Origin of the sequence: Arthrobacter sp. MYb221 (assembly GCF_002979835.1) — a bacterium.
Classification (GTDB): domain Bacteria; phylum Actinomycetota; class Actinomycetes; order Actinomycetales; family Micrococcaceae; genus Glutamicibacter.
Genome location: NZ_PCPW01000006.1, coordinates 1 through 57,671, shown reverse-complemented (window position 1 = coordinate 57,671; position 57,671 = coordinate 1). Strand labels below are relative to the sequence as shown.

Annotated in this window: 51 protein-coding genes and 1 pseudogene (1 of these 52 running past the window's edge); 29 read left to right on the top strand and 23 right to left on the bottom strand. The window is 59.4% G+C overall.

Going from position 1 to position 57,671, the window contains the following annotated elements; all coding sequences use genetic code 11:
- Positions 1-114: the 3' end of an MFS transporter gene (locus tag CQ015_RS09070; RefSeq protein WP_258138206.1), read on the top strand. The gene continues 1,104 nt to the left of window position 1, outside the view; only the last 114 of its 1,218 coding nucleotides appear in the window; its start codon lies off the left edge, out of view; its stop codon occupies positions 112-114.
- Positions 115-322: 208 nt separating this feature from the next.
- Positions 323-1,138: a carbonic anhydrase gene (locus tag CQ015_RS09065; RefSeq protein ID WP_105649952.1), complete on the top strand. Its 816-nt coding sequence runs from the start codon at positions 323-325 to the stop codon at positions 1,136-1,138.
- A 173-nt stretch (positions 1,139-1,311) separates the two neighbouring features.
- Here the strand turns inward: CQ015_RS09065 and CQ015_RS09060 are convergent, their stop codons facing one another.
- The 4 genes from CQ015_RS09060 to CQ015_RS09045 all read right to left on the bottom strand — a co-directional run bounded on the left by CQ015_RS09060 (position 1,312) and on the right by CQ015_RS09045 (position 5,173).
- Positions 1,312-2,067: an ABC transporter ATP-binding protein gene (locus CQ015_RS09060; RefSeq protein WP_096287987.1), complete on the bottom strand. Its 756-nt coding sequence runs from the start codon at positions 2,065-2,067 to the stop codon at positions 1,312-1,314.
- Positions 2,064-3,113, bottom strand: coding sequence for an iron chelate uptake ABC transporter family permease subunit (locus CQ015_RS09055; RefSeq protein ID WP_105552544.1), 1,050 nt, complete (start codon positions 3,111-3,113; stop codon positions 2,064-2,066). Before CQ015_RS09055 ends, CQ015_RS09060 begins: the two co-directional genes overlap by 4 nt.
- A 4-nt stretch (positions 3,114-3,117) precedes the next feature.
- The gene (locus CQ015_RS09050) at positions 3,118-4,098 is read right to left on the bottom strand and encodes an ABC transporter permease (RefSeq protein ID WP_105569403.1); all 981 of its coding nucleotides are present in this window, start codon (positions 4,096-4,098) and stop codon (positions 3,118-3,120) included.
- Positions 4,099-4,189: 91 nt separating this feature from the next.
- The gene (locus CQ015_RS09045) at positions 4,190-5,173 is read right to left on the bottom strand and encodes a siderophore ABC transporter substrate-binding protein (protein WP_105552546.1); all 984 of its coding nucleotides are present in this window, start codon (positions 5,171-5,173) and stop codon (positions 4,190-4,192) included.
- Positions 5,174-5,504: 331 nt separating this feature from the next.
- On the opposite strand from CQ015_RS09045, the gene CQ015_RS09040 reads away from it, so the two are divergent.
- Positions 5,505-6,101, top strand: coding sequence for a GNAT family N-acetyltransferase (locus CQ015_RS09040; RefSeq protein ID WP_105649951.1), 597 nt, complete (start codon positions 5,505-5,507; stop codon positions 6,099-6,101).
- A gap of 157 nt (positions 6,102-6,258) precedes the next feature.
- On the opposite strand, the gene CQ015_RS09035 is transcribed toward CQ015_RS09040, so the two are convergent.
- From CQ015_RS09035 to CQ015_RS09025, 4 genes are all read right to left on the bottom strand, one after another.
- Positions 6,259-7,002 carry an aspartate/glutamate racemase family protein gene (locus tag CQ015_RS09035; protein ID WP_105649950.1) on the bottom strand — a complete coding sequence of 248 codons (744 nt, stop codon included), beginning with the start codon at positions 7,000-7,002 and terminating at the stop codon, positions 6,259-6,261.
- Positions 7,003-7,019: 17 nt separating this feature from the next.
- Positions 7,020-8,549 (bottom strand): NCS1 family nucleobase:cation symporter-1, encoded by a 1,530-nt coding sequence (locus CQ015_RS09030; RefSeq protein WP_105552549.1) that lies wholly within the window; start codon positions 8,547-8,549, stop codon positions 7,020-7,022.
- A 164-nt stretch (positions 8,550-8,713) separates the two neighbouring features.
- A complete protein-coding gene (locus CQ015_RS19360; protein WP_258133479.1) occupies positions 8,714-8,839 on the bottom strand; it encodes a hypothetical protein in 126 nt (41 codons plus the stop codon).
- 315 nt (positions 8,840-9,154) lie between these two features.
- On the bottom strand, positions 9,155-10,606 hold the full coding sequence (locus CQ015_RS09025) for a cation:dicarboxylate symporter family transporter (RefSeq protein ID WP_105552550.1): 1,452 nt from the start codon (positions 10,604-10,606) through the stop codon (positions 9,155-9,157).
- A gap of 354 nt (positions 10,607-10,960) precedes the next feature.
- Here CQ015_RS09025 and CQ015_RS09020 point away from each other — a divergent pair, with 354 nt between their 5' ends.
- From CQ015_RS09020 to CQ015_RS08990, 7 genes are all read left to right on the top strand, one after another.
- Complete coding sequence (locus CQ015_RS09020) at positions 10,961-11,761, top strand: hydroxypyruvate isomerase family protein (RefSeq protein ID WP_105649949.1); 801 nt, start codon at positions 10,961-10,963, stop codon at positions 11,759-11,761.
- Between the two features lie 37 nt (positions 11,762-11,798).
- A complete protein-coding gene (locus tag CQ015_RS09015) occupies positions 11,799-12,695 on the top strand; it encodes a 2-hydroxy-3-oxopropionate reductase (protein WP_258138209.1) in 897 nt (298 codons plus the stop codon).
- Between the two features lie 261 nt (positions 12,696-12,956).
- Positions 12,957-14,750, top strand: coding sequence for a glyoxylate carboligase (gene gcl, locus CQ015_RS09010; protein WP_105649947.1), 1,794 nt, complete (start codon positions 12,957-12,959; stop codon positions 14,748-14,750).
- 140 nt (positions 14,751-14,890) lie between these two features.
- Positions 14,891-16,273: an allantoinase AllB gene (allB, locus tag CQ015_RS09005; protein ID WP_105649946.1), complete on the top strand. Its 1,383-nt coding sequence runs from the start codon at positions 14,891-14,893 to the stop codon at positions 16,271-16,273.
- Positions 16,274-16,553: 280 nt separating this feature from the next.
- Complete coding sequence (locus tag CQ015_RS09000) at positions 16,554-16,871, top strand: hypothetical protein (RefSeq protein ID WP_146114043.1); 318 nt, start codon at positions 16,554-16,556, stop codon at positions 16,869-16,871.
- Positions 16,872-17,075: 204 nt separating this feature from the next.
- Positions 17,076-17,687 (top strand): hypothetical protein, encoded by a 612-nt coding sequence (locus tag CQ015_RS08995; protein WP_105649944.1) that lies wholly within the window; start codon positions 17,076-17,078, stop codon positions 17,685-17,687.
- A 53-nt stretch (positions 17,688-17,740) separates the two neighbouring features.
- Positions 17,741-19,384 carry a LuxR C-terminal-related transcriptional regulator gene (locus CQ015_RS08990; RefSeq protein WP_105649943.1) on the top strand — a complete coding sequence of 548 codons (1,644 nt, stop codon included), beginning with the start codon at positions 17,741-17,743 and terminating at the stop codon, positions 19,382-19,384.
- A gap of 423 nt (positions 19,385-19,807) precedes the next feature.
- Here the strand turns inward: CQ015_RS08990 and CQ015_RS08985 are convergent, their stop codons facing one another.
- Genes CQ015_RS08985 through CQ015_RS08965 form a run of 5 tightly spaced genes read right to left on the bottom strand, consistent with a single transcriptional unit; the run spans position 19,808 to position 25,078 of the window.
- Positions 19,808-20,515 (bottom strand): SDR family NAD(P)-dependent oxidoreductase, encoded by a 708-nt coding sequence (locus tag CQ015_RS08985; RefSeq protein WP_105649942.1) that lies wholly within the window; start codon positions 20,513-20,515, stop codon positions 19,808-19,810.
- Positions 20,515-21,378 carry an alpha/beta fold hydrolase gene (locus tag CQ015_RS08980; RefSeq protein ID WP_105649941.1) on the bottom strand — a complete coding sequence of 288 codons (864 nt, stop codon included), beginning with the start codon at positions 21,376-21,378 and terminating at the stop codon, positions 20,515-20,517. The genes CQ015_RS08985 and CQ015_RS08980 overlap by 1 nt, the downstream gene beginning before the upstream one ends.
- A 37-nt stretch (positions 21,379-21,415) precedes the next feature.
- Positions 21,416-23,329, bottom strand: coding sequence for an NAD(P)/FAD-dependent oxidoreductase (locus CQ015_RS08975; protein ID WP_105649940.1), 1,914 nt, complete (start codon positions 23,327-23,329; stop codon positions 21,416-21,418).
- A gap of 47 nt (positions 23,330-23,376) precedes the next feature.
- Positions 23,377-24,192 carry an alpha/beta fold hydrolase gene (locus CQ015_RS08970; RefSeq protein ID WP_105649939.1) on the bottom strand — a complete coding sequence of 272 codons (816 nt, stop codon included), beginning with the start codon at positions 24,190-24,192 and terminating at the stop codon, positions 23,377-23,379.
- Complete coding sequence (locus CQ015_RS08965; protein ID WP_181150385.1) at positions 24,182-25,078, bottom strand: ABC transporter ATP-binding protein; 897 nt, start codon at positions 25,076-25,078, stop codon at positions 24,182-24,184. Before CQ015_RS08965 ends, CQ015_RS08970 begins: the two co-directional genes overlap by 11 nt.
- 354 nt (positions 25,079-25,432) lie before the next feature.
- Here CQ015_RS08965 and CQ015_RS08960 point away from each other — a divergent pair, with 354 nt between their 5' ends.
- The 13 genes from CQ015_RS08960 (at position 25,433) to CQ015_RS08900 (ending at position 41,208) form a co-directional block, all read left to right on the top strand.
- Positions 25,433-26,269 (top strand): SDR family NAD(P)-dependent oxidoreductase, encoded by an 837-nt coding sequence (locus CQ015_RS08960; protein WP_105649937.1) that lies wholly within the window; start codon positions 25,433-25,435, stop codon positions 26,267-26,269.
- A 65-nt stretch (positions 26,270-26,334) separates the two neighbouring features.
- Positions 26,335-27,162 carry an ABC transporter permease gene (locus tag CQ015_RS08955; protein WP_181150384.1) on the top strand — a complete coding sequence of 276 codons (828 nt, stop codon included), beginning with the start codon at positions 26,335-26,337 and terminating at the stop codon, positions 27,160-27,162.
- Between the two features lie 461 nt (positions 27,163-27,623).
- The gene (locus tag CQ015_RS08950; protein ID WP_105649935.1) at positions 27,624-28,532 is read left to right on the top strand and encodes a LysR family transcriptional regulator; all 909 of its coding nucleotides are present in this window, start codon (positions 27,624-27,626) and stop codon (positions 28,530-28,532) included.
- 329 nt (positions 28,533-28,861) lie between these two features.
- Complete coding sequence (locus CQ015_RS08945) at positions 28,862-31,045, top strand: acetate--CoA ligase family protein (RefSeq protein ID WP_146114042.1); 2,184 nt, start codon at positions 28,862-28,864, stop codon at positions 31,043-31,045.
- Between the two features lie 40 nt (positions 31,046-31,085).
- The gene (locus CQ015_RS08940) at positions 31,086-32,645 is read left to right on the top strand and encodes an acyl-CoA carboxylase subunit beta (RefSeq protein ID WP_105649933.1); all 1,560 of its coding nucleotides are present in this window, start codon (positions 31,086-31,088) and stop codon (positions 32,643-32,645) included.
- A gap of 11 nt (positions 32,646-32,656) precedes the next feature.
- On the top strand, positions 32,657-34,051 hold the full coding sequence (locus CQ015_RS08935; protein WP_105649932.1) for an acetyl/propionyl/methylcrotonyl-CoA carboxylase subunit alpha: 1,395 nt from the start codon (positions 32,657-32,659) through the stop codon (positions 34,049-34,051).
- A 2-nt stretch (positions 34,052-34,053) separates the two neighbouring features.
- Positions 34,054-34,275: a biotin/lipoyl-binding carrier protein gene (locus CQ015_RS08930; RefSeq protein WP_105649931.1), complete on the top strand. Its 222-nt coding sequence runs from the start codon at positions 34,054-34,056 to the stop codon at positions 34,273-34,275.
- A 3-nt stretch (positions 34,276-34,278) separates the two neighbouring features.
- Entirely contained in the window at positions 34,279-35,283 is a 1,005-nt protein-coding gene (locus CQ015_RS08925; RefSeq protein WP_219844301.1) for an NADPH:quinone oxidoreductase family protein, read from the top strand.
- 47 nt (positions 35,284-35,330) lie between these two features.
- A complete protein-coding gene (locus CQ015_RS08920) occupies positions 35,331-36,440 on the top strand; it encodes an ABC transporter substrate-binding protein (RefSeq protein ID WP_105649930.1) in 1,110 nt (369 codons plus the stop codon).
- Between the two features lie 5 nt (positions 36,441-36,445).
- Positions 36,446-37,504 (top strand): phosphotransferase family protein, encoded by a 1,059-nt coding sequence (locus CQ015_RS08915; protein WP_105650028.1) that lies wholly within the window; start codon positions 36,446-36,448, stop codon positions 37,502-37,504.
- Positions 37,504-38,763 carry an acyl-CoA dehydrogenase family protein gene (locus CQ015_RS08910; protein WP_105649929.1) on the top strand — a complete coding sequence of 420 codons (1,260 nt, stop codon included), beginning with the start codon at positions 37,504-37,506 and terminating at the stop codon, positions 38,761-38,763. Before CQ015_RS08915 ends, CQ015_RS08910 begins: the two co-directional genes overlap by 1 nt.
- A gap of 196 nt (positions 38,764-38,959) precedes the next feature.
- Positions 38,960-39,976 carry a PDR/VanB family oxidoreductase gene (locus tag CQ015_RS08905; protein WP_105649928.1) on the top strand — a complete coding sequence of 339 codons (1,017 nt, stop codon included), beginning with the start codon at positions 38,960-38,962 and terminating at the stop codon, positions 39,974-39,976.
- A gap of 14 nt (positions 39,977-39,990) precedes the next feature.
- Positions 39,991-41,208 (top strand): cytochrome P450, encoded by a 1,218-nt coding sequence (locus CQ015_RS08900; protein WP_105649927.1) that lies wholly within the window; start codon positions 39,991-39,993, stop codon positions 41,206-41,208.
- 163 nt (positions 41,209-41,371) lie between these two features.
- Here the strand turns inward: CQ015_RS08900 and CQ015_RS08895 are convergent, their stop codons facing one another.
- On the bottom strand, positions 41,372-42,574 hold the full coding sequence (locus CQ015_RS08895) for an acetyl-CoA C-acyltransferase (RefSeq protein WP_105649926.1): 1,203 nt from the start codon (positions 42,572-42,574) through the stop codon (positions 41,372-41,374).
- A 249-nt stretch (positions 42,575-42,823) separates the two neighbouring features.
- Here CQ015_RS08895 and CQ015_RS08890 point away from each other — a divergent pair, with 249 nt between their 5' ends.
- A complete protein-coding gene (locus CQ015_RS08890; RefSeq protein WP_105649925.1) occupies positions 42,824-45,649 on the top strand; it encodes an AAA family ATPase in 2,826 nt (941 codons plus the stop codon).
- Between the two features lie 67 nt (positions 45,650-45,716).
- On the opposite strand, the gene CQ015_RS08885 is transcribed toward CQ015_RS08890, so the two are convergent.
- Genes CQ015_RS08885 through CQ015_RS08875 form a run of 3 tightly spaced genes read right to left on the bottom strand, consistent with a single transcriptional unit; the run spans position 45,717 to position 47,653 of the window.
- Complete coding sequence (locus tag CQ015_RS08885) at positions 45,717-46,193, bottom strand: MaoC family dehydratase (protein WP_105649924.1); 477 nt, start codon at positions 46,191-46,193, stop codon at positions 45,717-45,719.
- Complete coding sequence (gene fabG, locus CQ015_RS08880; RefSeq protein WP_105649923.1) at positions 46,190-46,948, bottom strand: 3-oxoacyl-ACP reductase FabG; 759 nt, start codon at positions 46,946-46,948, stop codon at positions 46,190-46,192. The genes CQ015_RS08885 and fabG overlap by 4 nt, the downstream gene beginning before the upstream one ends.
- A gap of 51 nt (positions 46,949-46,999) precedes the next feature.
- Positions 47,000-47,653 (bottom strand): histidine phosphatase family protein, encoded by a 654-nt coding sequence (locus CQ015_RS08875; RefSeq protein WP_105650027.1) that lies wholly within the window; start codon positions 47,651-47,653, stop codon positions 47,000-47,002.
- 173 nt (positions 47,654-47,826) lie between these two features.
- Between CQ015_RS08875 and CQ015_RS08870 the strand changes: the two genes are divergently transcribed.
- From CQ015_RS08870 to CQ015_RS08860, 3 genes are all read left to right on the top strand, one after another.
- The gene (locus CQ015_RS08870; protein ID WP_219844300.1) at positions 47,827-48,633 is read left to right on the top strand and encodes an oxepin-CoA hydrolase, alternative type; all 807 of its coding nucleotides are present in this window, start codon (positions 47,827-47,829) and stop codon (positions 48,631-48,633) included.
- A gap of 405 nt (positions 48,634-49,038) precedes the next feature.
- Positions 49,039-50,388 carry an MFS transporter gene (locus CQ015_RS08865; protein ID WP_219844299.1) on the top strand — a complete coding sequence of 450 codons (1,350 nt, stop codon included), beginning with the start codon at positions 49,039-49,041 and terminating at the stop codon, positions 50,386-50,388.
- Between the two features lie 94 nt (positions 50,389-50,482).
- Positions 50,483-51,691: an acyl-CoA dehydrogenase family protein gene (locus CQ015_RS08860; protein WP_105649920.1), complete on the top strand. Its 1,209-nt coding sequence runs from the start codon at positions 50,483-50,485 to the stop codon at positions 51,689-51,691.
- A gap of 580 nt (positions 51,692-52,271) precedes the next feature.
- On the opposite strand, the gene CQ015_RS19590 is transcribed toward CQ015_RS08860, so the two are convergent.
- The 5 genes and pseudogenes from CQ015_RS19590 to CQ015_RS19340 all read right to left on the bottom strand — a co-directional run.
- Complete coding sequence (locus CQ015_RS19590; RefSeq protein ID WP_374955686.1) at positions 52,272-52,373, bottom strand: universal stress protein; 102 nt, start codon at positions 52,371-52,373, stop codon at positions 52,272-52,274.
- Positions 52,374-52,380: 7 nt separating this feature from the next.
- Positions 52,381-52,641, bottom strand: coding sequence for a hypothetical protein (locus tag CQ015_RS18955; RefSeq protein ID WP_105649919.1), 261 nt, complete (start codon positions 52,639-52,641; stop codon positions 52,381-52,383).
- A gap of 131 nt (positions 52,642-52,772) precedes the next feature.
- Positions 52,773-53,582, bottom strand: a complete 810-nt coding sequence (locus CQ015_RS19350; protein WP_258138230.1) for a hypothetical protein — start codon at positions 53,580-53,582, stop codon at positions 52,773-52,775.
- Positions 53,583-53,600: 18 nt separating this feature from the next.
- Complete coding sequence (locus CQ015_RS19345; protein ID WP_258138232.1) at positions 53,601-54,059, bottom strand: tripartite tricarboxylate transporter permease; 459 nt, start codon at positions 54,057-54,059, stop codon at positions 53,601-53,603.
- Positions 54,060-54,093: 34 nt separating this feature from the next.
- Positions 54,094-54,729: pseudogene (locus tag CQ015_RS19340) on the bottom strand (tripartite tricarboxylate transporter permease); the annotation flags it as partial.
- A 103-nt stretch (positions 54,730-54,832) separates the two neighbouring features.
- Here CQ015_RS19340 and CQ015_RS08840 point away from each other — a divergent pair.
- A complete protein-coding gene (locus CQ015_RS08840) occupies positions 54,833-55,039 on the top strand; it encodes a hypothetical protein (protein ID WP_105649918.1) in 207 nt (68 codons plus the stop codon).
- A 174-nt stretch (positions 55,040-55,213) separates the two neighbouring features.
- Here CQ015_RS08840 and CQ015_RS19335 read toward each other — a convergent pair whose 3' ends face one another.
- Entirely contained in the window at positions 55,214-57,070 is a 1,857-nt protein-coding gene (locus CQ015_RS19335; protein ID WP_374955685.1) for a PrpF domain-containing protein, read from the bottom strand.
- Between the two features lie 386 nt (positions 57,071-57,456).
- On the opposite strand from CQ015_RS19335, the gene CQ015_RS19585 reads away from it, so the two are divergent.
- Complete coding sequence (locus CQ015_RS19585) at positions 57,457-57,591, top strand: LysR family transcriptional regulator (protein WP_374955690.1); 135 nt, start codon at positions 57,457-57,459, stop codon at positions 57,589-57,591.
- Positions 57,592-57,671: the final 80 nt, after the last annotated feature.

Below are 57,671 nucleotides of genomic sequence, written 5' to 3'. Positions count from 1 at the left end.
GTTGCCGAGGGCTGGGGGCTTCGAGCCGGGCTGTTGCTCGTCCCGCTGGTGGGCGTCATCGTGCTGTTGTGCTCGCCGGTGCTGCGGGCAAAGGCACCGCGCCAGCAACTTTAATTCACGGCCCGCACACCCCTCGGACGTCATCTTGGTTCGATGCCGGCGAAATATGACACCTCATTTTTAATGAATCAATTAGGCCACCGTAGAATACAAGTCACTATTTAGAACGGAAACCGATCTAACTCACCACATCGAGAGCATGGTCGGTGCTGGCTCGACTTATCCGGGTGGGGTTGGCCAGAGCGTGCCGAGGGGATAACACATGTCTAAATCCGCCAACTCCATAGCCGGCACAGCGTCTTCCAAACAGGAAGATCCGGTTCAGCTGAACAGGCGCCGATTCTTTTCGGCGGCGGGTGGAGTACTTGCCCTGGTCGGCCTTGCAGCCTGCACATCGCCGCAGAATTCCGCGACGGCTCCGAACCCGGTAGGTGATCACGCCCCGGCCGCCGCCAAGGCACCTAGTACCCCCGGCCAAGCCCTTGAAATGCTCAAGACCGGCAACAGCAGATTCGCCGAAGGCCGGCCAAAGCACCCGAACCAAACAAGCCAGCTGCGAAGCGACCTTGCAGAGCACCAAGAACCATGGGCCTTGGTCCACGGATGCGTTGATTCTCGGGTTGCCCCCGAGCTCGTCTTCGACCAAGGGATTGGCGACCTCTTTGTCACGCGAACCGCTGGTGCGGTACTCGACGACACCCTCGTGGGGAGCATGGAGTTTGCGGTCAGCAGCCCCTATGAGGTCCCGGTCATCGTGATCCTCGGGCACACCGCCTGCGGAGCGGTGACCGGCACGGTCGAAGCCCTCGAGAAGAACGCAAAGTCACCGAAGGCCCCGGGAGAAATGATCGATTTCATCAGCGAGATCGCGCCGGCGGCGCGTGAGGCGGAACCGGTGCCGGACAAGTCAGAACACATCAACAACGTGGTCCGGATGAATACCGTCGCGGTCGCCGCCGCGCTTGTTGAACGCTCGGAGATCATCCGTGCGGCGGTCAACGCCGGGCGCACCGAAGTCATTGCGGCCGTCTATGATCTGCAGACCGGGTTGGTTGACTGGAATCCCGTCGTTGCCTGATGCGGCCGCACCGGTGGCCTGCCGCCGAGCGCGGCAAATGCACGTGCCGATCGGACCTCAGGAAACACGTTGGTCCACCTTTCCGATGCGGCCAGCGCAATAGTTGGCAGCAATGACCTCAAGCGGATCATCATCTCGGCTATCCGGCGTTGAACCGAATCGCCGGATCTCGTTTAGTAGTACACCGCCAGCGGGCCGTTGGGTCCGGCGATCACCTGTACCGGAGTCTCGAAAACCTCGGACAGGATTTCGTCATTCATGATCCGTTCCGGGGAACCGAACTGGACGACCTTGCCGTGCTTCATCGCGCAGATGTAGTCCGCGTAATGGCCGGCGAAGTTAATATCGTGCAGCACGATCACGATGGTGCGGTTCAGCTCCTGGGCAGCCCGCTTCAGGTGCTGCATCATCAGCACGGAGTGCTTCATGTCCAGGTTGTTCAGCGGCTCGTCCAGCAGCACCGTTTCGGTGTCCTGCGCCAGCACCATGGCAACGTAGGCGCGCTGGCGCTGGCCACCGGAAAGCTGGTCCAGGTAGCGGCCCTCCAGCTCGGAGAGGTCCAGGAAGTCGATGGACCGCGAGATGATCTCTTCATCCGCCGGCGTCAGCCGTCCCTTGGAGTGCGGGAAGCGTCCGAAGCCGACCAGCTGGCGCACGGTCAACCGGGTGACGAAGTGGTTCTCCTGGCGCAGGATCGACACGATCTTCGCCAGATCCTTGGAAGCGGTGGAGGCCACGTCGTAGCCGGCGACCTCGATGCTGCCCGAATCGATGCCCAGCAGGCGTCCGACCATGGTGAGCATGGTGGACTTTCCGGCCCCGTTGGGGCCCACCAGGGCGGTGATGCCGCCGGTCGGGATCTCGAGGGTGACCGGTCCGATGGCCACCTCGGAGCTGTACTTCTTGTGCACTTCTTTGAGGGTAATCACAGCCGGCCCTTTCGCAGGATGAAGATCAAGAATGTCACGCCGCCTACGGCCTCGATGATGATGCCCACCACGCCCTGGGCGTAGAAGATATTTTTCATCACGAAGTACGCCCCGGCGAGCACCACGAAGCCGGTCAGGAAGGCGATAGGGAAAATGAAGCGGTGGTCGTAGGTGTCCGCCAGCTGGTAGGCCAGGGTTGCCACGAGGAAGCCGAGGAAGGTCATCGGGCCGACCAGCGCGGTGGATACGGCCATCAGGATCGAGACGAAGAATAGTGTGCGCATCACCTCCGAGCGGTGATTGATGCCAAGGTTCATGGTGGTATCGCGGCCGAGGGACACGATATTCATTTTCCGGGAATTTGAGATCAGGAAGAACCCGGCAATGAGGATCAGCGGGATGGCCACCGGCAGGTAGCTCATATCCGCATTGTTCATCGAGCCGAACAGCTTCGCGGTCAGGATGTCGAACTCGCTGGGGGAGAGCATGCGCTGCATGAAGGTGGAGATCGATCCGAGGCCAGCGCCCAGGATGATGCCGATCAGCAGCATGATCTGGATATTGCCCAGCTTGCCGGACAGCAGCCAGCCATAGAGCAGGCAGGCGAGGACCACCATGATCGCTACCTGCAAGCTGAACTGCCACAGCCCCTGCAGGGCGACCACGCCGGCGGCTCCCATGAAGAACACCGAGGCGGTCTGCACCGCCACGTAGAGGGACTCGAAGCCCATAATCGATGGGGTGATGATGCGGTTGTTCGTGACCGTCTGGAATGACACCGTCGCCACTGCCTGGCAGAAGGCGACGATGGCCATGGTCAGGATATTGCTGGCGCGCATCTTCGCGATCAGCCAGAACCCGTCGGAGCCCACCGGCATCGGGTTGTCCCAGGCGAGCAGCCCAAAGCTGAAGCTCAGCGCCAGGGCCAACATGATGGAGAAGATGATCCAGTAGCGACTGCGGATCTTCTTCGTTGGCAGTGCGCCGGAGGCACGGCCAAAGACCGGCGGCGAGGGCAGCTTGGGAGTGGTGCGTGGGGGAGTCATGAGCTTAGCCAAGTTTGCGCTGCCTTAGAAGCAAGGAAATGAAGACTACCGCGCCGAGCACGCCGAGGATCAGGGAAACCGGAATCTCGAAGGGCATGATGATGGTGCGGCCAATCAGGTCGCAGACGGTGGTGATGGCAATGCCCAGCAGGCACACCCATGGCAGGTTGCTGCGCAGGTCATCTCCGCGGAACATGGACACGATATTCGGCACGATCAGCCCCAGGAAGGGAAGGTTGCCGATGACCACGGTGACTACACCGGTGGCAATCGCGATCAGGCCGGTGCCCAGAAGCATCACCTGGCGGTAGTTCAGCCCAACGTTCGTGGCGATCTCTTCGCCGAGCCCGGCCACGGTGAATCGGTCGGCGACGATGAAGATCGCGATGGCCACCAGCGCCACGATCCACAGCACCTCGTACTGTCCGCGGATCACCGAGGTGAAGGACCCGGCAAACCAGATGCCAAGGGATTGGAGCATGTCGGTTTGCAGGGCAATGAAGGAGGAGAAGGCGCCCACCACGGCGCCGAGCATGATCCCCACGATGGGCACCGTCAACGAGGCCTTCAGCGAGACTCGCTGCAGGAACAGGAAGAAGACCATGGTGCCGATGAAGGCGAAGATGATCGCCACGGTCATCTTGGCCAGCAGCGAGGCTTCGGGGTTGATGATCAGCACCGTCAGCAAGCCCAGTCCGGCCCATTCGGTGGTGCCGGTGGTGGTCGGCTCCACGAAGCGGTTCTGCGTGAGCAGCTGCATGACCAGCCCGCTCATGGCCATCGCGGCTCCGGCGAGGACCAGCGCGATGGTGCGTGGGATGCGGGTCACGGCGAACATCGCCGACCCGTCATCGGTGCCGAAGATGTCATAGACACCGGTGAACAGGGAGAAGCCCAAGAGGACGAGAACGCCGAGGATGCCAAGCATCAGCTTGGGTTCAAGGAGCCTGCCCTTGGGCTTGACCGCGGGGGTCGTAGTAGTCATGGTGCCGCCGTGTATTCGATATGTGGTGGATACGACTACGTGGCGGGGCCGGTTATCGGCTCCGCCACGTAGTCGCTATTCAGCGTTCTGGTTACTTGGCTTCCAGCGCTTCTGCAAAATCATTGAAGAACTCGGTGTAGGTCTGGATGCCTTCGTTGGTGTAGGTATCTGCGGGCATGACCACGACGTTTCCTTCCTTGGCAGCGGTGACGTTAGCCAGTGCTTCGGACTTCTTCAGCAGGTCGGCCGCCGGGGTGTAGCCGGCTTCATCGCTGGCAACTGCGCCGTCGCGGTCAAGGACGAGAATCCAGTCGGGGTTCGACTTGGCGATTGCCTCTACCGAGATATCGTCGCCCTCGTGATCGGTGGAGGCGTCCTCGACGACCAGTGCCGGGGTGAGGCCCAGAATGTCGAAGGCCGGGCCGACGCTGCGTCCGCTACCCGGAGCGGAGTAGTTGATCTCGCCGCCGGAGGTGATCAGGCCCATGACGGTCGCGTCCTTGTTGTACGCGGCCTTGGCGCGTGCAACGGCCTTGTCGAAGTCATCGGTCAGCGCCTTGGCTTCTGCCTGCTTGCCGAAGATTTCACCCAGTACGGTGGTCTGGCGCTTGAGCTCCGCGTCGAAGGCCTCGCCTTCGCGCGGGTCGAGGTTCACAATGGTGGCTTCGGGAGCCAGCTTGGAAAGCTTTTCTGCGTGCTGGGTGAATCGCTGGCCGTTGATGATCAGGTCCGGGGCCACTTCGACAATTGCTTCGAGGTTCGGCTCGCGGTGGCTGCCGAGGTCGATGACCTTTTCGTCCTTGGCGTAGTCGATGGTGTCCGGCATCAGCGCCACGGCGCCGGCGGTGAGCTCGATGCCCCAGGCCTCAAGAGTTTCGAAGGTGCGGTTGTCGGTTGCGACCACTGACTTCGCTGGGGTGTTGATGGTGTGTTCGCCATTGTTATCGGTGAAAGTCACCGTGGAGGTAGCCGCTGGTGCGGACTCTGCCGGGGCTTCGGCGTTGGAGCCGCAAGCTGTCAGGGAGAGTGCTGCAACGCCCAGCAAAGCTGCGGCGCGAAGTTTCATGGAAGCCATGTCATCCTTCGGAACAGGCGACCGACATTGGCCGCGCAAATGAGTGATCTGATAATTAGCCTAGCCTAAGCTGACCTAAATCGAATAAGCCAGACCGTTGTTACTTAGCTCACTCAACCCCGGCTAGTTCGTCGAAAAATAGGATTTCATGAGGGATTTTCCGCGTTTAGTTAGGTGAGGCAAGCTATTTGCGCAAGGAATATAGTGCAGCGAAGCGTTGCTAAATTATTCATTTTTTAGGCGATGCCGGTCGTCTCTGGATGTTCATTTACCGTCATGAACTGCGCGCTCCACGGCAAAAAGGCGCGAAGCACCGCACTAGGATACGAAGATGAGTGACTCTCTCGACCGAATTAACTGGCCCGTGGCTACTCGGCGGCTCTCGCTGCGACGGCTCGAAGTTGCCGATGCCCAGGCGACGTGGGACTACCGGAAACTACCCGAGGTGCAACGCTGGATCACCTCGCGCGCGGATGATTTCCCGCAGTATCTGGAGCAATTCATGAAGGCCAAGCGGTATTCCCGTGATGTCGCGGTTCAGCTGCTGGATGCGCAAGGGCAGCCGCAGTTGATCGGGACGGTCATGGTGAAGGTGAAAGATGGTTGGGGGCAGAGCGAGATTGAAGACGCGGCTCGCGGCGTCGAAGCCGAAATCGGCTGGAGCTTCAACCCCGAATACGGTGGTCTCGGCTATGCCACCGAAGTGGTCCGTGGGGTTATCGACCTGTGCTTCGGGCCGTTGGGACTACGACGGGTTGTTGCCGAATGCTTCGCCGCGAACGAGCCATCGTGGAGGCTTATGGAACGAATCGGCATGAGGCGTGAGGGGTACAGCAAACGCGATGCGCTGCACCGCGACGGTCAATGGCTGGACGGCATGAGCTACGCGCTCCTAGCCGAGGAGTGGCCAATCCGGTCCGAAGCCTGAAAGGCCCTGAACATGAGTGAACCCTCCAACGCTTGTCGCGTTGGAGGGTTCTTGTCATCACTCGCACCTTCAAGAGGTACTTACGACTCTAGGCGGGCACTCTGGGAATAGGCTGGGTTGCGCCTTGGGCTTTACCGTGCAAATTGGGCGCCCGGCCTCAGGCGGGCAAACCACTTTTTACTCGGCTGACCGGCCATCCGGTAATGCTCTTCGGGCGCGGGGTTGCATAGGTGCGCACCTTTGAAGTGCTCAAGCCCATGCGCACCAAAGACTCGGCTATGGTCACCGCGGCACGCACCCCATCAACAATTGGCACGCCGGTGGCCTCGCTGACCTTCGCCTCCAATTCGGCCATGCCGCCGCAACCTAGGCAGATCACTTCCGCCTTATCGACCTGCACCGCCTGTCTTGATTGCTCCACGATGGCCGCGACGGCTCGTTCGGGATCGGATTCCAGCTCCAGGACTCCCAGGCCGCTGGCACGCACCGAGGCCAGCCGGTCGGTGAGTCCGGCGAGTTTCAGGCGGTCCTCAATCAGCGGAACGGTCCGGTCCAAGGTGGTCACGACCGAATACTTGTGCCCTAAGAATTGTGCGGTGGAGGCGGCGGCCTCGGTGATGTCAACGACCGGGACTTCCAGCAGTTCCTGCAGTCCTTCCCGCCCGTGCTCTCCGTAGCCGGCCTGGATGACCGCGTCGAAGTCTCCGGGGTAGTTGACGACCTTGTCCATCACGGCGATGGCGGCGAGGTAGCTTTCGAAGTTCCCCTCGCAGGAGTCCGCGCCGAAATCGGGAGTCAGCTCGATGATTTCGGTGCCCGGCGAGGCGACTTTGCGAGCCGATTCGCCGATTGCGTGAGTCATCGAGGCGGTCGTGTTCACATTAACAATGAGAATGCGCATGATCAGTTCCTTAGAAATCAGTGCTTTGGGGTGACCGCGATGGCTTCGCCGTCAATATCCGTCAGGTCGAGGCGGCGCTTGGCGAGTATCAGGTAGGCAACTGCGCCGGCTCCGGAACCGAGGAACCACGCGAACGGCCCGACAACGTGCAGTGCGGGCAGGAATGCCAGGAGCAAGGCGACGACCGAGCTGACCGCCAGGGCAGCCACTGCGCGGTAATTGACGCCGCGAGTGAAGTAGTAGGTGCCTTCCGGATTGGTGCGGTAAAGGTCCAAGACATTGATTCGGGCCCGGCGCACGAGCCAGTAGTCGGCCATGATGATGCCGAATAGCGGGCCGAGCAGGGCACCGAGCCCACCGAGGAAGTAGTTGATGATCTCCGGGGAGTTGTACAAATTCCAAGGCAGAATCACCAAGCCGATGAAACCGGAAATCAGGGCGGCGGCGCGGAAGTTCAACCGCTTGGGGAAGAGGTTGGTCAGCGCGTAGGTCGGGGCCACGAAGTTTGCCATCAGGTTCACCGCGATGGTCAGGATCAGCAGCGCACCGGAGGCCAGGACGAGCAGCAGCGTGTTGGGGATGGCCTCGACGACATCTGAAGGCGAGGTGATGACCGCGCCGTTGATGGAGAATTGGGTTCCGGTGAGAACCACCACGATGGCCCCGAAGAACAGCATGTTCAGTGGAATGCCGAAGAAGTTTCCGCGCACGATGGCGTTCTTCGAGGTGGCGCCGCGGGTGAAGTCGCAGAAGTTCAAAACGAAAGTTCCGTAAATCGAAACCCACAAGGCGGCGGCTCCGAAGATGCCGACCCACATGTCCAGACCTGACCTTGATTCGCCGGTGCTCATGGAGACGTTGAATCCCGATTCAAAGAGCATCCAGATGGCCAGCGCCAAGAAGGTGACGAGAATGACCGGGCCGGCAAAGGCCTCGTACTTGCGAATCATTTCCATTCCGTAGCTGACAATCACCAGCTGGATGGCCCAGAGGGCTACGAAGCAGATCCAGCCAAGGGTATCGAGTCCCAGGAAGCTCGTCTGCTGCAAGCCGGCCGCGCTGGGCGCCAATGCGATGACCATGACGCTCAGCACCTGGGAGGCCAAGAACGTTTGAATCCCGAACCAGGCGATGGCCACGGCGCCACGCAACAGCGCCGGGATCTGCGCACCGTTGACACCGAAGGCGATGCGGCTCATGACGGGGAAGGGCACGCCGGTCTTCTCGCCCATGAACCCCGAGAGGGTCAGCAGGGCGAAGAGCAGGATTGCCCCGATGCCTAGGGCACCGAGAATTTGCCAACCGCTCATCCCCAGTGCGAACAGGCCGATGGCGAAAGCGTAGTTGCCCAGCGAGTGCACGTCGTTGGCCCAGAGGGTGAAGATGCTGTACGAGTTCCAGGTGCGTCCGGCACGGGTAGTCGGCGCGAGGTCCTCGTTGTACAGCGTGGCGCTGAGCTCATGCGGGTTGGAACGGTCAATGCGTTCGTTGTGCGATTGGGTAATGATCGTCGGCGCGGAGGTGGTCTCCGGAGTTTTTTGCCCCATGGTGAGGTCCTATTCTCAGGTGCGTGCTGAGGATCGAAGTCTGTTCTCGACAGTGAGAAGCTTTAGGGACAACGAATTATCGACAGCGCGCATGTATGAATCATGCTGGTCTATGCGTATGGAAGAAGCTGCGTGTATGTCCGCTGAGGGGACGAGATGACGCGTTACGGATAGATCGGCTGGCCGAAGTTCAGATAGAACTCGGTTGGTGTGCCCACCACGGGCTGGGCTTCGTGCTGCAGTCGCCAGGCTGGCTTTACTGCGCGAGTCCCTATGAGTTGTGTGCTCATGGCTGCTCCTGAGTTAGAGAAATTCACTCCGAGATGTGTGCCACATCGATTGTCCACCAACTGTATGCCGTGGATCACATTACCGCAATAGAAAATCTAGATTTCACGTTGTGGAAGTTATGGCCTTGCGTGCTGACTAGTGCCTAGGGTCGAAAGAAATTTCCGGGCGACATTCTGAGAGCCGCACCGGTGCCCGCGGAACCAGCTTGCCTGCCCGGGCGGAGGCGGCTGCAGCGTTGGGTCAACAATTCCGCCGACCTGGTTCCGGCCCGGTGCGTACACGCGCCGGGCCGGATCTTGGGGACGGGGGTGCAGCTACTGGCGCTTATGCAGGGTGATCTCGGGAATGTCATCTGCGGTCGGACCGCCGCCGAACTTCGGCGAGGGCTTTTCGCCAGAGGCCAAGCGGGCAAGTTCGGCCGCTTCGTATTCCTCTTCCTTGCCCAGCATGCGGGCCGTGTCCTCATTGGTGATTTCTCCCGCGAAGGCTCTCTTCATATTTTCACGGTCGAACTGGCCCTCCCACTTGGCGACCACGAACGTCGCCACGCAATTGCCCAGCAGGTTGACTACCACGCGCATGGAATCCATGATGCGATCGGCGCCCAGCAACAGGGCCACCCCAGCTACCGGGAAGATGCCTAATGCCGCGGCGGTGGCTGACAGCGCCAGGAACGAGGAACCCGGGACGCCGGCCATGCCCTTGGAAGTCAGCAGCAGGACGCCCAGTGCGGCCAGCTGCTGCCCGAAGCTCAAGTCATGCCCGAAAGCCTGGGCCAGGAAGAGCAGGGAGATGGAAAGATAAATAGCTGCGCCGTCCAGATTGAACGAGTAGCCGGTGGGTACCACCAGCCCGGTGGTGGCGCGCGAGCAGCCGGCATTGGTCAGCTTGGTCATAATGCGCGGCATTACCGATTCGGTGGATGCCGTGCCCAGCGCCAGGAGAAATTCTTCGCGGGTGTAGCGAATGAACTGCCATAGCGGTACTCGGGCGAAGGTCCAGGCGATGATGAACAGCACGCCGATGAACAGCAGTGCTGCAACATAGCAGGCGATGATCAATTTGGCGTAGGTGCCCAAGGTCGCGATGCCGTACTGGCCGATGATGAAGCCCATGGCGCCGAAGGCGCCAAGTGGGGCGACCTTCATAACCCAGCTCATGACCTTGAAGATCAATTCGAGGATGTTCTCGAAAACCGCCAGGAGCGGCATGCATCGTTCTTTGCCGACAACGACGATCGCCGCTCCAAAGAATACCGAGAAGAAGAGGACCTGCAGCAGATTGTTCTCGGCGAAGGCGCCGATTACGCTGACCGGGATGATGCCGAGAATAAAGTCGGCAGCACCCTTGGCTTCGCCTGTTTTCTCCTGAAGTGATGAGTCGTCCAACGTGGACGGGTCGATATTCAATCCTGCCCCGGGCTGGAAGACGTTGGCGATGATCAATCCGAAGACCAGGGCGAACAGCGTTGCGCTGGTGAAATACACCAGCGCCTTGACTCCCACGCGGCCCACCGCCTGCACGTCGCCAACGGCGGCGATGCCGGTGACGATGACCAAGAAGATGAGTGGCGCGATGATCATCTTGATCAGCATGATGAAGCCATCACCCAGTGGCCTGAGCTCCGAGCCGACCGCGGGCCAGAAGTGGCCGATGAGGACTCCGGCGAGGACCGCGACTCCGAGTTGGACGAACAATGATTTGTAGAGGCGCTTCTTGGGTTTTTGCTTTGCCTTGGCAAAGTCTTTGGATGATGATTTTTTCACGACTGCTCCAGAGGTTAATTACTCGCGAGATATATGCCATGTCGAAGGACTGACCCAACTGTAATGTGCGTCACAGGATTTCCGCAAGGAAAAATAGAAATTCCGATATGCGAAATGATTTCTTTCCATAATGCGAAATAGGTGACCCGCCTATCCGCTTTCGCGCCCTTCCCTCCGGTGGCCCTCGTGCATTTTGCAAGGGCTGGCTCCCGTGGCGCGCTCCTGTTTGCGATGCGCGAAACGAAGGGCCCTAGAGGGTTGACAGTGATCTGTGTCTCGACTTAGAGTTTTCATAAAGCAAAACAAACATTCCATGAAGTGGAATATTTGAAATAGGTTTTGAAGGGAAATCCAGTGTCTTACACTCTGAACTGCTCGATTCTGCTCACCGAACTACCCATCAACCAGCGTGCCGAAGCAGCCAAGCAGGCGGGATTCGACAGCGTCGAATTCTGGTGGCCATTTGCCACCGCCGTGCCAAGCGACAAGCAGGTAGATGAGTTCGTTAGCTCGATCAAGAACGCGGGCGTGCAGCTGGACGGATTGAACTTCTTCGCCGGTGACATGCCTGCGGGGGACCGCGGACTAGTTTCCTGGGTCGGGCGCAGTGCAGAGTTCCGTGAGAACGTGGACGTGGTCGCCGCTATCGGCGAGGCCACCGGATGCAAATCCTTCAACGCCCTCTATGGAAATCGTCTTGCGGAATCCACTGCGCAGGCTCAAGACGCGCTGGCCATTGAAAACCTGTTGGTTGCCGCCGGGGGCATCGAACGCATCGAAGGCACCGTCCTGATCGAACCGGTCTCCGGCACCGAGGCCTACCCGCTGAAGACCGCCGCCGAGGCACTGGACGTGGTCACTAAGGTCAAGGAAGCGGGCAAGAACAACATTGCCCTGCTGGCCGACTTCTACCACCTAGCGGTCAACGGCGACGATGTCCCGCAGGTTATCGAAAGCCACGCGAAAGAATTCGGCCACATCCAGATCGCCGACGCGCCTGGCCGTGGGGCGCCAGGAACTGGTGATCTGCCCTTGCTTGCCTGGATTGAACGCTCCCGCCAGCTTGGATACACCGGCAAGGTAGCTCTGGAGTACAAGCAGGACGCGCAGACCGCCTTCCAATGGCTTGCCACCGCCGGTGCCAACGCCTCCTAAACTTCCACTCGCCCCTCGTGCGGGCCGCCAAAACACTTTGGAGAATCACATGTCACAGAATGTAGCTTTTATCGGTTTGGGAATCATGGGACTGCCCATGGCCAAGAACCTCGTCACCGCAGGCTTCAACGTCACCGGTTTCAACCGCAGTGAAAAAGCCACCACCGAGCTTGCGGCAGCCGGCGGCCACGCGGCAAAGTCGATCGCCGAAGCGGTCAAGGACGCCGACGTCATCATCACAATGGTTCCGGACTCTCCCGATGTCGAAGCGGTCACCACCGGCGCAGAGGGCCTGTTCGCGCACGCAAAATCCGGGGCCATCTGGATCGATAATTCCTCCATCCGTCCCGACGTTGCGGTGAACCTTTCGAATGCGGCGCGCGAGGCCGGGCTGCGTCCACTGGACGCGCCGGTATCCGGTGGCGAGCAGGGCGCCATCGACGCGGTGCTCTCCATTATGGTCGGCGGCGAACCGGCGGACTTCGCAGATGCCAAGCCGGTCCTCGAAGCGGTGGGCAAGACCATCGTCCTGGTCGGTCCCTCCGGATCCGGGCAAACCGTCAAGGCCGCAAACCAGCTGATCGTCGCGGCAAATATCCAGGCGCTGAGCGAAGCGGTGGTCTTCCTCGAAGCCTATGGCGTAGACACCGATTCGGCACTGAAGGTGCTCGGCGGGGGACTCGCCGGCTCCAAGGTGCTTGACCAGAAGGGCCAGAAGATCCTGGACCGTGAATTCGGACCGGGCTTCCGCCTGGCCCTGCACCACAAGGACATGGGCATCGTCACCTCGGCCGCCCGCGAAGCCGGCGTGGTGCTTCCGATGGGTTCGCTCGTCGCCCAGCTGGTGGGTTCCACCGTCGCCAGCGGCGACGGCGCGCTGGATCACTCGGGTCTCTTCCGCGGAGTGCAGCGCCTTTCGGGTCAAAGCGAGTAAGTTTCTCTCCTGCTCTTCCCCTCAAACTTCCTGTGGCGGGTCCTGCGCCTGCCTTCGGCAGCCGGCCCACCTGCTGGCGAACAACTGTATTCGCCAGCCGATGGAGTCCTTCGTTCCAGTTCGAGTCCGGCTTCCGGTGCTCGGGGTGGGCGTGAGGTCGATTCACTTCGTCGGCCCGCCACAGGTCATTCCCTCATAATCTTGTTTCTTCTTTCACCGCTCCATTCGGGGCCGAACCATCGATAAGGATGTGTGATTTCAATGCCTAAGATGCGCGCAGTAGATGCCATCGTGCTGATCCTGGAAAAGGAAGGCGCCACCGAAGCGTTCGGCTTGCCCGGCGCGGCAATCAACCCGCTGTACTCGGCGATGAAACAGCATGGCGGAATCCGCCATACGCTGCACCGCCACGTCGAGGGAGCCTCGCATGCAGCTGACGGCTACTCGCGGGCCAGCGGCAAGATCGGCCTGTGCCTGGGTACCTCCGGGCCGGCCGGCACCGACATGATCACCGGCCTGTATGCGGCCATCGCCGACTCGATCCCGATGCTGTGCATCACCGGCCAGGCGCCAACCCACGTTTTGCACAAGGAAGACTTCCAGGCGGTGGATATCGAATCCATCGCGAAGCCGGTGACCAAATACGCGAGCACCGTGCTGGAGCCGGGGCTCGTTCCGGGAACCTTCGCCAAGGCTTTCCAGATCATGCGTTCGGGCCGCCCCGGTCCTGCGCTGATCGACTTGCCTATCAACGTGCAGATGGCCGAAATTGATTTTGACATCGATGCCTATGAGCCGTTGGCGCCCACCAAGCCGGAGGCAACCCGCGGCCAGGCCGAGAAGATCGTTGACCTGCTGCTGAGCGGCAAGCGTCCAATCATCGTTGCCGGCGGTGGCGTGATCAACGCCAACGCCAGCGATAAGCTCGTGCAGCTGGCCGAAGAGCTGAACATCCCGGTCTCGCCCACCTTGATGGGCTGGGGCGTCATTCCGGATGACCACCGGTTGCAGTCGGGCATGGTGGGCATCCAGACGCACACCAAATACGGCAACGAATCCTTTTTGGCCTCGGACGTGGTGTTAGGCATCGGCAACCGTTGGGCGAACCGGCACACCGGTGGCCTTGAAACCTACCGAGCCGGGCGCAAGTTCATCCACGTGGATATCGAGCCGACCCAGATCGGCCGCGTTTTTGCGCCGGATCTGGGAATTACCTCGGATGCCGCGGCGGCGCTGGACTCGATTCTGGAGATCGTGCGCGAACGCAAGAGCGCTGGACTGCTCCCCGACTACTCGCAGTGGGCCGAACAGTGCACCGCCCGCAAGGGAACGAACCACCGCAAGACCAATTTCGACAATATCCCGATCAAACCGCAGCGCGTCTACCAGGAGATGAACGCGGTCTTCGGGGCGGACACCACCTACGTATCCACCATCGGGCTCAGCCAGATCGCCGGCGCGCAGATGCTGCACGTCTATGGACCACGCAAGTGGATCAACGCCGGCCAGGCCGGACCCTTGGGCTGGACCGGTCCGGCGGCCCTGGGCGTCGTGCGCGGCAAGCCAGGGGAAAAAGTTGTGGCGCTGTCCGGGGATTACGACTTCCAATTCATGATTGAAGAGCTGGCAGTAGGCGCCCAGTTCAAGCTGCCTTACGTGCACGTGGTGGTCAACAACTCCTACCTTGGCCTGATCCGCCAATCGCAGCGTCCCTTCGAAATGGATTATCACGTTTCCCTGGGCTTCGATAACATCAACTCCCCGGAAACCGACGGCTACGGCGTGGACCACGTCAAGGTCGCCGAAGGGCTCGGATGCAAGGCCGTTCGGGTGAATGATCCGGCGAAGCTGGCCGAGGGATTCGCGGAGGCGAACCGTCTGGCCGACGAGCACCAGGTCCCCGTGGTCGTTGAAGTGATCCTGGAGAAGGTCACCAATATTTCCATGGGTGCGCAGCTGGATGCGGTTAATGAATTTGAAGATCTTGCACTGGAGATCGGGGATGCGCCTACCGCGCTGGTACCCATGAAATCCGGTGCGGGTGTGAGTGCCTGAGGTCGGTCGTCGCTGCCACTGGCAACTCCACATGAATTGCGGGTGCGGTTATTTTCAAGATAGGAGATCATGGAAATAACCGCACCACGCACCATTGAATTTAGTCTCAAGCCTTAAACGTAACGAGTAGGGAACGACTCATGAGCATCAACGAAGCTGTTGGACGCGCATCGTCCGAAGCCACCACCGAAAATACTTTTGACCTGGTGCTGCGCGGGCAGCAAGTGCTGACCGCGCAGGGCATCGCCCCCCGCGAAATTGGCGTGCGCGACGGAAAAATCGTCGCCGTGCAGGATTTGGGTGCCGGACTGGCCGGTGAGCGCGTCATCGAAATGGCCGCCGACGAGGTGCTGCTCCCCGGGCTAGTTGATACCCATGTCCACGTCAATGAGCCGGGCCGCACCGAATGGGAAGGCTTCGAGTCGGCTACCAAGGCCGCAGCGGCAGGCGGCGTCACCACGATCGTGGACATGCCGCTGAACTCCATCCCGCCCACGGTGAATCTCGAAGCGCTGGAAATCAAGCGCGCGGCCGCTTCCAAGAGCGCGTATGTCAATGTCGGCTTCTGGGGCGGCGCCATCCCGGGCAATAAGAAGGACCTGCGTCAGCTGCACGAGGCCGGGGTCTTCGGCTTCAAGTGCTTCTTGCTGCACTCCGGGGTGGACGAATTTCCCTCGCTGACCGTTGACGAGATGGAAGAGGACATGGCAGAGCTTGCCTCCTTCGACTCGCTGATGATCGTGCACGCCGAGGACTCGGAGATCATCGATAAATCGCCGGATCCTGTCGGCGGACAGTACGCCGGATTCCTCAACTCGCGTCCGCGCGATGCGGAGAACACGGCCATTGCGCAGGTCATCGAGCGCGCCCGCAAGACCGGGGTGCGCGCCCACGTGCTGCACCTGTCCAGCTCGGATGCCCTGGACATGATCCGCGAGGCCCGCGCCGAAGGCGTGAAGCTCACCGTGGAAACCTGCCCGCACTACCTGACCCTGCTTGCCGAGGAGATCCCGGACGGCGCCACGGCCTTCAAGTGCTGCCCGCCGATCCGCGAGAACGACAACCGCGAACTGCTGTGGAAGGGCCTGGAAGAAGGCATTATCGACTGCATCGTTTCGGACCATTCCCCATCCACTGTCGATTTGAAGGACGTGGAGAACGGCGACTTCGGCGTCGCCTGGGGCGGCGTCGCCTCGCTGCAGCTGGGCCTGCCGCTGATCTGGTCGGAGGCCAAGAAGCGCGGACTGAAGCTGGAGCAGGTGGTGCAGTGGATGGGCGTGAATCCTTCCAAGCTTGCCGGGCTGAGCGCCAAGGGCGGCATCGAAGCCGGCAAGGACGCGGATTTCGCGATCTTCGCTCCGGAAGACACCTTCGAGGTGGACGTGGCCAAACTGCATCACAAGAACCCGATTTCCCCGTACCAGGGCAAGACCCTGCACGGCGTGGTCCGCCGGTCGATTATCGCCGGGGCCGACGTGGACTTCCGGACTCCCGGTGGAAAGCTGATCACCCGAGAGCACTAGGAACCCGTTTCCCTTGGACCCCTCTTCTGCCTTTCTGGCGGGGGAGGGGTTTTCGCGTGCCGGACCGCGCACCGGCCTCCGGGCAAGGCCGCATCGTAGCCTCAGCACCGCCGGATTCCAATGCTTCCGGGTGCATTCACTGATTAACTGCCAGGTGTACGGCTCGCGCATAACAAAGAGGTATCGATTGGATGAGGCACGCGGGATTTGAGCCTCCCAGCTCATAGACTGTGAGCCATATGGGGATAGCGCAGTCGTCACTTCGAGTACAGGAATGGTTATGAACGCGAATACTGCTACCTCGATAATGACCAAAAATCTGGATGACTTGGCTTTGGCCGAGGCGGTGCATGCTTCACTGGTCTTCGGCTCGATTGTCGTGGCTGTGCTCCTTGCTTTCGGGATCAAGACCTATGTCCATTGGCGGCGGCATCCCAAGACCTCCCAATCCCTCGAGCCCGCGGCCGAAGAAGATGGCGCCAAGCAACCAGCGCAGAGCTCGCGGCAACGTCCTGCACCGCGGATCGAAATGCTGCCGGCTCTCGGAGACCTGCGCGGAAGCGGACGCATGAAACGCGGCCTCGAAGATCCAGGCTGAAATCCCGGCGAAGCGGCGTGCAGGGCCCCGAACTGCACGTGTGGAGACTTGGCCGCTTAAGCGGCATCTTGGCTGGAGGCAATTCGTAGATACAATAGCCAGTCTGGGTGCTATCCAGCAGCGCCTGGGGACATCCCGAGAATTGCGGACGGGATCTCCCGCATTTCTCCGAGACATCCGGACACCGCACCGGAAGGTGAACGAGTGACTGCCCAGTTCCAGCCGCACCCGGCGTTTCAGCGATTCATGGGCTGGGCCAACCCCCGCGCAAGGTTGTTGCTGGTACGTGCGGCTCAGGGCACCGGAAGGTTCTGGTTCGCCAATTCCTGGATCGGCGATGGGCCAGGAGAGGTCCATGATTTCTCCGCCAAGTCGCACAGCGATTGCTCCGAACTGGAGGTGCTTGATCAGCAGCTGGCAGAAGATCCGAACCGCCGTGCCGCAGTCATTCTTTCTCCCGGGCACACCGTATGGCACTTGGCTCTGCATGCACCAGTTCAATTTGCAGAACAGCGAGACCTGTTGCTTAGCCTCGATGAAATCCCTATCCTGCTCGGTGGCCGTGCGGGATCAGGCTCTAAGGCGGCGGGTGCCATCTTCCGGCAATGTGGCGGCTGGCTGACAGCGGCCCGGAAACTGGCCGAAGACCAACAGGCTGTAGAACCGGCATTGCAGCTGTTGCGTGGCGGATTGTCCATGTGGCTCGCTCACCGGGATCCGCACAGAGAACTATCCGAGGCCGCCATCTTGGCTGTCTTCGATGAGGCGACGGTGGCAGCCTACTACGGACACCTCAGGCCGCTGAGCACACCGTAAGCGACCTCGTCCAGTGCGGGCTGCTGCAGGGCTGCGCTGATGGCGGCTGGCTCATGCCAGCGATGGTCCGCCAGCTGCTGCTGGAACGAGTCCGAATGGCAGGTTCAGAGCGAAGGGAGATCCTGGAAGGCGCGGCGCTTGAAGCAACCATAGGTGAACACGGCCTGATTGCCGCGGCAGAGTGGGCCATTGCGCGGCAGCGGTGGGACTCCTTGACCCGGATTGTGGTCGGGAAGTGGGATGAGCTGTATTTACTGGATCCGAGGAAGCTCACGGAACTTGCATCCCAGATCCCGTCGTTCATCGCCAGAAAAAACACCTACCTCGGGCTGGGCATCCGTCTTCTGGACTTGCTTACGCATGATAAATTCGGGCCCCAGCTCCCTCGCATAGCGCCGAATTATGGAAATGATCATTTGGCGCAGTCGTTGCGGACTGAAACGGACCGGTTGTTCCTAAATCCGGACGCCAAAGCGCTCACGGTCGGGCTGCTGGAGATGCTCTACCTGCGCTTGAATGGGATGTACACGGAGGCCGGTGAAGCGTCCCTGCGATTGCGCATTGCGCTCCACAAGGCATCCGGTGCCCACCGGATGAAGTCTTCATTTGCTGCGCTGATCCATGCTCAAGTCGGCAACAGCCTGTATTTGGCTGGCAACGAAGCCGAAGCACTGCAGTCCTATGAACTGTCGCTGGCTCATGCGCGGAAGACCGGCAATGCATATCTGTTATCGGATCCCAGTGGAAAGCTCGCCCTGTTGCACGCACTTGATGGCAACGAATACTTGGCCCGGGGATATCTGGATGAGCACGAACAACACATCGGACACGTGGGCTGGGGCCAAGCCATGCTCGCACGTGAGGCGATCTTGGCGCGGGCGTACCTTGCCAGCGGAGATCTGGATTCGGGCCAGATGCGACGCGAGTTGGCGAAATTGCCGCGAACTCCTGACTCGGATGAATTCTGGTCGATGCATGCCTATCTGCTGGCCATGGAGAAGATCAGCTGTGGTCTCACCGCGGCCGCGGGGAAGCTGGTATACCGGATGCGGCAGCAGCGGGAAGTGGCATCCCGAGCCCCCTTGGCCCGACGGCTGCTTGACGACATCCTTGCAACCGTGGCGCTCGTCGACCACACCCATCTTCCCGAGGGCATCGGTCGTGGTGGATTCGATCCTGCATTGGTTGCGCTGAAACTTCTTTCCGACGGAAAGCCAGATGCCGCCCTTGCTGAGCTGGATAACCGCGGGCCCTTCACGGGGTTGCGTCGTGGAGGGAATCTTGGGCAGTACGCGCGGATGGCCGCGCTCAGCCCGGAGGGTGCAACCCCCGAGCTTGCTGCATCAATCCGTCAGATACATGCCGATTCGGGAATCCTGTATGAAATCGCCATGCTGAAAATGCTCCCCGGATGGGGAAATATCGACAGCCTGTTGGACGTGGACTCCGAGTCGGCGCGCAAACTAGGAAAAATTATAGTATCGGCAGAAAGCCGAACGGCGGTTCGCCCTGTACTGACGCAGCGGGAACGCGAAGTCCTCAGCCACTTGCGCGAAGGGAAGAGCCGCAAGGAAATAGCTGATCAGACCTACCGGTCGGAAAATACGATCAAGAGCCAGATTAGGACCCTATACCGGAAGCTGGAAGCCAAGAATCTGGAGCAAATGCTGGCCAGAGCACGCTCTCTGGGACTGTAGCGTGCGGCCCATCGACTCAACCAAGGGTGAATTTTGGCTTTGGCGCGCCCGGTTCGATAGGCGGAGCTTTAAGAATCGTATTTTGTCTTCCCTCCTCAGCTTCGACGTAGTTGAGAAGACTTCGTGTTGAACCTCATTTCCAGCAATTTGTTAGCATCAGGGATATGCCGATTATCGACAGGTTCGTTAATGCCATTTTTGGAATTTGAGTCCGTAAACGCCTTGGGTGAATCGCAGCTGCATGGACCCAGAATTTCCAAAACCTTGTCAAAGGCAGGCTAGTGGCTGCACTGTATCGCTGACCGTGGCTGAACTTCATGCTTCGCCCGTCTCGCGCCCTTCAGGCCAAATCACGTGTAGAACCCCTCAGGTCGCTTCTTCGCGAAGAAGCGACCTGAGGGGTTATGAGTAGAACTATATGGTCTAGCGGCGGATGGAACCTCCATCAACGACCAAGGTTTGTCCGGTCACAAAGCCTGCGCCTTCGGAGAGGAAGAAGCGGGTCGGTCCCACATAATCGTCTGTGATGGAGGCGCGCTTGATTGCACGCGAAGCAATGTTTGCTTCCTCGCCGCCTGCAAGGTCGGTAGCCAGCGGGGTCATCACCAGGCCGGGAGCAATCACGTTAACGGTGATACTCCGTGCGCCCAACTCGGCGGCCAGGCTCCGTGAAAAACCGATGATTCCTGCCTTTGACGCTGCATAAGCAGCGGCTCCGGCGGGAGCCTTGAAAACTGTGCCCGACGAATACAGCACAATACGACCGCCATCCTCCACCAGATCAGCGATTCCCTGGATGAAGTTCAACGTGCCGTGCAGGTTAAGAAACAACGCGCGTTCCCAGTCGGTCTTGGGCATATCCATAAACGGACCGAATACCCCGATTCCGGCGCAGTGCACGATCGAGTGGACGCTATCTCGCCCCTGAGCCTTGAGCGACTCGCGGACGACTTCTGGCGCATTGCCGGCCACATCCCCGGCAACATAGGTGATCCGATCTAGTGGATCCTTGGGTAGTGAACGGGACACCGAAGTAACATCCCAATCGGCACGTAGATCTGCGGCCAGCGCCGCCCCGATGCCTGAAGAACCACCGGAGAGAACCAGCGCAGGTGCTTTAGTTTCTTCCATTAGTTTGCGCTACCTTCGATAACCGAGGTCAGGAAACGATCAATGAGATCCCATGCTTCCTCTGGGTGAGTGATATTCGGGCAATGTTTTCGATCCAATACCTCACGACGAGCATTACCCATCGACGCAGCTAGATTCTTGGACCAGCCTTCTTGGAGCAAGGTGTCCTTGGAGCACTCGACCAGCAATGCTGGGGTGGTTACTTCCTTCAGCTGCGCCGGGAAGGTGTCTGCCGGACGCTCGACTTTTAGAGCCTCCGGAAGCTGGGTATGTGGGGCGCGCATGGTGATGAAGTGCCCTGGCGTAATCGCCCACTTGTAGCGGGCCGCCACATGCTCTGATTTATCATCGACCTGGTCGCATAACAGGTCCACCAGCTGCTCGAGGGATTCGCGGGTGCCGTCGAACGCGCCGAGCTTGGTCATATCTGGCGCTTTCCAGGGGCCTCCTGAACCATTGAAGGTACTCACCGAGGCGATGCGGTGGCGGTATTGCTCGTCAGCCAAGGCACGTAGTCCAATAGAGCCGCCGAATGAGTTTCCGACAAAATGCACCGGCTCGGTGATGCCGAGGTGATCCAGCAGCGAGAAAATGTGCCGAATACGAAAGGCAAAGGGGGAGACGTCCGCGCGAACCGACTTGGCGCTGCCACCATACCCAAGCAGATCCGGAGCGATCACGCGGTATTTCTTCGCGGCTTCGGGCAAAATCTTTCCCCACGTCACATCTGACGCGCCGCCGTAAGCACCGTCGTGCATGAACACAATGATCGGAGCGTTCCGCGGTCCGCCGGAGAGATAGCGGGTTTCCAAGTCGGAGACGAGGTCCAAGTTCTCGGTGATTTCAGTAGTTTCGGTAAGCACAATAACCTCCGTTGAAGCGGTTTCTTAGTCTGACGGTTTAGCGAAGTTCGTAATCGTCGGCGTTCAGCGCGAGCGTGCCCTCATAATATTCGCGCGCTGGAAACGGCCACATGATGGTGGAGCGTCCTTCGGCGTTCATGTACCAACTGTGGGTTTTAGACCAGCCCCAGGTGCGCTTGGCGCTTTCGGAGACTACTCGCTGGTCGTAGGCTTCGAATACGTCGTTTTTCAAATTCAGTGAACTTTTTCCGGTTACTGCCAACGTCTTGATGGCGTCGACAATATAGTTGGCTTGGCACTCGAGGAAGAAGACGAGATTGCCGTGGATGACGGTGTTGGTATTCGGCCCGTACATGCAGAAGAAGTTCGGATATCCCGGCAGAGCAGTGCCCATGTAGGCGCTGGCGTCGATACCCCAGGTTTCGTGCAAATCCTTCCCGTCGATTCCGCTCACGCTCATGGGAACCAGGAAGTCCGAGGCCTTGAACCCGGTACCCAGCAAAATAATGTCCGCGTCGATATGTTCTTCGCCCAGCCACACGCCGGTTTCATCAACGCGATTCACTCCTTGGCTGACCAGTCGGACGTTGTCGCGTTTGAGGGTCTTCACCCAGGTTCCGTCATCGCAGATGATGCGCTTGGCTGCCGGAGGGTAGTTCGGAATGATCGCCTTGCGTAGCTCTTCGTCATCCCCGGCCTGTTCCTCCAAATAGGAAGTCAGGTCCGCGCGCAACCGTTCGTTGGCGGCGGAAACGGCGAACTCGGTGGGTGGGTAGTCCTGATCCACGGTGGCTGCCGCTAAGTTGCCCACCACTCGTGGCAAGAACAGCGAGTAACGGTAGAAAGCGCGGTACTGGTTCAGATTGAGCAGTATCCAGCGTTCGTTTTCTTCGATATTTTGGCGTAGCACCGGGGTCTTGCGCAGCCACGGGGCACTGCGCTGGAAAATCGTCATCTGTTCGGCGACCTTCGCGACGGCCGGGGCGAACTGCAAGGCGCTGGCGCCGGTGCCGATCACCACGACCTTTTTACCGGTGAAATCCAGTTCATGGTCCCATCGGGCCGAGTGCACTACCGGGCCGGTGAAGCTGTCCAAGCCCGGCAAATTCGGGATGGATGGTCGATTGAGCTGGCCTACCGCGCTGACCACGAGATTTGACTCGAATTTTTCTTCGCTGCCGTCCGGCTGTCGGGTAGTGAGTCGCCACGTGCTGCTCTGCTTGTCCCAGACGGTAGCGGTGACTTCCTTGCCGAAGACTATATGCTCCAACAGGCCGTTGTCGGCGGCGAACTTGTGCAGGTATTCATGGATTTTCTCTTGGCGTCCAAAGTGAGTTTCCCAGTCATGCTGGGTAAAGGAATAGGTGTAAATGTGGCTGCGTACGTCGGTGCGGCAATCAGGGTAGGTGTTTTCCCACCAGGTGCCGCCCACGTCGTGGCTCTTTTCAATGATCTTGAACGGGACGCCGGCCTGTTTGAGGCGCAACCCGGCCAACAGTCCGGAAAAGCCTGCCCCGATCACGATGGCTGTCAGCATGGTGCCAGGCTGAAGTTCGTGCAGTGACCACGTCGGCTGGCGTGGATCTGCGTCATTGGGGACAAAGGAAACCTCGGAGAGCGCATATGCGTCATCATTATCGGCGCTCAGCAGCCATTTGGTCATGGCCAGTCGCATCTGATCGGTGGGTTCCGCGGCCCAGTTTGCTTGATTTTCTAGGTACGGAGCCAGACGCTCGATGCAATAGTTGATGGCTTCGGCCTCGATCTCTGGGCTCAGTCCACTGATTGGAAGCGCGGGAATGCTTGGGCGCCATTCATCACGCAGGACGCTGGCGTCTGCGGTGATGTGGGCGGTGAGCATGATCAGCGCCGGGGATTGAAACCCGTTGCGATGCGCGCGCAGATCTCCTTCGAGTAGCTGCGCGTAGTGTCGTTCCAGCGTGGTGTTCATGTCGTCTCCGTAGTGCAATGAAGTTAAAAGATACAAAATTTCGGTGGCTAACGCGGCCAGCAGTCCAAAGCGTCCAGGAATGGTCGGATGACGCGGACCACCTCATCTGGGTTGTCGAATGCGACTAGGTGCCCGCCTTGGGCGATAACGAGTTCGGCGCCAGAAATCTGCGCGGCGAGTGCCTCGATCACTGGGCGGGCGGTGCTTCGATCGTCGGCGCCGGCCACCACCAGCGTGGGTGGGGGAGTCTCCAGCTGGAACTCACCGACCTGTGTCATGGCTTCGAAGTAGTCGGCAATGGTGTCGCCACCAGCTTGCAGCCATTGCTCGCGGGCCTGGCTCACCAGAGGTGACCGCGTATTGGCGGATTCATCGCCAAACCAGCGGTGCATGGTTGCCTCAAGAGCCTGAGCCAGTCCCTGCGGCGCACGCACCTCGGCTGCGCGGGCGCGGGTACCCTGGGCGGCGGTTTCGTCGAAGGCCCCGCGGGTCGCCATCAGGATTTGGGCGTCCACCATTTGAGGGAAACTGCCCGATACCGCTTGGGCGACCATCCCGCCGAGGGAGATGCCCAGGACGACGCTATGTTCTACCCCTTCGGCCTCCCACATGGCCGCGACGTCCTTGGCTACCAAGGCCAAGGTCACCGGCGAATGACCCTGAGTGCTTTGCCCGTGGCCCCGAAAATCAGGGGCAAGGATGCTGTACTGTGCTCCGAGGGACGCGGCCAGCGGCTCGTACCAGGAGCCGTTCAAGGCAAGGGAATGCAAGGCGGTGAGCACTCTTTCGCCGGTGCCATATCGACGATATGCGACGGTCGAGCCATCGGACCCGCGCAGTTTGTTCAGTGTCTTAGGAAGCATTTTTACTCTCTTCGCGAAGGCGCTGCTCGGCCATCTCAACCTCGTCGCGTAGACGGTCCGACATCTCGTGGAAGTATTCCTTAAACAAAGGAGACTCTCGGCGCATCTCCTGGTTGCGTGGGCGTTCAAGTTCAATCTTCATGTCCGCCACAATACGGCCCGGTCGGCTGGCCATGAGCACCACGCGGTCGCTCATCAGGATAGCTTCCTCCAGATCGTGGGTCACAAAGATGACCGTCGGACGTTCGGCCTCCCAAAGCTTAGTGAACTCTTCTTGCTGAATGGCGCGTGTCTGCGCATCCAACGCGGCGAAAGGCTCATCCATCAGCAATACCTTGGGGTTCTGCACCAATGTGCGCGCAATGGCTACGCGCTGTCGCATGCCTTGGGAAAGGTGCAACACGTCGGACTCGGCGAATTCGTGCAGGCGAACCTTGTGCAGCCACTCTTCGGCGCGTTCGCGGCGTTGCTGTGGCGGTACCCCGCGGACCTCCATGCCGAGCTCGACATTGGAACGGACCCGGCGCCAAGGGAGCAAAGCATCTCGGGCGAAGAGGAAGGCCGCCTCGTTGCTACCAGGGCTAACCGGGGAACCGTCGATCAACACCTGTCCAGCGCGCGGTGAGACCAGGTTGCCGAGCATTCCCAGCGCGGTGGTTTTACCGCACCCGGAGGGTCCGACAAGACTGACGAATTCCGAAGGTTGAATGTCTAGGTTGAAGTCGTTCAGTACCCGTACCGGGCGGTCTCCATGCAGGAAGCTGTGGTTTACGCCTTGGAACTGCACCGAAACACCTCGGCCTCCCTGGGGCTTGGTCGGCTTAGCGAGTGAACCGGTCATTGGCGACTCACTGTCGCGCACCGAGCTGACTGGTGGATTAAGCATGTTCGCTCCAATCGAAGATTTCGGGCTAGGACCCCTGGATGCTGCCCAAGGGTGCTGGATCGGCACACCATTTGAACCGGTTGCCGGCGCTAGTGAGTGCTGGAAGGTCATGGATGCGCAGGGTGAATCATGTGCCGTGCGTCACCGCGTGGTTAATGAATCGTCTTTCACTTCAGGGGTTGAGGTCAAGGAAAAGAGGGCCATTGCGCGGCTATCGCCACGATAGGCACTGGAATCTTGCAACGTGGCCTGAGTCACAGCAAGCTTTTCCAGAAGCAATGTATTAGGTTTTCTGCCGTTCCGACACCGGGCGCTGTGCCCACGATCGGCGTGCACCATTCAGGAGGACACTCAATGTCGAACACCCCAACTACCGCCGCAAGCAAAAAGGCCGGAACCGTCGCTTACGACTTCACCGACCAAGTTGTCATCGTCACCGGAGCATCGGGTGGCATCGGTGGGGCGCTTGCTCTGAAGTATGCACAGGCCGGCGCCGATGTGGTCATTCACGGCCGAAAAGCCGAATCTTTGCAAGTGCGGGCCGAGGCCATTGAAGCCACCGGGCGCAAGGCGGTCATTGTCACCGGAAACATCAAGGAGCCCGAAACTGCCCAGCGGATTGTGCAGGCGGCGCTGGAGAAGTTTGGCCGGATTGACGTGCTGATCAACAACGCCGGCGGCAACTTCGCCAGCCGCCTCGAAGATCTCTCGGCGAACGCCTGGAATGCGACCATTGGAACCAATCTGAACGGGCCGTTCCACATGGCCTGCGCGGTGCTTCCGGTATTCGAAGCCCAGGGTGGCGGGGTAATCGTCAACGTCGGTTCTGGGTCGGCGAACTATGCCCACCCGATGCGTGGAGCCTACGCCGCAGCCAAGGCAGCCTTGGCCTCGTTGACCAAGACCATGTCATGGGAATGGGCAGATCGTGGAATCCGGGTGAATTGCGTTGAACCAGGGGCGACCTTGACCCCGTCCTCACGATTCGCGCAGGCGGACACCGAGAAGAAGTTCGGAGAGTTCCTGGCCTTGGGACGGGTAGGTCTCCCCGAAGAAGTCGCAGATGCCTGCATTTATCTATCCTCTGACGCGGCAAGTTTCATTACCGGCACCGTGCTTCAGGTGACCGGCGGACCGCACACTTCTTCGCCACTGGATGGCAAGCTCGTCCGGCAAACCAGCAACGCTTAAACGACTCGGCAGAATTAACCGGTAGGAACGGATTCACCATGGAACCCAAGGCACAATCGAGTGGCATGACCGCGACAATTCAAAAACCGCCGGCCTATGACGACAGCACTATTCTCGTCGAAAGGCGCCGGACCAAGCAGAAGAACAACTCACTCGTTTGGGGGCTGCGTGTAGGAGTTCTGGGAATTTTTGTTGCAGTGTGGCATGTGGTCACCTCCACGGGACTTATGGACTCCACCTTGGTCTCCACCCCCTTGGATGTTGCTACCGCGTTCATTGTCCAGCTGACCGACAGTACTTTCTGGGTCGATGTGATCGCAACCTTCTCGGGGGCACTGGTCGGTCTGGTCGCCGGCGCAATACTCGGAATTCTCTCGGGCGTGCTCTTTGCCCACGTACCGGTTTTGCACACTGCGGCGCAACCGCTGCTGACCCTCATCAACAGCCTCCCGCGTCCGGCATTGGCCCCGATCTTTATTTTGTGGTTTGGACTCGGATTCGGCCCCAAGGCCTTGGTAGCTTTCAGCGTGGTCTACTTCGTGTTGTTGACTAGCACCTTGGGTGCCTTGGTTGGTATCGATCACGACATCAAGCAGTTGACCACATCATTGGGTATGAGTGCACGTCAGCGTTTCTTCAAAATCGAGTTCCCGTCGGCCCTGCCGGCAATTGTCGGCGGATTGCGCCTGGGCGCGGTCTATTCGGTGCTCGGCGCGGTCGTCTCCGAAATGGTCGGCTCCTATACCGGCCTTGGTCAACGGCTCGTCGTGGTCACCAATAATTTCCATGTTGACCAGACCTTCGCGATCCTGCTGGCCATGGGCTTGTTGTCCATGCTCATGGATCTGTCGATCTCGCTGATGGAAAAGAACGTGTCCAAGCGCAGTCGCTAAACACCATTCCCGATGTATGGCCTGCAGCCCGGCAAGCGATTCAGCTTTCCGGGCTGCGGCGTTGAATAAAGGGAAGCACCTGGCAATCTTCTCACCCGCAGTATCCTGTTCCGGCTGGAGAAATCGAGCCTCTGGGGCTCTGCCGGCCCGATGATGGGGAAATCCTGGTGGTGGGTGCGGCGCGGAAGCCAAAGCGACCACTCGCTGTGCTGGCTCCCCTGGTTGCGCAAGGGTTCGCAGCCCACGTTTGCAGCGGGAGCAACGTGGGATTCGGATCAACGCGGTCGCCTCGGGAATATTCCTCACTGCGTGGGTGCCTCCCGCCGGCTCTGCGCAGTAAACTTTCCGGTGCGGACCGGTGATGCCTCGTGAAGCCATGTGACAATTGAACTAAACGAATGTGATCGCGGTAACGTCATCTGGCGGCCGGGTTAGATCGCGCTCAACGAGGAGACGCATTCTTGAGATTTGCACAATTACGATATCTGGAAGCAGCGTTGCGGACAGGCTCGTTCCGCCAAGCGGCCAAGGAGCTGGATATCTCCCAACCGACGATCACCAACCAGGTCCAGCGGCTCGAAGAGGACTTGGGTGTCATTCTCGTAACCCGCGGGGCCAAGGGCGTTCGTCCGACGTATGCGGCTGAAAGAATTCTGCCTCATGTGGAAGCCGCAGTGCTGGCCGAGCGGATGTTGCGCGAGGAAGCCAGTGCTATCGGCGGACTTAAATTAGGTACCGTCCGGCTGGGCACGGTGCCCTCGGGTTCCCAAACGATCCTGCCGCGCACCGTCAAACGCCTGCTGACAGAATTTCCCAACGTGCGTTTCGACGTAGACGAGGGACCTTCGAAATTAGTGGTTCAAGGAGTGCTGGCAGGCAATCTTGATGTGGGGCTCGTGACCCGGCTTCCCGGAATTGAACTGACCGCCGGGGAAGGCGCACTACTGCATCACATGGATCTGCTGACCGGCAGGTTGGTGCTGGCGGTGCACGAAGATCATCCGTTGGCACTCAAAGACGATTTTAATCCTCAGGATCTGGAAGGCCAGGCATTGATCTTCCCGGCCGAATCAAGCATCCTCCGTGTGGCTTTTGAGAGCTTGCTTGAGGGCGTCGAAGCCAAGATCGTTTACACAACACCTAATGCCGAGGCAACGCGGGCCATGACACGCGCCGGGGTGGGCGTCTCGATTGCCAATACCTTGCTCGACTCCACACAAAGCGGTGGTGGGATCTCTTTGATACCGCTGCCTTACCCTTGGGCTTCGGCGAAGCTGTCCGTCGTGGTTCGCAAGGATGAGTCCCGTTCCTCGGCGGTGCAGGCGTTCTTACGCTTGCTGCGCGAGACGGCAAAATCAGCAGCTTTCTAACTCTTCTGGCGGCGCCCATGACGCGTTGCCAGTTGGCATCTGCGGACAGTCCGGTACCTGCTCGGCGCAGGTACCGGGCTGTCCTTGTCTTGGGTCGGGTACCGCCGCGGGCTGCCCGCCACCCGACGAGTCCCCCTGAGGGAAACGACTAAAGATTACTTGACTTGTAAGTCTATGATTTGCAGCGGTGGCGATAAGGGTGTCGATAGCGCAGTCATATCACCGTGCCAGCGTATTTCGGCTTCACACGCTAGCGAACCCCAGAGAGACTTGGAACACACTTAGCGCATGAATCGGCGCTCAGCTCCAATGTCCAGTGAGGTAGTTAGTTGTCAGTCGAAACAGCAAAGACGAGTAACGCACGCAGCGTCGAGGAGTTCATCGCCCAGGCGAAGACCCGGGAATCCGCGATGTTCACCGAAGCCGAGGGCAAGTCTGTGCTCGACGCCTTCGGAATTGACACCCCGCGGGGCATAGAAATTTCACTCGGTCAGCAAGCACCGGCGAACCTGCGTGAACCGTTGGTGGTGAAGGCGATCTGCCCGACCCTGGTGCACAAGTCCGACGCCGGCGGCGTCCGCGTGGGAGTAGTGCACAGTGAAATCGATGCGGTCGGCGCCGCCATGAGCCAGTCGCTCGCGGCTCACGGCCACGAGCTTGCCGGGCTGCTCGTCGAAGAGATGATTCCCGCCGGCCACGAAATAATCGTCGGCGCGGTTCGTGTTCCAGGTTTGGGCTGGAGCGTGATGGTCGGCTTGGGCGGCGTGATGGTTGAGGTCTTCGAAGATGTCGCCTTTGGCCTGGCCCCGCTGAGCGAATCCCAAATCCACGGCATGCTCAGTGAACTGCGCGGGATGAAAATCCTCAACGGCGCCCGTGGTGGCGTCAAGGCAGATGTCAACGCCTTGGTTGAACTTATTTCGCGGTTGTCCGGGCCCACCGGGTTGCTGGCCACGCTGCCCGCCGAGGTACGCGAGATCGACCTGAACCCGGTCATCGTCTCGGAGAACCGAGCGGTTGCCGTCGACGCCAGGTTTGTGGTGGGGGAGGCCGAGCAGGCCCCGGCGTTCTCCGGCACGGTGCAGGCCGGGGCCGCCACCGATTTTTCCGCGCTGTTCGCCCCCCGGCGCGTCGCCGTCGTCGGGGCCAGCGGCAAGCGCCCCAATATGGCAAACCGGTTCATCCGCAATATGACGGCCAACGGGTTCACTGGCACCATCATCCCGGTCAACCCCGGCGCGGACACCATCGAGGGGCTGCCCGCAATCGCCTCCTTGGCCGAGCTCGCCGAACCGGTCGACTATGCCTACGTGGCGATGCCCGGAACACGGGTTGCCCAGGCCTTGGCCGCCGGGGCAGGCAAGGTGCGTTTCGCCCAGGTAATCTCTTCAGGTTTTGGCGAGGTCGACGAGGGCAAGGTGTTGGAAGCCGAGCTGGTGGACACCGTGCGCGCGGCGGGAATCCGCCTGATCGGACCGAATTGCCTGGGCACCCACGCTTCCGCCGGTCGTCTCTCATTTCTTCCCGAGGCGCCGCTCACCCCCGGGAGCACCGCGGTGGTCTCCCAGTCGGGTGGGTTGAGCGTTGACATCTTGCGGGTCGGGGCGATGCGCGGCATCGATTTCCATTCGGTGGTCAGCATCGGCAACAGCGCCGACGTCAACGCCGCAGAACTAGTCGCCTCCCACCTTGAGAATGATCAGGTTCAGGTGATCGGCCTCTACCTCGAATCGATTGCAGTGGCCCGCGAGGTGATGGAGGTGCTCAACGCCGCCACGCACCGCAAGCCGGTGGTACTGCTGGCCGGCGGACGCACCGCCGAAGGTTCGCGGGCCGCCACCAGCCACACCGGTGCGCTCTCGGGCAACCACCGGCTCTGGCCGGCTATCGCCCGCCAGGGGGGAATCACCCTGGTGGATTCGCTCACCGATTTCTCCACCGCCTTGCATGCGCTATCCACCTTGGACATGTCGGTCAAGCTCACCGGTTCCGAGGCCGTGCTGTTCGGTAACGGCGGCGGGGCCTCGGTGCTGGGAGCAGACGCACTGGACCGCCAAGGGGTGCGCACCTCCGCGCTTCCAGAAGAAGTCATTGACCAGCTTGAATCCATGGATTTGCCGCCGGGCAATGGCTTCCACAACCCGATCGACGTGCCGGCCGGAACACTGGCAGTCAAAAATGGCCGGGTCGCCGCCGGCATCCTCGGTGCGGTCCTGGCCGGGAGCAATCCGTCGCTACTGATAACCCACCTGAACGTGGGAATTATCCAACGCAACCTCGGGGCCACCCATGGGGACGTGAGCGGAAACATCATCGAGTCCATGGCCACCGCCCGCGATGCAGCGAAGGGGCAAACCCACCAGCTGCTGGTGCTCAAAAGCGACGGCAGCGCGCAAACCGAAGAGCTCATCGACGGCTATGCGCACCGTGCCCGCACCGCCGGCATCCCGGTTTTCCCCACCTTTGAAGACGCAGCCCTTGCTGCGCGAGCAGTACTTGAACAAAGCCGATAGAAGCCTTCGGCCCCGCGAAGCACCACGAAGGATCAAAAACATGACACAGCAAGCAACCAAGCCCGAGGATGAAAATCTCACTCGCGAGCAGGAGCATGAAAACCGCCGGCTGGCCGCCTTGGCCATGGGCGGAAGCAGGAAGCTCGAAGCCCGGCGGGCCAAGGGCGAACTCAACGCCCGCGAACGCATCGCCTTGCTCCTGGACCCGGGCACCTTCCGTGAATCGGGGTTGTTTGTCGCCTCCTCGGTCCCCGGTGACCGGGACAAGACGCCCGCCGATGGAAAGATCACCGGCAGCGGACAGATCGATAACCGCCGCGCCAGCGTCATAGCCTATGACTTCACCGTCAAGGGGTCATCATCGTCGCCCACCAGCAACAAGAAGATGTCCCATTTTAAGGAATTGGTAGTCAAAACCGGTCAGCCGTTGATTTACCTGTCCGAATCCACCGGGGTGCGCATGCCTGATGCGATGGGCGGCTCCGGCATGGGCAGTGCCAACGGGAAGACCCGTTTCCTGCGCCAGCGTGAAAGCCCGTGGGTATCGGCCGCCTTCGGCTACTGCTTTGGTTCGGCCGCCTGGCACACCATGGCCTCGGACTTCGCGGTCTTCCGCAAGGGGGCGGTGCTCGCGGTCTCCAGCCCCAACCTGGTTGCGCGCGCTACCGGGCAAGAGGTTGACCCGCAAGAGCTCGGTGGCTGGAAAATGCACTCGGAAGTCACCGGATTTGCCGACGCGGTGGCCTCCAGCGATGAAGAAGCCGTCGAGCTGATCCGCCGCTTCCTGTCCTACCTGCCCTCGCATAATGGGGAAACCGCACCGTTGGCGCCGGTCCCCTCCGGTTCGGGGGACCGCGCAGATGAGATCCGCGGCATCGTCCCCGAAGAACGCACCAAAACCTATGATGTGCGCAAGGTCATCGAACTGGTCGTTGATACCGGCTCGATGTTCCCGATCAAGGCCCGCTACGGCAAATCCCTGGTGACCACCTTGGCCCGCATCGGCGGGCAATCGGTGGGCATCATCGCGAACAACCCGCAGTTCAAGGGCGGCGCGCTGGACGGGGCGGCCTGCGACAAGGCCACGAGCTTTTTGGTGATGTGCGATTCGTACAACATCCCGATCATCCATCTGGTGGATCAGCCAGGGTTCCTCATCGGTTTGGAAGCCGAACGCAGCAAGGTCGCGGGCAAGATCATTAATTGGATGAATGCCCTGTCACTGGTGACAGTTCCGAAGATCGCGGTGACCATGCGCAAGAATTACGGCCAGGCGCTGATCAACATGGGTGGCGGCGGCACCGCAGATTCCACCGCAGGCTGGTGGTCTTCGGAGGTCAGCTTCATGGATCCGACCTCCGCCGTTTCGGTGGTTCACGGCATCGACAAGGAAAGCGATCCCGAACTCTACGAGCTGCGCCTGACGGAAATGAACAAGGGCACCACTGCCTATGATACCGCCCAGGTCTTCGGATTCGAGCAGGTCATCGATCCTGCCGAGACCCGCGACTACATCCTCGGCGCGCTGAACGACCATTACCGCGCCCGGAGCAACGGTGTTGGAGAGCACCTGTTGCGCACCTGGCCAACGAGTTTCTAAGGAGCAGAACCATGAGTGCTTTTCCCGAAAGTTTGCTGATTGCCAATCGCGGCGAAATCGCCCGGCGCATCATCCGCACCGCCAACCAGCTTGGCGTCCGCACCATCGCCGTTTACCACAAGGTTGACGCATTCCTTCCCTACGTGGCCGAAGCCAGCGAAGCGGTCGAGCTGACCGGTGAGATTCCGGTACAGGCGTACCTGGATGCTGAGCAGATCGTGAAGATCGCCCAGGCAACGGGCGCGGCCTCGGTGCACCCGGGTTACGGGTTCTTAGCCGAAAACGCAGGATTCGCCCGGGCCGTGGCCGAAGCCGGCCTGACCTGGGTCGGGCCCTCAGCCGAAATCATCGAGGTGATGGGTGACAAGGTTGAATCCCGCCGTGCGGTGGACAAGGCCGGAGTGCCGATCAGCGGGGATGCCGGGGCAGCCTTGGAAACCGGTGACGAGGCAGTGGCTGAAGCCGAACGTGTCGGCTACCCGGTCATGGTCAAGGCCTCCGCCGGGGGTGGCGGAATCGGCATGGCCGTAGCCCACACCTCGGAGGAGCTGCGGGCGGCCTTCGAAAACACGAAATCGATGGCCGGCCGCAGCTTCGGCTCGGACCGTGTTTTTGTTGAACGCTTTGTCGCCTCGGCCCGCCACGTGGAAATTCAGGTCCTCGGCCTGGACGACGGCACCATCATCGCTTTCGGTGAACGTGACTGCTCCACGCAGCGCCGGCACCAGAAATTGATTGAGGAATCGCCGGCACCGCACCTGAACCCAGCGGTTCGCGAACAGCTGCGTGAAGCCGCGATCGCGGCGGCCGGATCGGTGGGCTACCGTAACGCGGGAACCGTGGAATTCCTGCTGGACACCGTCAGCGGTGATTTTGTGTTCCTTGAAATGAACACCCGTATTCAAGTGGAGCACCCGATCACCGAGATGACCCACGGTGTTGATCTGATCGAGCAGCAGCTGAGCATTGCCGCAACGGGCCGCACTACCAGCGGCTTTGCCCCGCAGCAGCAAGGCCACGCATTTGAATTGCGGATCTGCGCGGAAGACCCGAAAAAATTCTTCCCACGCCCCGGCCCCATCGATGGATGGAACGAGCCAACGGGTCCGGGCATCCGCGTGGATTCCGGATATCAGGCAGACACCGAGGTCACCCAGCACTTCGACTCACTGCTAGCCAAGGTCTGTGCATGGGGCGAGAACCGTGAGGAAGCCCTGGAACGTGTCCGGCAAGCCCTGGATGATTTTTCCATCCAAGGATTGGTGACTAACCAGCCCTTCCTGAAATCCATCTTGGATACCGAAGAATTCATTGCCGGGAATTACGATACCGGGCTGGTTGAAACAATCCAGCAGCGTCTCAAAGCCCAAGCAAAACTCGAAAAACTCGCACAGAGGAGCGCCTGATCATGGCAGAGACAATCAATTCAGACATGGGAGCAAACGTCTGGAAGATTTTGGTCAAAGAAGGGGAGCATGTCGAAGAGGACCAGGTGTTCTTGATCCTTGAAGCCATGAAGATGGAGATTCCGGTGATGGCAGAGGAAGCCGGTACCGTGCTGCGTGTCCATGTGGTCGAAGGTGATGTGGTGGCTAGTGGGCAACCACTGCTCGACTTCGAGGAGGAGTAAGCCATGGCTCTTCCAAGCACGCTGAAAGCCTGGTCGGTCACCGAGCTGGGCGAACCCGCATCGGTCCTTGAACTGCGTGATGTCGACGCGCCAACACCCGGTGTCGGCCAAATCGCGGTCCGTGTTCTTGCCTCGGCCGCAAATTTTCCCGACGTCCTCATGTGCCGCGGCATTTACCAGGTGAAGCCAGAGCTACCCTTTACCCCTGGGCGGGAGGTCTGTGCCGAGGTGGTGGCCATCGGCCCCGAGGTGACTCGCGCCGCGGTGGGTGATCGGGTCCTGGGCTTGACTACCTTGCCCTATGGAGGGTTTGCCCAGTATGCGCTGATGGATCAGTCCAAGGTGCATCAGGCTCCTTCCTCCTTGGACAACGCCCAAGCCTCCTGCCTCTTTATCGGCTACCAGACCGGATGGTTTGCCCTGCACCGGCTGGCACGCATCGCACCGGGAGAGACCCTGCTGGTCCATGCAGCTGCCGGCGGCGTGGGCTCCGCCGCCATCCAATTAGGCAAAGCCGCCGGTGCCAGGGTCATCGGTGTGGTCGGCGGCCAAGCCAAGGCAGAATATGCGCGAAAGCTCGGTGCCGATCTGGTGATCGACCGCCGGAGCGAAGACTTTGTGCAGATCGTGAAGGAAGCCACCGGCGGCCGCGGCGCGGACGTCATTTATGACCCGGTAGGCGGAGAAACCTATGAGCGGTCCACCAAATGCATTGCCTTCGAAGGACGGATTATCGTGGTCGGATTTGCCGGCGGCGAAATCCAGGGCGCAAAACTCAACCATGCACTGGTGAAGAATTACTCGATTATGGGGATCCACTGGGGCCTGTATAACGACCGTAAACCAGAGCTGGTGGATCAATGCCATGCCGAATTGCTCAAGTTGGCGGATGCGGGTCTGATCAGCCCATTCGTTTCTGAACGATTCACCCTGGACGGAGTTCCCCAGGCCTTGCAACGGCTGGCTGATGGACAGACAGTGGGCCGAGTAGTCATGGAGTCCGCTTAAAGCTCAATGCACGTATTCACCGCAGGCATCACATTACAGGAGTAGAAATGTTTGACTCAGGAAACCCAAGGCCCGCTGCAGGCGGGCTGCAGATGCTCAACGGCGCGGCATCTCGCCGCTCGTTATTGAAATTTGTCGGGCTTGGAGCTGCCGCTGTGGGCTCGGCGTCATTGCTGACCGCGTGCGGTGGGTCCGCAGCTGGTGACCTGACAAAGTTTGGTGTGGCAGCGTTCCCCGGTGACTCATTCTTCATCGACACGGCGAACCTGGCCAACAAGGATTATGCCAACCACGGACTTGATGTTCCAAAGCATCTGACCCCGCAAAGTGGTGTGCAGTCCTACCAGCTGCTGGTGGCAGGGGCCATTGACGGATTGGCATCCGATACCGGCCTGCTGATGGCAACGCATGCCAATAGCTCCGAAGGTAAACGACCGGTACTCATCGGTTTCCGCACCCCCGAGACCTCCTATGGAATTGTCACCGGCGAAGGATTCTCGGCTCCGCCGGCTTCGGCGAGCTTCGAGGAAAAAATGGCCTCGCTGAAAGGCAAGAAGGTCGGGGTGACGAGTGTTGGTTCCGGCAGCGACCTGCAACTGAAACTTGCGTTGGAACTAGCCGGTATGAAGTACTCGGACGTCACCGCACTGGCGGTGGGAACCACGGCAAACGCCATCCCGAATCTGAAGCAGAAGCGCGTGGACGCCTATGTGACGGTGCAGTGGACCTCCACGCGCTATGTTGCCAAGGAATCAGGAGGTTCGGTGCTGCTGGACTTCGCCGAACAAGACGTCCCAGCGAAGTTGCGTGAACAAGCCGTACTGGCGGTTGCGGTGCGCGAAGAGATGGCGCAGCAGCAGCCGGATCTGGTCAAACAGTGGCTGGAATGCCAGTGGGATGCCCATCAGTGGATCCTGAACAAACCAGATGAGGCAGCGGCACTGCTGAATAAGAGTTCGCTGGCGAACTCAGCCCCGGATATCGCCCGCGATTATATTGAGCACTACGCCCAGTCCATTGCCCCGAACCTCCAGGAGCTATTCAAGGCCAAGAAGGAGACCGTGGCCCAGATGGCGGCGGTTGCGCAGAGTTTCGGAAGCATCAAGAAGGGGCAGATCAGCTATGAGACGCTCGTTCCCGAATTTGCGAGGGCGTGAACGTGATGGGTGAAAATTCAACAACCATTCTCTCACCGACCGGACTGGATCTGGAGAAACTGCGCCGCTGGCTGGATACCGAGTGTCCGGGCTTGGTCACGGGCTCGCTCAGTGCCTCGTTGATCCAAGGCGGACGGTCAAATCTGACCTATGACCTCAGCGATGGCGTGAATAACTGGATTATCCGCCGTCCGCCGCTGGGCGAAATCATGGCTACCGCCCATGATATGCGCCGCGAATATACGATCGCGACTGCCCTGGAGTCCACGGACGTCCCGGTGGCCAGGATGATCGCCTACTGCTGTGACAAAGACGTGGTGGGTTCAGATTTCTACGTGATGGAACGCGTGGCCGGCGTGCCTTATCGCTATGCAGCAGAGGTCAGCACGCTGGGTGCTCAACGCACCGCGGATATCGGTACCGAACTGATTCGCACCTTGGCGAAGCTGCACCGTGTCGACCCTGGCGCGGTGGGACTGGAAAACTTCGGCCGGCCCGAAGGGTTCCTTTCCCGCCAGGTTAGCAGGTGGAAGAAGCAGCTGGATGCTTCCTTCACCCGGGAGCTTCCCGGAGCCGAGGAGCTGTACAGCAAACTGGTGCAGCTGGTTCCCGCCGTATCAGCAACAGGCATTGTGCATGGTGATTTCCGCCTGGACAACGTGTTGATGGGGCCCGATGATCTGCCGGCGGCGGTCATTGACTGGGAAATGGCTACCTTGGGGGACCCATTGCTGGATCTGGCCTTGATGCTCACTTACCAGCGCCGGGCACGCATCATCTCAACCTGGGATTCTGCCGATCCGGACAAAAAGGATGTCACCTTGGCCGATGGATACCCTTCGGAAGAAGAGATCATGTCCATCTACGAACGGGAGAGCGGCCGGTCACTGGACGGGTTCGGCTTCCATCTGGGGCTGGCCTGCTTCAAATTGGCAGGCATCGCCGAAGGCGTGCGCTACCGGTACCTGAATGGGCAAATGGTCGGCGAAGGATTTGAAGATAGTGGAAACACCGTGCCACTGCTACTGGAGCTTGGCCTTGAATCATTGAAGGAGTACAAGTAATGGAATTCGCACATGACCAGCGCACTGAAGCGCTGATGGTGGAGCTCACCGATTTTATGGAATCCCACGTGTACCCCGCAGAACTTGGGTACGCCGAAGAGCTAGCGGGCATGGAAAATACCCACGCGTTCACGGATTCTCCCACGATGAAGCGGCTGCAGGCCGAAGCCAGACGCCGCGGCCTGTGGAACCTCTTCCTGCCGGGAGAAGAGGGAGCAGGGCTTACTAACTTGCAGTATGCGCCATTGGCCGAAATTACAGGTCGCAGCAAGTTCTTGGCGCCTGCGGCGTTGAACTGTTCCGCTCCGGATACCGGAAATATGGAACTGCTTTCAATGTTCGGCACCGAACAGCAGAAGAATCAGTGGCTTGGACCCCTGCTGGAAGGCGAAATCCGTTCGGCTTTTGCGATGACCGAACCGGATGTGGCCTCTTCGGATGCCACGAACGTGGAGACGCGAATTGAACGCGACGGTGATGACTACGTTATCAACGGGCGCAAGTGGTTTATTTCTGGTGCGATGAACCCCAATTGCAAGTTGTTCATCGTCATGGGCAAAACCGATCCGTCCGCTCACCGCCACCGCCAGCAGAGCCAGATCCTGGTTCCGCGCGACACCCCTGGGGTGACCGTGGTGCGTGCCATGGAAGTTCTGGGCTACAGCGATAACCACTCAGGTGGGCACGCGGAGGTGCTGTTCGACAACGTCCGAGTTCCGGTGGGCAACCTCATCGGCGGCGAGGGCGAAGGGTTCGCGATCGCCCAGGCCCGTCTGGGCCCTGGCCGTATACACCACTGCATGCGGGCCATCGGCATGGCCGAACGTGCCATCGACATGATGTGCGAGCGGGCCGATGTTCGAGTCGCCTTCGGCAAGCAGCTCAGCGAACAGGGGGTGATCCGTGACTGGATTGCCGAGTCCCGGGTCCGCATTGAACAGCTGCGTCTGATGGTGCTCAAGACCGCATGGTTGATGGACACCGTGGGAAATAAGGGTGCTCATACCGAAATCCAGGCGATCAAGATCGCCACACCAGCAGCAGTGGAGTGGATCATCGATAAGGCGATCCAGGTCCATGGGGCCGGCGGGCTGTCCCAGGACTTCATCCTTGCCGAATCCGCGGCATACGTGCGTACCCTGCGCTTCGCCGACGGGCCTGATGAGGTGCACAAGAACGCCTTGGCTCGAAATGAGCTCAAGGCCCAGCGGGCACGTCGCGAAGCTTTGACGCAACGCAGTGTGCAGCCGGTGAGCTAAGCTCTTTTCGGCTGAAAGATCCTCCGCCAGCAAGCTGGCGGAGGATCTTTCGCACGCCCCGCACTTTCAGGACTCCGTGCATGACCTCAAATGAGCGGCGCGATACCTGGTTCCCGAAGGGGTGCAAGAGTGATCTATCGCGACGATAGGTCGTGTGATGTTGCTTACAGCTATTCAAAAGGAGCAAGCTCTACTCATGCCTACTAATGTTGCCTCGAACCAGACCGATGAATCTGCGGCCGCCCAGCCCAATCGAAGCCGCCCTGGCGTTCGGTCGCTACGCGTGGCCCGCAAGGAATTGCTCGCCGAGGGCGTGGTTCGCTTGCGTCTCGAAGATCCTCACGGGGCGCGTGTTCCGGACTGGGGCCCTGGCGCCCACATTGAGTTGGTGCTGCCGGTATCCGAGGGGGAATCGCTCTCCCGGCACTACTCGCTGTGCGGGGATCGCTGGGAGCCGAATGCCTACGAAGTGGCGGTGCTCAATGAGCCGAATTCCCGTGGAGGTTCACGCTACATCCATGAGGTGCTCGCCGAAGGGGATCTGATCACCGTTGGCACCCCACGTAACAATTTTCTTCTTTCCCAAGCCGAACGGTTCGAGTTCATTGCCGGAGGAATTGGGATCACGCCAATCATGGCAATGATTGCCGCAGCCGAAAAATTGGGGATCGACTGGTATTTGCATTACGGCGGACGTAACCGAGATTCCATGGCCTTCCTTGAAGAGCTTGAAGCCTATGCAGACAAAGTCACCATTTGGCCGCAGGATGAAATGGGCCATCTGAACTTGAGCTTCTTGGAAACCATGCCGCAAGGCGGGCGGGTGTACTGCTGCGGACCGGAGCCGCTGCTCAACGCGGTCAAGGGCGCCGCTGCGAACTGGCCGGACTGGGCGGTACGGTTTGAACGTTTCGTGGCCGCAACATTGGAAGCCCCGGTGCGCACCGAGCCATTTGAACTTGAGCTTGAGGTGTCCAAGAAAACGGTCACCGTGAAGCCAGATGAGACGGTGCTCTCCGCCCTTTCGGATGCTGGCATTCCGGTGCTTGCCTCGTGCATGGAAGGGGTCTGTGGAACCTGTGAGGTAGGCGTGCTGCGCGGCACTCCGGAACACCGGGACTCGTTGCTCAACGACGGCGAACGGGCGAAAAACGACCGAATGTTTGTCTGCGTTTCGCGTGCGGTCTCCGACCGTCTCGTATTGGATCTTTAAGGTAAGGGAAAACCATGTCGACTATTTCAAATTGCCCTGCGCACCACACCAGCGCTCCGAAACTTGAGGACGATCCGTTCTCCTTTGAGAACCTTGAAGATCCGTTGCCTTTCCAGGAACGGCTGCGTGAAGCCGGGCCCGTCGCCTACCTGCCGCAATACGGGGTGTACGCCATTGGACGCTTTGCGGAACTCACGAGCACGCTGGAGAACTGGCAGGAAATGATTTCCGGCTCCGGTGTAGGCATGCACGAACCATGGCGCGCTCGCGGTCTGCTGCAGATGGATCCGCCAGAACATGATGCCCCGCGCGAGGTGCTGCAAGAGATCCTCTCCTCGAGAGCCTTGCGGGCGCTGCGGGAATCCTGCCTGGAGCGTGCGGACTCGGTGATTTCTCCGCTGCTCGAAGGCGCAGCCGGCGGGGACCAGGTGGAACTTGACGCTTACCATGATATTGCCTCGGTGATGCCGGTGAACTTCTTCCCTGATGCCTCGGGCATTTCCGAAGAAGGGCGCGAAAACCTGGTTCCCTATGCGGACCATATCTTCAACGCGGGAGGACCGCGCAACGAGTTGTATAAAAAAGGCGAGTGCCGGGCCGAAGAACTAGGCCAGTGGGCTAACGATAAATGCCAGCGTGATGCGTTGAAGCCCGAGGGGTTCGGGGCAGATATCTGGGCCGCCGCCGACCGCGGGGATATCACCCACGAATTCGCTCCATTGCTGACCCGTTCCCTGCTGAGTGCGGGAGTGGACACTACGGTGTATGGAATTACCGGATTGCTCTATGCACTAGCTACCTACCCCGACCAGTGGGCTGCCTTGAAGGAGAATCCGGGTTTGGCCCGCGTTGCCTTTGATGAGTCGCTGCGTTGGATTGCCCCGGTGCAGTACCTGTTCCGCAAGGCGGGGACCGATGTGCGCATCGGCTCCCATGTGATTCCCGAGGGAACCCGCGTGCTGCTCAGCTACGGGGCAGCGAACCGGGATCCGCGCCGCTGGGAGAACCCGGACAAATTTGATCTCAGCCGTGATCCGTCAGGGCACCTGGCCTTCGGCATGGGAATCCACCAATGCGTGGGCCAGCACGCAGCGCGCCTCCAGGCAGCCTGCCTGCTGGAGAAGCTGATAGAACGCGTGGAACGCATTGAGCTGTCCGGAGAAGTTGAGTACAACCACAACAACGCCTTGCGCGGGTGGGGCGCGGTGCCGCTGCGTTTGACCCTTAGCTAAAGATTTCTGCCACCGAAGCGTTCCTCACCGGAAAATCCAGTGAGGAACGCTTCGGTGCTGCGCGGGGCCGATAACCAACTGGCAAACGGCCAAGCCGGTCGGTTCATCTCCACACGGGAATGAGCCGACCGGCCAGGTTTAGTGAAAGTACTTTCGCGGTCCGTTAGCGCGCGACCTCGAAGAGGCCTGCAGCGCCCATTCCGCCACCGACACACATTGAAATTACCACGAACTGCTCATCACGTCGTTGGCCTTCCAAAAGGGCACTGCCCAACGCGCGCGAACCGGTCATTCCGTAGGGGTGGCCCAGGGCAATGGCTCCGCCATTCACATTCATTTTCTCCGGATCGATGCCAAGGAAGTCCCTGCAATAGACCGCCTGCGCGCCGAATGCCTCATTGAGTTCCCAAATTCCGATATCTTCGATTCTCAGGCCGTGCAGGCGCAGCAATTTGGGGATTGCGGCGACCGGACCGATACCCATTTCATCCGGTTCGCAGCCGGTCACCGTCATGCCCTTGTAAAAACCCAGCGGGGTTAAACCTAATGACGCGGCATATCCGCTGTCCATCAGAACCTGAGCCGAAGCGCCGTCGGAGAGTTGCGAGGCATTGCCCGCGGTCACCGTGGGCTGCGCGGTGAACTCGCCGGGTTTTAGCACCGTGCGAAGTCCGGCTAATGATTCTTCAGTCGTTCCCGGACGTATTCCCTCATCATGGCTCAGCAGCTGCACAAACTCGCTGACTTCACCGGTCTCCTTGTCGGTCTTCAGCGTGGTGACCTGGATCGGAGCGATCTCTTGAGCGAATATTCCGTGCTGTTGCGCATGGAGCGCACGCTGCTGGGAGGCCGCCCCCATCTGGTCTTGGCGTTCGCGGCTGACCCCGTAGCGTTCAGCGACGAGTTCCGCAGTGCGGAGCATCGGCAGGTAGGTCCCCGGACGGTGCTCTTCAATCCACGGATCCTGGCGCCGGTAATTGTTCAGATGTTCGTTCTGAACCAGTGAAATGGACTCCACCCCGCCGCCGATGACTACTTGCATGCCATCAACGAGGATTTGCTTAGCCGCGGTGGCCACTGCCATAAGTCCAGAGGAGCACTGACGGTCCATGCTCTGCCCCGGTACGCTGGTAGGCAGCCCGGCGCGCAACGCGCCCTGCCGGCCAATATTTGATCCGGTGGTGCCTTGCTGCACGGCGCACCCGAGGATTACGTCTTCCACCGTCTCCGGGGCTATGCCAGCTCGCTCAATTGCCGCAGAAATGGCGTGGCCAGCCAGCTCTTGTGCAGAGGTGTTGTTGAAGGCACCGCGATAGGCCTTTCCTATCGGGGTGCGAGCTGTCGAAACAATCGCTGCTTGACGCATACTGATTCCTTTGGCTGGGGAAAGAAGTGAAAATGTTGAGTTTGCTCGTCTTGCAATCTTCCGCGAGCACTTGTGTATCAGCTTGTCAGAGCGCAGTACCGCGCCGCTATGGGGATCTTCCTAGACTTTTGAGCATACGGCTCTAGGGGTGTGTGCAGTGCTGACCGCGGGCCCTGTCTCCTTTGCCGGGACTGCCAGCTATGTGACCTGCAGCGCACGCCGGTCCGGGTTGGAAGATAGACTGCTGGCATGGATATTCATGGTGAAATACGGGCATGCCTGGATGCCGCCATGGATCATGTCGGGACCGGCACGGGAACAACATTTCTCATTCACGGCGAAGGCGGCATCGGCAAAACGCGGTTGCTGCGCTCACTGATTGCGCGCGCAGACCACGCCGGATGGCGAACCATGTACGCAGCTGCTCACGATTACGACCAGGACATCGCCTATGCGACCTTGCGCAATGTCGCTGCGACAGTTGAAAACTCAGAGTTACCCGCAGACGTCCGCGTGATCAGTGAACAACTGCAGCTTGCGCTGGACGACCTGGCCATGACCAGCACCGCCGAGGTGCCTTCCACGCAATTACGCAGTCCGCCCCTGACGCTTTTCACACGTTTGGTGCGTTCTTTGAGTTTTGCGGCACCGGTGCTGTTAGTCATTGACGATGCGCACCTTTCAGACGAAGACAGTCTGGTGGCTTTGACGCTGGCAGCACGGCATCTTGTGGGACGCAAGCTCATGCTGGTCTTCGCCTCCCATACCTCCCCGTGGAGTACCGGCCAGGCCTTGCACGCCACTATAGGCCATTTGGTCAGCGAGCATGAAGGCACTGTGCTGGAGCTTCACCCTGCCGCGGACGACAGCCTCGCGGCCCTGGCCGCCACGCTTCTTGGAGCCCAACCGGAAGCCCGGTTGTGCGGGTATCTTGCCGAACGCACCCGTGGCAACGCATTGCTGGTGCAGGAGACACTTCGAGCGTTACAAAGTGCCGGAGCGGTACGCATTGAGCAGTCCAAGGCGTACCTGGTCGATGACTCGCCTCCCATGTTCTCACGTCGGGAGGCGTTATTACGCAGGGTTTTTTCCAGCACCGATACCGAATTTGAGGTCGCCCGGCACATTGCTGTCTGTGGCCGCGTGGACCTGGACTACTTGCCGCTGCTGGCACAGCTCACCGGGTTTTCCTCGCGCCGGGTGGCCAGTTCCTTTGATGCGTTGGTGGGAACGGGTGCGCTCAGCGAGACCACCGGAGGATGGTACGAATTTAGCCACCCGCTCATTGGCGAACTGCTCTATGAAGGGATCGGGCCGGCGATCCGGCGCACCATCCACGCCGCCATTGCACAGCACACCTCGGTGGGCGCACCCCGGCTGCGCATGACGCAGCTGGAACGGGACCGGCATCTGGTAGAGGGCGCCGCTCGTGGCGATGCCACCGCGATCAGCACCGCTTTGCGCACCGCGGACCAGGTGCTTCGGACCTCGCCGCTGTCAGCCGCGCGTTGGTATGAGCGTTCTCTGGCGTTGACTCCCCCGGGAAGCCAGCAGATCGGTGAAGCGCTCAGCCGCCAGTCCATTGCCTACTGGAAAGGGTCTCGGCCCACCCAAGCCATCATTGCCGGGCAGCGGGCACTAGATGTCCTGCAGCCGGGGCGGAGCCTGGACCGCACGGTGGCGACCATGGTGAATTGTTTTAATTCGATGGGGCAACTGCGACAAGCCGATGATTTACTTGTCCAGCAGTTACCGCATGTGCTGAACCCGGCAGCCTATCTGGCCCAGCGGGCAGCAATGCTTGCCCGGCTCGGGGAGAATGAACAAGCCCGGTCGCTGATGGCCCAAGCGTGGGAGCAGGTTGCAAGTTGCCCGCCCGCGGATCAAGTGATCGCTTACACCTATCTGGGGCAGGCCGAATGCAGCGTTGGAACGTTTGACAAGCTTGGAACTGCGGTTAGTTCTTTGGAAGAACTGGGACACAACGATCTGGAATTACCCAGTGGGGCTAGGACCAGCGCCTTTGAATCGGCGGCCCATAACGCCGCGCTAGCATCAGACACCGCGAACAGCATCCGCTTGTTGAAGCTTTCCCAGAAGCCTTCGTTGTTGGCGGGATTCGAAGATATTGGTGGACAGGCAGGGTTGGCCCGCTGTCTCGCCCTGTTTCAGCAGGGCCAGTGGACCCAGGCAATGCACACCATTGCCCAGGAAGCGGTGCACCTGGAATTCTCTGGACTTCGCAGCAACCTGGCCCGTCTGCGGATGGTGGAAGTCCAGATCTTGCTGGGCCGAGCTGAATTTGCCCGGGCACAAGAAGTGCTGGAACGCAATAAACCTCACGTTGTGGGAACGAGCGAGTTTGCCCTCTGGCAGAGTGCGGCAGCCGGACTTGACGTGGCGATGGCACGCACGCAGCAAGCAATCCCAGTGCTGGAACAGCAGCTGGAGCATGCGCAGAAGCATGGTTGGAATGAGGTGATCTCGTTGGCCAGCGCAAGTCTGATCGAAGCCTATCTGGCCAGCTCCATGAAAGGCCAAGCCCGGAAACTAGCTGAAGAACTATCCGCACATGCACAGCACACCAAGATGCCACGAGACCGAGGCTTGGCAAGTGTGTCCGGTTCGCTATGCCGGCTGGAGCTTAATGCAGCAGAAATAATGGTGAACAGGGCCAACGCACAGGGTGATGAATTCCTGGGGGCGCAAGGGCAGTACGCGCTGGCTTTGGCAGGGCGTGAGGTGCAGGAAAACCTGAGCTCGGCGTGGAAGAAGTTCAACAACATGGAAGCGGCCTTATGGCTCAAACGCGTTGAAGCGGCCGCCCGAGATCACGGAATTCTCATAGCGCGAACCGGCAGCCGCCCCGCAGAGAGTGGGAAGCTGACCGCGGTGGAACGCCAGCTGGTCACCATGCTGGCCGAGGGGCTGAGCAATAAGCAGTTGGCGGAAATACTCAGCTACAGCAATAAAACCATTGAAGCTTATCTGACCAAGCTCTACCGCAAAAGCGGATACCCGTCGCGCGTTGAACTGATCGTGGCCTATGAGCGCGGCGATCTTCAAATGTCCTAGTCAGCGAAGCCGTGGCCCGTTGGAAGCAGGGAAAGCTGCCACGGGCCACGGATTATCGCTCAAGGATCTATTTGTTATCGCTGGGGTAGTAAAGACGTGAAACTACCTCGGCCACACATCCTGGCTTTTTCATTTCGCCGCCTAATTCTTGTTCGACGGTGATCTGAACTACCGACTGCGCCCAGTGCTCGGCACGTTCCAGGGACAACAGCTTCACCCGGCCGCGCACCCGCGAATTAACCAGCACCGGTGCTGGGTAGCGGACCTTGTTTGAGCCGTAATTCACACCCATTGCCACCCCATTGACCTCATAGGCTTCGAATTTGAACCCCGAAACTAAGGACAACGTCAAGTAGCCATGCACCAAGGTAGCACCGTAGGGACCAGCAGCGGCCCTCGCGGGATCGGTATGGATCCATTGATGGTCATTAGTCACCTCAGCGAAGGAGTTAATGTCGTCCTGGGTAATGGTCCGCCAATCGGTCACACCTAGTTCTTGTCCGACAGCTTGCTCGAACTCGTCGATGCTTTCAAAGATTTTCATGCCTTCGGGCCACCGGCCACATAGAGCACCTGGCCGGAGACGAAACCAGCCTCATCATTGGCGAAAAATGAGACGGCGTTGGAAATGTCCGTTGGCTTCCCCGAACGGCGTACCGGAATCTCGGCCGCGCGTGCCGCGGTAAAGTCTTCAAAGCTCATCCCCATACGCTCGGCGGTTGCCGCCGTCATCTCTGTTTCAATGAATCCGGGGGCAATCGCGTTGGCGGTGACACCGAAGGGGCCAAGCTCCAATGCCAAGGTCTTGGTGAAACCCTGTAAGCCGGCCTTGGCCGCCGAGTAATTAGCCTGGCCGCGGTTTCCCAGGGCCGAAGTGCTGGAGAGGTTGATGATTCGACCCCATTTGGCTTCCACCATATATTTCTGCGTTGCCCGGGACATCAAAAATGAGCCACGTAAGTGGACATTCATGACGAGATCCCAATCGCTGACCTGCATTTTAAAGAGCAGATTGTCTCGGATAATTCCTGCGTTATTTACCAGCACGGTGGGGGCGCCCAATTGCGCTGCAACCTCTTCCACCGCCGTATTAACCGATTCTTCATCAGACACGTCCGCTTTGATGCCCAACACCTTGTGTCCCTGAGTGCTGAGTTCTGCGGTGATGCTTTTAATGCCCTTTTCATCCAGATCGATGATAGCGACGTTCATCCCATCGGCGGCCAGCCGGCGAGCCACTTCAGCTCCGATGCCACGTCCTGCGCCGGTAATAATTGCCGTGCGTTCTACATCAGTCATGATCAGACCTTCTTTCTGCCTGCCGGCAGGATTAGTGTGTAAAAAGTGTTTTTAGCGGTAGGTAACCCAAGTGCTCGGTAGATGCCCGTGATCGTTGAAACTGACCAAGGTGGTTCCGGACGAACCTGAAACGATCTTGCTGACTCCCGAATTGACTGTGACGCGGTTCAAAGCGAGCCACTGGTCAAAGCCGCCGTTGATAAGTTGCGCCGCGGTCCACGCGATCGCCCCGGAGCTGGAGACAACGACGGCGCTCTGCCCGGATCCTAAACCCGTCAGGGCAGTGGATAAAGCGGTCCCAACACGTGTGGTGAAATCCGTGAACGTTTCCGCATAGTCTTCATCGTGTGCTCTCGAAGCCCAGCGTGTTGAAGACTTTTCGAGGATCCGCTGGAAAGCCCGGCTGTCGGTCTTAGCTTTTGGATCCTGCTCGGGGTACGCCTCAATGACGTTGGTAGCACTGAATTCATCCCACCCGGTATCGGTAGTCACCGGCAGATCCCACCCGGCAGCACCGATAATCTCCTGCAGGGTTTGCTGTTGGCGAACCATATTCCCGGTCAGAACCCGCGAGGGGCTGATATTCAGAGCGCGCAGCTGATCGCCCAGTGCTTGTGACTGCTGGTGACCGCGCTCAGAAAGCAGGTCATAGTTCTGGGAACCGAAGGATGCTTGTCCGTGACGGACTAAATATAGGACGCTCACATTCAGGACGCTATCGTCAAAACTGGCCAATGAGTACCCTTAGCGGGGCTGTGGAACGAACTAGGGGGAATACCCTACGCCTTGGGTGGATCACTGCGCGGGAGCCGAGCGATAGATTGGTGCGCAAAGTTCCTTCTTGCCAAGGAAAACGCCATCATGCTGAGGAGCCCCTGGTGAATAACCCAACCGAACACGACGTGTTACTGACCGAAACCATAGGCGACGTGCTTGTCTTGAGCATTAACTCGATCGCCACCCGCAATTCAGTGGGACCAGAATTTTTTCGCCAGGCTACCCTAAGCATCAAGGCTGCCGGAGCCAACAACAGCATTGGTGCCATTGTGCTGACCGGCGCTGGCGGGTTCTTTTCTTCCGGCGGTAACTTGAAACAGCTGGAGCTGATCGGCCAGGCCACCGCGATGGTTCGAAGGGCCCGGCTTGAATTGCTGCATGAGCTGATTCGCGAGATTAAGTCATGCCCCAAACCCGTGATCATGGCGGTTGAAGGTGGCGCCGCCGGCGCGGGAATGTCCTTAGCGCTCGCCGGTGATCTACTGGTATCGAGCAACACCGCTTTTTTCAGTGCCGCCTATATCAAGGCGGGGCTGAGTCCAGATGGTGGCCTGACAGCTTCTCTCGCCCGGTGCCTGCCACGTCAGTTGTTCACCGAACTATGTCTGCTGGGGCAACGCATCGAGGCAAAACGCCTGTATGGGCTGGGAGTGGTGAACGTACTTACCGAACCGGGGGATGCTAAGCGGGCCGCTGTGGCACTGGGAGAACAGCTGGCTCTCGGTCCCCAGCGAGCGACCGCGAGGATTCTGGAGTTGTGTCGTAGCGCTATCGCGAACAGCTTTGAACAGCAGCTGGAAGCCGAGGCCCAAGCGATGGTCGCAAGCTTGGTGGATACCGAGTCATCGGAGGGGGTTGCAGCGGTGAGGGAGCGCCGCCGGCCTGACTTTAGAAGTTTGCGTCGCTAATGCCGACGTATCACCGTGATCGGTACTTCAACTGTCGCAATCGATGTGAGTTCTTGAAATAAGAACATCGTTGGAAGTGCAAGGTCTCCGCAAATCATGAATCAGCAATGGATTACCGCTAGTTAACAAGCGAAATCGCTGGGTCCCATGATTTGCCGGGGAACGTATAATCTAATAAACCCAACGTGTCAAGGCTCGCATCTTTGGGCATGTTCTTAGCTGCGATTGGAGGGACTGGGGCGATTCGCTGCGGGCGCCCTCGTTGCTAATGTGGTGTGCGTTACATGATCTGGCTCATTTTGTTCTCGGTATTGATCTGAATTTTCGCGTTACCGTCAGGACCTTTAAGAAGACGTGCAACTTACGAAGCGACGATGAACCGAGAACAGTGAAGAGGTGTATCCCTTGTCAGTACCTGCGATGCTAACCGGTAACACGAAAGTGGCCAAGACGCCCACAAACAGCAAGAACTGGGGTCTGGTAGTGCTGCTGCTGATCTTCTTCACCATGAACTTCGCAGATAAAGCTGCCGTGGGACTTGCCAGCGAACAGATTCGCGAGAGCATGAATTTGAACGCGGCACAGTATGGCATGCTGTCCAGCGCATTCTTTTGGCTCTTCGCCGTTGGCGCGGTGGTACTAACGGCAATACTTAAACGAATTTCTTACAACTGGGCCGCGGGTATCTTGATGCTCACCTGGATCATGAGCATGCTTCCGATTACGGTACCGACGACTTTTGGTGTTCTGCTGACAAGCCGTATCCTTTTGGGATTCTTCGAAAGCCCGGCGCACGCCTTGGTCCAGTCGATCTTGCATGAACGTTTTCCGCCGGAGAAGCGTGCTCTTGCCGGCGCTATCGTTAACTCCGGTTCATCCGTTGGCCCCTTGCTTGCCGCCCCGGCGCTTACCTGGGTTATTTTGACTTGGGACTGGCACGCCTCATTCATCCTCTTGTCGGCTATCAGCATTCTTTGGCTCATTGTTTGGATGGCTCATGCCGACAAACTGCCGTTCTTCAAGCCAAAAACCACGGCGCACGCAAAACAAGACGTTTATGACAGCAACGCCGATATCAACGTTCCATTCAGTCGCCTGCTGATGTCCCGCAGCTTCTGGGGGCTGGCCGCCTTGTCTTTCTCCGGTTATCTCATTAGTTCGTTGAAGGTAACCTGGCTTCCCTCGTTCCTCCACGAGGGACTTGGATACAGCAGTGAAACGGTGGGCTTGCTTGTCCCGATTCCTTATGCGGTGGCGATTATCATCCTCATCTCGGCGGGTGTAATTTCTGGACGTCTGTTGAAGAAAGGCTATTCTTCCCGGGTGGCAAGGTCCTATTTGACCGCAGGCTTCTTGCTGTTCTCCGGAGTATGCATGATGCTCTTTGCCGAGCTTCCCCCCGGACCGCTCCAGCTGGTGATGGTAGTGGCCGCTTTCTCGATCAACTCGGTGGCATTTACCGTCGGGTTTGCTGGAGCATCGGATTTCTTGCCAGCGCGTCAACGCACAGCTTTCTTCGGTTGCATCATTGCCGTGTATAGCCTGGCTGGAATGATCGCGCCCCTAGGGCTGGGAATTATTGTTGAACTTGCCGCCACCCCAACAGAGGGGTATGCCAACGGCTTCTTCGTAGTGGGCATCTTGATTTGCATCTTTGGTGTCATCGGCGGTCTGCTGCTGGATCCCGCCAGAGAACGCGAACGGTTGCTATTGCTCACCAAAAAGTTTGAGGCAGAAAACGCACTACGCGGTTAAATACCTTCGTTCAACGCTCCCAGAGCATTGCGCATATTCCCTAGCCTGACGCACTCAACCGTAGGCGAACTCTTCCCGACAGAAACGACGATTCATGACAGATTTTCTTGATTACCCGGATTACCTTTTACTGGATGCAGAGCTCAGTGATAATGATCTAGCACTCAGAGATCGTGTGCGTTCTTTCGGATTGCAGCGCATCGAACCGGTCATCAATGAGTATTGGGAACGAGCAGAATTCCCCCATGAACTCATACCTGGGTTGCGTGATCTTGGAATCGTTGGCACCTTCATTCAAGGCTATGGCTGCCCCGGATTCACCCGTCACGCTGCGGGAATTGTCGCTCGTGAAATGGGACGTATTGATGGATCAGTCAATACATTCTTGGGGGTGCACTCCAACCTGTGCATGGGATCCATCTACATGCTCGGTAATGAAGAGCAACGCCAAAGGTGGCTGCCAGCGATGGCGCGCCTAGAAAAAACTGGGGCTTTCGCACTTACCGAACCAAACCACGGCTCAGATTCAGTCTCACTGGAAACATCGGCCCGTCGAGAGGGAGCTGTTTGGGTTCTCAACGGCCACAAACGCTGGATCGGCAACGGGCATGAAGCCGACGTGATAGTGCTTTACGCGCGCGACGAAGCAGATGGAAACGTCAAGGCATTCATCGTGGAACGAAGAGAAAACGGCCACTACCCTGACGGTTACCGCCCCACTCCCATAGCCGGAAAGATGGCCAAACGAGCTATCTTGCAAGCCGATATTCTCATTGAAAATCTCCGCGTACCTGCCGAGAACCAGCTGGAGCACTGCGAATCCTTCGCTGGAGTGAACCGCGTGTTAAAAGCGACCCGAGGCGGGGCTTCGTGGGAAGCAGTAGGGCACGGCATGGCGGCCTTTGAAATGGCAACACGTTATGCCCTGCAGCGTGAGCAGTTCGGTGCGCCAATTGCCAGCTATCAGCTGGTTCAGGAGAAACTCTCCACCATGCTCTCGGAGCTAACGAGCATGCAGTTGATGTGTACTCGCATGGCGCAACTGCAGGAACGCGACGATCTAACCGCAGCAATGGCTTCAATGATCAAGATGACCACCTCACGCAAGGCGCTGATGATGTGCCGTGAAGCCCGTGACATGATGGCAGGCAACGGTTTGCTCTTGGAAAATCATGTGGCACGGCATCTGACTGATATGGAAGTGGTGTCTACCTATGAGGGCACCGATTCGATGCAGGCACTCATTGTTGGACGAGATATTACCGGAATTTCGGCTTTCACTCGGAAACAGTCCAGCAAGTAATTACTGTTCAGACGCCTCCGGTCGGTGTCAGAGTCAGTGACAGGCCCGTGGCGGGAACCCGGATTTTCGGATTCACGATATGGGCTACGACTCGTTGCTGTGGTTGCGTGAGAAGTTAACTTGCATATCGATGAATCAGCCGAATGTGGCGTCAGAAGAAATGAGCAGAAGAATTGGCCAAGGTGCGTCAACTGATGGGATATCAGCGGTACGACAGTGTCGAAGAGCAGGATCAGCTGGATCATTTTGGGAGCTGGACCGGATCTGCACGAACCATCTTCTCCCGCAGCAGAAGCTGCTGCACAAGACTCGTAAAGTAGCAAAGGTCATCAAGGCCCACGATAAGCCTGCGACTCCTCACCAGCATGCGGTGCTCCATCCGGCGACGAGGAAGGCAGCACGATGAGGATCTATTTCCCGGAGGTTTTCATCTGACGCAAGGCATCAAGGTTCCCGGTGGCATTGACATGACTCAACGGAGACGCAGTTGAATTAACGGAAATTGATAATAGGGGGCTTCGAGAGTTGATCTGTCATCCCTCGAAGCCCCCATTATGCAGAACTAGATGTTCCGCGCCATTTAGCTTTTGACCGCCAGCACTGGACAGTCAGCCTCAATCAAGATGCGCTGAGCGATGCTTCCCATCAGTAGTTTGCCCACTCGTGAGCGTTTACGCAGCACAAGACGATCATCGAAACTTCGTTTCCTGTTCGGCTTGAAGCACGGCGTCGGCCGCGTCGTGAACCGCTGCAGGGTGCGCCAGGATGCGCACCGGCACACCGAAATCCATGAGCGTGTTCACGTCGATTCCCAGTTGCTCCTCGGTGACTGGCTCCTTTTCGAGGTTGGCCACGAGCAGGGAGTCGTGGGACTTATGGGCCTCGGCTAAACCGCGCCGGATTGCCGCACGGCCCGAGTCCGTGTTGCTATAACAAGCCAAGATTGCCATGTGTATCTCCTTTTCGAAAACGTGGTGCTACAGCCATGAAGTCAACAGCCCCTGTGGAAGATCAATCGGCAGCAGGGAAGGTAGGGCCAGCATGAGGACGAAGAACACCAGGGTGTAGATAATCGTTGTCTTCAATTTCGCTCTGGCAACCGCAAGCAAGAACGCAGGGATGAAGATTGAAATTGCCGCGAGGTATCCAATGAATCCGGCGAGCAGGAGGAATCCTCCCATCCAAGCGAATGTGCGGAAGGCGAACGAGGCATCCTGCGTCCACCGGGCGCCCCAGCCAAATTTGCCGATTGATGCGGCTGAATCGAACCGCTCGAATGCCGGCCAGTGGTGACAACCGATTCGCTCACCGCGGCGGAACCCGATGAAAGAAGCGCTGTTGCTCCCGTGGAGTGCACGGCGGCTTCACTTGGAGCCGTGGCGTAAAGCGAAGCATCCACTGAAACCTGCTGCCTTGAAGCGAGCACGCGCTTGCGTGAACGCAGCTCTTGAAGCACCAGGACCAGGGCCACGATGACTCCGAGCCAGCCGATGAGTTGCGGAACGAGCCGCGCATCGGGGGAGTAGCTTGCCGAGAGCACCAGCGAAGCGAAGAAAATCACCAGTAGGACAGCGGAGGTCACCAGCGACCAGATCGAGTTCTTCAATGGGGCTTCGGCATCTGGAGCAGCATCTACCAGCTGGTCGTCATCCGCGCTGAGCTTGCGACGAGCACGGAACCACTTGAAGACATTCCAGAGAATTGGAAGGACAAGGATTGCAATGAACACCATGGTGCCAGGACGCAGCATCCAGTCGAAGCCTTCGTAGTGGCTATCGGTCAGGAAGTAGTAGCGCTCCAGCGGGATGGCAAGCACAAAGCCGCTGAGGAAGGGTGCCCGCGGAAAGCCTGTTGACTTCAACAACCAGCCAGCAACACCGAGCAGCAGCATGATCCACAGGTCGCCGATCTAGCCGCTCTCCTGGAAGGAGCCAATCAGTATGATGACTACCAGACCGGCGGCCAAGATGGCGAACGCTACCTTGGTCAGCGAGGACAGCGGGCGTACGGTCAAGAAGCACAACAGCGCGCCGAGTACCGAAGCAATCGCGAAGGACCATGTGATCAGGTACATCAGATCAAAGTGCTCGTTGATGATGCTTGGACCGAGCTGGATGCCGTAGGTCAGCAGCATGCCCAGCAGCATTGCCGAGGGAACGCCACCCGGGATTCCGAACAAGAAGGTTGGAATCAGGTCGCCGACTTCCACCGAGTTGTTGGCGCTTTCCTGGCCAACGATGCCGCGCGGGTCGCCCTTGCCGAACGGGGTCTTGTCTTTTGCGGTGGCTACCGCCTGTCCATAGGCCAGCCAGGTGCCCGCTGTGGCGCCGACGCGCGGAAGATCCGGCCCAGATGCCGATGAGTCCACCGCGCAGTACCTGGCTCCAGTGAGTCAGCCATTCGCGGATGCCCGAACCCCAGCCGCCCTCGACCTTGACCTGCGTGGTGTCTCCGCGGCGCTGCTTCGCCCGCGAAGCGATTTCTGCCAGCCCGAAGACGCCCAGCGCCACCGCGACCAGCGAGAGCCCGTCGCCCAGGAAGAGTGAACCAAAGGTGAAGCGTTCTTCGGCAGTGGTTGGCGAGGTGCCAATCATGCCGACCATGAGTCCAAGAGCACCTGCGGTCAGGCCCTTGATGACATTTCCGCGGGAAAGCACGGCGGCCATCGCCACGCCGAGCACCGTGAGCATGAACAGCTCCGGGCTGGCGAAGGAGAGGACCATCGGACGAGCCGACGGGATGGCCAGGGTCAGGCCGACGGCGCCAATGATGCCGCCTGCCATGGAGGAGAGGAACGCCAGGCTCAACGCCCGTTTGGTTTGCCCCTTTTTCGCCATGGAATAACTATCGAGCATCGTGACCGATGCCGAGGCGGATCCCGGAGCTCCGAGCAGCACCGCGGAAACGGTATCCGAGGTGCGCACTACCGCGAGCGCACCGATGAGCATCGCCAGCGCGGGGGCTGGGTCCATGCCGAAGGTAATTGGCAGCAAGATTGCCACGGAGGCAGTGCCGCCCAGGCCATGAGTAAGTTCCATGACTAAGCCGGCAAGAACCCCAACGAGCAGCATCAGCAGCAAGCTCGGGTCCGTCAGCGAAACCAATGCGGACATTGCAGAATCTAACATTGTTCGCTCCTTAGTGTATTTTTACTCCGTAGGAGTCCTTGAGCAGGCTGGTGACGTAGCTCTTGGTCTCATCACTGACGGTGCAAGCTTCCTTGACGCGCTCGGCAAACTTGTCATCGGCAACGATGGGGTAGCCGCCGAGGATGTCCTCGGCGCGGTCATTGAACTCTTCGTTTTCGGAGAGCTATGCGCCGACTCGTCCAGCAGGTCAAGTGCTTGAACCGGCACCTCAACCGGGGCCCAAAGCCCCTTCTGGTAGGTGTAGGTCAAGCCGAGCAGGGTCCGGTAGGCCTCAAGCTTCGGACCTGCTGGCGCCTCGCCATGGATTTCCTCGTAGGCTTCAACGACGGTTGGCACCTTCGGGAAGTTGGGATCGCGGACGATTTCACCCTGCTCATTGAGCTGGCCGAAGGACATCAGCCCCTTTCGCCGAGCCGTCCTCGGCGATGGGGCGAACGGCCGATGCATAGGAGGAGGTAGTGGTGTAATCAATATCGACATCGCCGCGCTGCAAGGCCAGGTTGACCGGACCTCGGCCCTCGAAGCCAAAGGTCGAGGTCATATCGGCTTCCAGCAGGTCAAAGGCAACCAGAGTGGTCAGATCCAACCCGGTGGCGGCGATTCCGCCGAAGACCAGTGGCTTGTCTCTATCGACCAGGTCGCGCACGTCGTTGATTCCTGTCTCGGTGCGTCCGTAGATCACTCCGCCGGTGCCGTTGACCGTAATTGGCTCCAGCTTGTCGAAGGAGTAGCGCACCACGTCGCGGCCCAAAACCCAGGGCACTACCGTGGTGGCGGTGCTGACCAGAAGCTCGGTTCCGTTCTCATCGGCGGAGGTCGCAAACCGGTTGCTGCCGGTGATTCCTTCGCCACCTGATTCGTTGGTCGGGGCGAAGCCAGGAGTGCCGGGGATCTGGTGGATCAGTTCTTGGCCGATGAAGCGTGCCCAGGTGTCGGTGCCACCGCCTTCCGCCAGGGGGATGACCAGTTCCAGGGTTTCTCCGGCATAGTCGCCGTCCGTGGTGGTTGCTGGTTGGTTCAGCAGTCCTCCGGCAATGAGCATCGTGCCAAGGCCAAGGGCTGCGAACACCCCCACCAAAGCGAGCACCGTGCGCCGCTTATGCGGTGCGGGGTCAGGCAGGTGGGTCTCCTCGAAGTCCGGAACCAGCGGTTCATCGATTTCCACCAGTTCGGAGGTCAGGTGCATCTGCGCCGGGCCGTCTGCTGGGTCCGTGACCGGGTCGAAGCTCAAGGTTGCCTCGGCGAGAAGACGCGCAGTACGCGTGGTTCCCACGACCTCGGAACCTCCGATGCTCCGGTACCAGGTTTCGATGACGCCGGCAGGTGTCTGCAGGCGCAGTCTTTCCTCTGTCGCGCCGCGCAGCAGCGAAGCGATGATAGAACCTGGGGTTCTGGCGGCCAGAGTGAGTCCCACGCTGCCGGTGATGGCCAGCGCCGGGTGCGGCGTACCCATTGAAAGCATCATGACGTTGAAATCGCATTCCGAGCCGGCATCCGGGGCAGCTACGATGGCGAGTTTGGGAATCGCCCGCTGCGCAGAGACGATGTCCTCGGCCAGGCCCAGGCCCAGGCCCATGGCCACGGCCCCGGCGCGGCGGATCCGGTCCAAGCGCGCTAGTTCGGTGGTTGACTCGGTGGTCCAGAGAGAAAAATCCACTTCGCCAAGCGCGGCGTCCTGCGCGCTGATGATGACCACCGGTGCGCCAGCGTCGACCAAGGTGGCTTCGAGATTCTCGAATTGGTCGCCGGCAACCGTTGGCACCTGAAGTACGGTGCGGGCTTCTCCGCTGGGCAGCAGTTTGCCTGTGGTGCCGCCTGCGGGATCCACGAATCCGATTTCCACCGGTTCGCCGGGGAAAGGCACGCCGGGAATGAAAGTATCCGCGGTTCGGTGAGCCGGCGACTGCGGAACGGCAAGCCGCTCATGCAGGGTTTGGCCGGTGTTGGTAGCGCGGATTCTTACGGAGACTTCGCCGTTGGAGGCGCTGACCCAACCGCGGTCGAGTGCATAGGGTGCGATGACCGCAGAGCAGTTACCGCAGTTGCTGCCCCAATCCACCACTGCCTGATCGATGCCAACCTGTGCGAATGAGCTGTCATGATGTTGTACTCGACATCGATGCCGGGTTCGGTGCTCGGGGTGAGGATGACGGCTTTTGCTCGTCGTTGAGCTTCCGCCGCCGATGCCATCAATCTGGCGCGGATCGGGAGAACCGAAGAGGCGAAGCAAAACCTCGTCAACGGTAAAGCCAGGGACTTCGAGTTCGCTTCATTCAAACACCCAGCACTTGCTGGTACCCCCACGCATCCACGTAGCCTTAACTAATCGTTTAATTGGATTCACCTAATCTATCTAGATCATCGCGCCACGCACCGTTTGTGATGTGCCGCACGTCCGTTATGTACTGATGATCCGGTAAAAGTGAATGTATTGGTAGTTACAAAAAATGCATTAAATTGAATCATTGCTGAATTAGCAGACTATGTAGGGGCTGCCGAGGGTCTTATTTGCCTCATGGGTGCGATGAGGATGCCGAATTGCTTGAAAGTTTAGATGTAAATCCAGTAAATGTTGTGATTCTGAAGCAAGCTGAAGTGCTGCTACAAGGAGGCGACATGCTTGACGTGAAAAGATTGCAAATATTGCTCGCAGTCGTTGAGGGCGGATCCGTCACGTCGGCCGCGGATGAGCTTTTCTATACGCCGTCGGGAGTATCCCCAGGGCTCTGGACATCGGCTCCCCATGAATAGTTAGAGTTCCCCGGAATGCTGGGGAAGAATCCACCTCCGGCACTATTAATCCAGTCATTCCTGAGATATAATTAACAAGA

Coding starts and splice junctions, on each gene's coding strand:
- CQ015_RS08920 (WP_105649930.1), top strand. CDS start 35,331: ATGTTTGACTCAGGAAACCCAAGGCCCGCTGCAGGCGGGCTGCAGATG.
- CQ015_RS08930 (WP_105649931.1), top strand. CDS start 34,054: ATGGCAGAGACAATCAATTCAGACATGGGAGCAAACGTCTGGAAGATT.
- CQ015_RS08905 (WP_105649928.1), top strand. CDS start 38,960: ATGCCTACTAATGTTGCCTCGAACCAGACCGATGAATCTGCGGCCGCC.
- CQ015_RS19585 (WP_374955690.1), top strand. CDS start 57,457: ATGCTTGACGTGAAAAGATTGCAAATATTGCTCGCAGTCGTTGAGGGC.
- CQ015_RS08965 (WP_181150385.1), bottom strand. CDS start 25,078: ATGCTTAATCCACCAGTCAGCTCGGTGCGCGACAGTGAGTCGCCAATG.
- CQ015_RS09035 (WP_105649950.1), bottom strand. CDS start 7,002: ATGCGCATTCTCATTGTTAATGTGAACACGACCGCCTCGATGACTCAC.
- CQ015_RS08895 (WP_105649926.1), bottom strand. CDS start 42,574: ATGCGTCAAGCAGCGATTGTTTCGACAGCTCGCACCCCGATAGGAAAG.
- CQ015_RS09030 (WP_105552549.1), bottom strand. CDS start 8,549: ATGGGGCAAAAAACTCCGGAGACCACCTCCGCGCCGACGATCATTACC.
- CQ015_RS08890 (WP_105649925.1), top strand. CDS start 42,824: ATGGATATTCATGGTGAAATACGGGCATGCCTGGATGCCGCCATGGAT.
- allB (WP_105649946.1), top strand. CDS start 14,891: ATGAGCATCAACGAAGCTGTTGGACGCGCATCGTCCGAAGCCACCACC.
- gcl (WP_105649947.1), top strand. CDS start 12,957: ATGCCTAAGATGCGCGCAGTAGATGCCATCGTGCTGATCCTGGAAAAG.
- CQ015_RS09040 (WP_105649951.1), top strand. CDS start 5,505: ATGAGTGACTCTCTCGACCGAATTAACTGGCCCGTGGCTACTCGGCGG.
- CQ015_RS09050 (WP_105569403.1), bottom strand. CDS start 4,098: ATGACTACTACGACCCCCGCGGTCAAGCCCAAGGGCAGGCTCCTTGAA.
- CQ015_RS09000 (WP_146114043.1), top strand. CDS start 16,554: ATGAACGCGAATACTGCTACCTCGATAATGACCAAAAATCTGGATGAC.
- CQ015_RS08975 (WP_105649940.1), bottom strand. CDS start 23,329: ATGAACACCACGCTGGAACGACACTACGCGCAGCTACTCGAAGGAGAT.
- CQ015_RS19360 (WP_258133479.1), bottom strand. CDS start 8,839: ATGAGCACACAACTCATAGGGACTCGCGCAGTAAAGCCAGCCTGGCGA.
- CQ015_RS09045 (WP_105552546.1), bottom strand. CDS start 5,173: ATGGCTTCCATGAAACTTCGCGCCGCAGCTTTGCTGGGCGTTGCAGCA.
- CQ015_RS18955 (WP_105649919.1), bottom strand. CDS start 52,641: ATGGCAATCTTGGCTTGTTATAGCAACACGGACTCGGGCCGTGCGGCA.
- CQ015_RS09055 (WP_105552544.1), bottom strand. CDS start 3,113: ATGACTCCCCCACGCACCACTCCCAAGCTGCCCTCGCCGCCGGTCTTT.
- CQ015_RS08960 (WP_105649937.1), top strand. CDS start 25,433: ATGTCGAACACCCCAACTACCGCCGCAAGCAAAAAGGCCGGAACCGTC.
- CQ015_RS08925 (WP_219844301.1), top strand. CDS start 34,279: ATGGCTCTTCCAAGCACGCTGAAAGCCTGGTCGGTCACCGAGCTGGGC.
- fabG (WP_105649923.1), bottom strand. CDS start 46,948: ATGACTGATGTAGAACGCACGGCAATTATTACCGGCGCAGGACGTGGC.
- CQ015_RS08885 (WP_105649924.1), bottom strand. CDS start 46,193: ATGAAAATCTTTGAAAGCATCGACGAGTTCGAGCAAGCTGTCGGACAA.
- CQ015_RS08910 (WP_105649929.1), top strand. CDS start 37,504: ATGGAATTCGCACATGACCAGCGCACTGAAGCGCTGATGGTGGAGCTC.
- CQ015_RS09065 (WP_105649952.1), top strand. CDS start 323: ATGTCTAAATCCGCCAACTCCATAGCCGGCACAGCGTCTTCCAAACAG.
- CQ015_RS08985 (WP_105649942.1), bottom strand. CDS start 20,515: ATGGAAGAAACTAAAGCACCTGCGCTGGTTCTCTCCGGTGGTTCTTCA.
- CQ015_RS08860 (WP_105649920.1), top strand. CDS start 50,483: ATGACAGATTTTCTTGATTACCCGGATTACCTTTTACTGGATGCAGAG.
- CQ015_RS08915 (WP_105650028.1), top strand. CDS start 36,446: ATGGGTGAAAATTCAACAACCATTCTCTCACCGACCGGACTGGATCTG.
- CQ015_RS08935 (WP_105649932.1), top strand. CDS start 32,657: ATGAGTGCTTTTCCCGAAAGTTTGCTGATTGCCAATCGCGGCGAAATC.
- CQ015_RS19350 (WP_258138230.1), bottom strand. CDS start 53,582: ATGCTGCTGCTCGGTGTTGCTGGCTGGTTGTTGAAGTCAACAGGCTTT.
- CQ015_RS08955 (WP_181150384.1), top strand. CDS start 26,335: ATGACCGCGACAATTCAAAAACCGCCGGCCTATGACGACAGCACTATT.
- CQ015_RS08990 (WP_105649943.1), top strand. CDS start 17,741: ATGCCAGCGATGGTCCGCCAGCTGCTGCTGGAACGAGTCCGAATGGCA.
- CQ015_RS08970 (WP_105649939.1), bottom strand. CDS start 24,192: ATGCTTCCTAAGACACTGAACAAACTGCGCGGGTCCGATGGCTCGACC.
- CQ015_RS08900 (WP_105649927.1), top strand. CDS start 39,991: ATGTCGACTATTTCAAATTGCCCTGCGCACCACACCAGCGCTCCGAAA.
- CQ015_RS08940 (WP_105649933.1), top strand. CDS start 31,086: ATGACACAGCAAGCAACCAAGCCCGAGGATGAAAATCTCACTCGCGAG.